This window comes from Leucobacter sp. G161 (genome assembly GCF_001482305.1).
In the GTDB taxonomy this organism is placed as follows: domain Bacteria; phylum Actinomycetota; class Actinomycetes; order Actinomycetales; family Microbacteriaceae; genus Leucobacter.
The window spans coordinates 169,149-223,628 of record NZ_LOHP01000017.1 but is presented as its reverse complement, the minus strand read 5'-3'; the positions used below and the strand labels follow the sequence as shown (position 1 = coordinate 223,628).

At 66.7% G+C, this 54,480-nt stretch carries 39 protein-coding genes and 2 tRNA genes (1 of these 41 cut by a window edge); 19 read left to right on the top strand and 22 right to left on the bottom strand.

Going from position 1 to position 54,480, the window contains the following annotated elements; genetic code table 11:
• Positions 1-126: 126 nt before the first annotated feature.
• Positions 127-651, bottom strand: coding sequence for a M23 family metallopeptidase (locus AUL38_RS02555; RefSeq protein ID WP_059058985.1), 525 nt, complete (start codon positions 649-651; stop codon positions 127-129).
• Positions 652-805: 154 nt separating this feature from the next.
• The gene (locus AUL38_RS02550; RefSeq protein ID WP_059059047.1) at positions 806-1,129 is read right to left on the bottom strand and encodes a DUF2469 domain-containing protein; all 324 of its coding nucleotides are present in this window, start codon (positions 1,127-1,129) and stop codon (positions 806-808) included.
• 86 nt (positions 1,130-1,215) lie between these two features.
• On the opposite strand from AUL38_RS02550, the gene AUL38_RS02545 reads away from it, so the two are divergent.
• Genes AUL38_RS02545 through AUL38_RS02530 form a run of 4 tightly spaced genes read left to right on the top strand, consistent with a single transcriptional unit; the run spans position 1,216 to position 8,062 of the window.
• On the top strand, positions 1,216-1,872 hold the full coding sequence (locus AUL38_RS02545) for a hypothetical protein (RefSeq protein ID WP_059059045.1): 657 nt from the start codon (positions 1,216-1,218) through the stop codon (positions 1,870-1,872).
• A 2-nt stretch (positions 1,873-1,874) separates the two neighbouring features.
• A complete protein-coding gene (locus AUL38_RS02540) occupies positions 1,875-3,305 on the top strand; it encodes a DNA polymerase Y family protein (RefSeq protein WP_153006436.1) in 1,431 nt (476 codons plus the stop codon).
• On the top strand, positions 3,298-6,726 hold the full coding sequence (locus AUL38_RS02535) for an error-prone DNA polymerase (protein WP_059058981.1): 3,429 nt from the start codon (positions 3,298-3,300) through the stop codon (positions 6,724-6,726). Before AUL38_RS02540 ends, AUL38_RS02535 begins: the two co-directional genes overlap by 8 nt.
• 13 nt (positions 6,727-6,739) lie before the next feature.
• A complete protein-coding gene (locus tag AUL38_RS02530; RefSeq protein ID WP_083506527.1) occupies positions 6,740-8,062 on the top strand; it encodes a nicotinate phosphoribosyltransferase in 1,323 nt (440 codons plus the stop codon).
• 126 nt (positions 8,063-8,188) lie between these two features.
• Here the strand turns inward: AUL38_RS02530 and AUL38_RS02525 are convergent, their stop codons facing one another.
• The 4 genes from AUL38_RS02525 to AUL38_RS02510 all read right to left on the bottom strand — a co-directional run bounded on the left by AUL38_RS02525 (position 8,189) and on the right by AUL38_RS02510 (position 12,452).
• Positions 8,189-8,461: a DUF3039 domain-containing protein gene (locus AUL38_RS02525; protein WP_059058979.1), complete on the bottom strand. Its 273-nt coding sequence runs from the start codon at positions 8,459-8,461 to the stop codon at positions 8,189-8,191.
• A 45-nt stretch (positions 8,462-8,506) separates the two neighbouring features.
• Positions 8,507-10,078 carry a hypothetical protein gene (locus AUL38_RS02520; RefSeq protein WP_059058977.1) on the bottom strand — a complete coding sequence of 524 codons (1,572 nt, stop codon included), beginning with the start codon at positions 10,076-10,078 and terminating at the stop codon, positions 8,507-8,509.
• Complete coding sequence (locus AUL38_RS02515) at positions 10,048-10,989, bottom strand: ABC transporter ATP-binding protein (protein ID WP_235590572.1); 942 nt, start codon at positions 10,987-10,989, stop codon at positions 10,048-10,050. The genes AUL38_RS02520 and AUL38_RS02515 overlap by 31 nt, the downstream gene beginning before the upstream one ends.
• A 230-nt stretch (positions 10,990-11,219) precedes the next feature.
• Positions 11,220-12,452, bottom strand: coding sequence for a CDP-glycerol glycerophosphotransferase family protein (locus AUL38_RS02510; RefSeq protein WP_059059042.1), 1,233 nt, complete (start codon positions 12,450-12,452; stop codon positions 11,220-11,222).
• 64 nt (positions 12,453-12,516) lie between these two features.
• On the opposite strand from AUL38_RS02510, the gene AUL38_RS02505 reads away from it, so the two are divergent.
• The gene (locus tag AUL38_RS02505) at positions 12,517-13,572 is read left to right on the top strand and encodes a glycosyltransferase family 2 protein (RefSeq protein WP_235590571.1); all 1,056 of its coding nucleotides are present in this window, start codon (positions 12,517-12,519) and stop codon (positions 13,570-13,572) included.
• A 37-nt stretch (positions 13,573-13,609) separates the two neighbouring features.
• Here AUL38_RS02505 and AUL38_RS02500 read toward each other — a convergent pair whose 3' ends face one another.
• The 3 genes from AUL38_RS02500 to AUL38_RS02490 all read right to left on the bottom strand — a co-directional run bounded on the left by AUL38_RS02500 (position 13,610) and on the right by AUL38_RS02490 (position 19,635).
• Entirely contained in the window at positions 13,610-15,982 is a 2,373-nt protein-coding gene (locus AUL38_RS02500) for a CDP-glycerol glycerophosphotransferase family protein (RefSeq protein ID WP_059058973.1), read from the bottom strand.
• A gap of 70 nt (positions 15,983-16,052) precedes the next feature.
• Positions 16,053-17,579, bottom strand: coding sequence for a S1C family serine protease (locus AUL38_RS02495; protein WP_059058971.1), 1,527 nt, complete (start codon positions 17,577-17,579; stop codon positions 16,053-16,055).
• Positions 17,580-17,712: 133 nt separating this feature from the next.
• Positions 17,713-19,635: a hypothetical protein gene (locus AUL38_RS02490; protein ID WP_059058969.1), complete on the bottom strand. Its 1,923-nt coding sequence runs from the start codon at positions 19,633-19,635 to the stop codon at positions 17,713-17,715.
• A 143-nt stretch (positions 19,636-19,778) separates the two neighbouring features.
• Between AUL38_RS02490 and AUL38_RS02485 the strand changes: the two genes are divergently transcribed.
• The 4 genes from AUL38_RS02485 (at position 19,779) to AUL38_RS02470 (ending at position 21,024) form a co-directional block, all read left to right on the top strand.
• A tRNA-Met gene (locus tag AUL38_RS02485) sits at positions 19,779-19,852 on the top strand.
• A gap of 116 nt (positions 19,853-19,968) precedes the next feature.
• The gene (locus tag AUL38_RS02480) at positions 19,969-20,394 is read left to right on the top strand and encodes a hypothetical protein (RefSeq protein WP_059058967.1); all 426 of its coding nucleotides are present in this window, start codon (positions 19,969-19,971) and stop codon (positions 20,392-20,394) included.
• Positions 20,395-20,400: 6 nt separating this feature from the next.
• Positions 20,401-20,688, top strand: a complete 288-nt coding sequence (locus AUL38_RS02475) for a transcriptional regulator (protein WP_059058965.1) — start codon at positions 20,401-20,403, stop codon at positions 20,686-20,688.
• A 262-nt stretch (positions 20,689-20,950) separates the two neighbouring features.
• A tRNA-Met gene (locus tag AUL38_RS02470) sits at positions 20,951-21,024 on the top strand.
• A gap of 62 nt (positions 21,025-21,086) precedes the next feature.
• Here AUL38_RS02470 and AUL38_RS02465 read toward each other — a convergent pair.
• From AUL38_RS02465 to AUL38_RS02450, 4 genes are all read right to left on the bottom strand, one after another.
• Positions 21,087-21,521, bottom strand: a complete 435-nt coding sequence (locus AUL38_RS02465; RefSeq protein WP_059058963.1) for a hypothetical protein — start codon at positions 21,519-21,521, stop codon at positions 21,087-21,089.
• Positions 21,522-21,829: 308 nt separating this feature from the next.
• Complete coding sequence (locus tag AUL38_RS02460) at positions 21,830-22,618, bottom strand: sulfite exporter TauE/SafE family protein (protein WP_059058961.1); 789 nt, start codon at positions 22,616-22,618, stop codon at positions 21,830-21,832.
• Positions 22,619-22,667: 49 nt separating this feature from the next.
• Entirely contained in the window at positions 22,668-24,218 is a 1,551-nt protein-coding gene (locus AUL38_RS02455; protein ID WP_059058960.1) for a gamma-glutamyltransferase family protein, read from the bottom strand.
• Positions 24,215-24,976, bottom strand: a complete 762-nt coding sequence (locus tag AUL38_RS02450) for a FadR/GntR family transcriptional regulator (protein WP_059058958.1) — start codon at positions 24,974-24,976, stop codon at positions 24,215-24,217. Before AUL38_RS02450 ends, AUL38_RS02455 begins: the two co-directional genes overlap by 4 nt.
• Before the next feature lie 274 nt (positions 24,977-25,250).
• Between AUL38_RS02450 and AUL38_RS02445 the strand changes: the two genes are divergently transcribed.
• Positions 25,251-26,744 (top strand): peptide MFS transporter, encoded by a 1,494-nt coding sequence (locus AUL38_RS02445; RefSeq protein ID WP_059058956.1) that lies wholly within the window; start codon positions 25,251-25,253, stop codon positions 26,742-26,744.
• Positions 26,745-26,996: 252 nt separating this feature from the next.
• Here the strand turns inward: AUL38_RS02445 and AUL38_RS02440 are convergent, their stop codons facing one another.
• Complete coding sequence (locus AUL38_RS02440; RefSeq protein WP_059058954.1) at positions 26,997-30,071, bottom strand: UPF0182 family protein; 3,075 nt, start codon at positions 30,069-30,071, stop codon at positions 26,997-26,999.
• Between the two features lie 156 nt (positions 30,072-30,227).
• Between AUL38_RS02440 and AUL38_RS02435 the strand changes: the two genes are divergently transcribed.
• Complete coding sequence (locus AUL38_RS02435; protein WP_235590570.1) at positions 30,228-31,640, top strand: zinc-dependent metalloprotease; 1,413 nt, start codon at positions 30,228-30,230, stop codon at positions 31,638-31,640.
• Positions 31,641-31,740: 100 nt separating this feature from the next.
• Entirely contained in the window at positions 31,741-32,805 is a 1,065-nt protein-coding gene (locus tag AUL38_RS02430; RefSeq protein WP_059058953.1) for a hypothetical protein, read from the top strand.
• Here AUL38_RS02430 and AUL38_RS02425 read toward each other — a convergent pair.
• Positions 32,702-34,381, bottom strand: a complete 1,680-nt coding sequence (locus AUL38_RS02425) for an ATP-dependent helicase (protein WP_059058951.1) — start codon at positions 34,379-34,381, stop codon at positions 32,702-32,704. The two genes, AUL38_RS02430 and AUL38_RS02425, sit on opposite strands and share 104 nt — an antisense overlap.
• Complete coding sequence (gene nudC, locus AUL38_RS02420; RefSeq protein ID WP_059058949.1) at positions 34,378-35,265, bottom strand: NAD(+) diphosphatase; 888 nt, start codon at positions 35,263-35,265, stop codon at positions 34,378-34,380. The genes AUL38_RS02425 and nudC overlap by 4 nt, the downstream gene beginning before the upstream one ends.
• Before the next feature lie 112 nt (positions 35,266-35,377).
• Here nudC and AUL38_RS02415 point away from each other — a divergent pair, with 112 nt between their 5' ends.
• On the top strand, positions 35,378-36,592 hold the full coding sequence (locus tag AUL38_RS02415; protein ID WP_059058947.1) for a phosphotransferase: 1,215 nt from the start codon (positions 35,378-35,380) through the stop codon (positions 36,590-36,592).
• A 9-nt stretch (positions 36,593-36,601) separates the two neighbouring features.
• Here the strand turns inward: AUL38_RS02415 and AUL38_RS02410 are convergent, their stop codons facing one another.
• Positions 36,602-39,949: an ATP-dependent DNA helicase gene (locus AUL38_RS02410; protein ID WP_059058945.1), complete on the bottom strand. Its 3,348-nt coding sequence runs from the start codon at positions 39,947-39,949 to the stop codon at positions 36,602-36,604.
• Positions 39,946-43,125: a UrvD/REP family ATP-dependent DNA helicase gene (locus AUL38_RS02405; protein WP_059058943.1), complete on the bottom strand. Its 3,180-nt coding sequence runs from the start codon at positions 43,123-43,125 to the stop codon at positions 39,946-39,948. The genes AUL38_RS02410 and AUL38_RS02405 overlap by 4 nt, the downstream gene beginning before the upstream one ends.
• Before the next feature lie 97 nt (positions 43,126-43,222).
• Between AUL38_RS02405 and AUL38_RS02400 the strand changes: the two genes are divergently transcribed.
• Together AUL38_RS02400 and AUL38_RS02395 are read left to right on the top strand one after the other, a co-directional pair.
• On the top strand, positions 43,223-45,862 hold the full coding sequence (locus AUL38_RS02400) for a penicillin acylase family protein (protein ID WP_083506526.1): 2,640 nt from the start codon (positions 43,223-43,225) through the stop codon (positions 45,860-45,862).
• Between the two features lie 333 nt (positions 45,863-46,195).
• Positions 46,196-46,411: a DUF3107 domain-containing protein gene (locus tag AUL38_RS02395; protein WP_059058941.1), complete on the top strand. Its 216-nt coding sequence runs from the start codon at positions 46,196-46,198 to the stop codon at positions 46,409-46,411.
• A 123-nt stretch (positions 46,412-46,534) separates the two neighbouring features.
• On the opposite strand, the gene AUL38_RS02390 is transcribed toward AUL38_RS02395, so the two are convergent.
• From AUL38_RS02390 to AUL38_RS02375, 4 genes are read right to left on the bottom strand one after another with little or no spacing between them, the layout of a single operon-like run.
• Entirely contained in the window at positions 46,535-47,884 is a 1,350-nt protein-coding gene (locus AUL38_RS02390) for a hypothetical protein (RefSeq protein ID WP_059058939.1), read from the bottom strand.
• The gene (locus AUL38_RS02385; RefSeq protein ID WP_059058937.1) at positions 47,874-48,680 is read right to left on the bottom strand and encodes a TIGR03943 family protein; all 807 of its coding nucleotides are present in this window, start codon (positions 48,678-48,680) and stop codon (positions 47,874-47,876) included. The genes AUL38_RS02390 and AUL38_RS02385 overlap by 11 nt, the downstream gene beginning before the upstream one ends.
• Positions 48,670-49,692, bottom strand: a complete 1,023-nt coding sequence (locus AUL38_RS02380) for a permease (protein WP_083506525.1) — start codon at positions 49,690-49,692, stop codon at positions 48,670-48,672. Before AUL38_RS02380 ends, AUL38_RS02385 begins: the two co-directional genes overlap by 11 nt.
• Positions 49,692-50,336 (bottom strand): metal ABC transporter ATP-binding protein, encoded by a 645-nt coding sequence (locus tag AUL38_RS02375; protein WP_235590569.1) that lies wholly within the window; start codon positions 50,334-50,336, stop codon positions 49,692-49,694. The genes AUL38_RS02380 and AUL38_RS02375 overlap by 1 nt, the downstream gene beginning before the upstream one ends.
• A 43-nt stretch (positions 50,337-50,379) precedes the next feature.
• On the opposite strand from AUL38_RS02375, the gene aztB reads away from it, so the two are divergent.
• The 4 genes in view from aztB to AUL38_RS02355 are tightly spaced (at most 50 nt apart) and all read left to right on the top strand, a layout consistent with a single transcriptional unit that may run on beyond the window.
• Positions 50,380-51,237: a zinc ABC transporter permease AztB gene (gene aztB, locus AUL38_RS02370; RefSeq protein ID WP_235590568.1), complete on the top strand. Its 858-nt coding sequence runs from the start codon at positions 50,380-50,382 to the stop codon at positions 51,235-51,237.
• An 11-nt stretch (positions 51,238-51,248) separates the two neighbouring features.
• The gene (locus AUL38_RS02365) at positions 51,249-52,508 is read left to right on the top strand and encodes a hypothetical protein (protein ID WP_059058933.1); all 1,260 of its coding nucleotides are present in this window, start codon (positions 51,249-51,251) and stop codon (positions 52,506-52,508) included.
• Positions 52,505-53,488 carry a metal ABC transporter substrate-binding protein gene (locus AUL38_RS02360; RefSeq protein WP_235590567.1) on the top strand — a complete coding sequence of 328 codons (984 nt, stop codon included), beginning with the start codon at positions 52,505-52,507 and terminating at the stop codon, positions 53,486-53,488. Before AUL38_RS02365 ends, AUL38_RS02360 begins: the two co-directional genes overlap by 4 nt.
• A 50-nt stretch (positions 53,489-53,538) precedes the next feature.
• A protein-coding gene (locus AUL38_RS02355; protein WP_083506524.1) for a hypothetical protein crosses the window boundary here: on the top strand, positions 53,539-54,480 show its 5' portion. The gene runs 291 nt beyond the window's last position; the window shows 942 of its 1,233 coding nt (coding positions 1-942); its start codon is at positions 53,539-53,541; its stop codon lies beyond the right edge, outside the window.

Sequence of the window (54,480 nt, the reverse complement as noted above, 5' to 3'; positions counted from 1 at the left end):
CTGTCCAGCACCCAGGTATACACGCACGTCTCGATGGAGCGGCTCGCTGCGACGTATCGGCAGGCACACCCGCGCGCGTAGCCCAATCGCGTTCTACATCCCCAGCAACTCAGTGCCACCGGCTAACTACCACGGCAGCAGCACCGGCCGCGAGTAGAAGTACTGCAGCGGGTTCACGTACGCATCGTCGACACGCACCCCGAGGTGCAGGCATTCCGCGAGGCAGTGCCCGCCCCCTGCGACCTGCCCGATGGCCTGCCCACGGGCGACAGCGTCCCCCTCAGCGAGCCCGTTGCCTGCCTGCTCGAGGGGCTCAAAGGACACGACCGTGCGCGAATCGACGCGGATTGACAGCACGTGCCGGTCGGCGACCCTGCCGACAAAGCTCACGGTGCCTGCGACGGGCGCACGAGCCCCATCACCAGGCGCAGCGGGAAGGTCGATGCCACGGTGACCCGAGGCATACGGGGTCGGTGGCGGACGGTACTCGCCTGAGACCTGCAGCGGCGATTCGAGCGGCGGCAACCAGTATTCGCGGCCGCCAGCTGACGCTGCCGGCAGTGCGGCCGTCAGGACGAGCGTGACAGCCGCCGCAAGGGCTCGCTGGGCGCTCCGAATGAATCGTTTCGCAGGAAGCAGCACTGAGATCATTGCCCCAGTCTGCGTCGCGGCTCCCGGCCGCCTCGCGAGACTCCACACAGCATGAGGCCTTTCGGCCCAATCTCGCTCCGTCCACGAATGTGGACAACGGTCAAACGGTCGGGGCAGCCCCGTATCCGGGGATCCCCACCATCAGCTACAGCGGCTATTCGTCGAGCGACAGCTCCTGCGGCAACTTAAATTCGCGAGCCGACAGCTCTTCCACGTTGACGTCCTTGAATGTGAGTACGCGCACCGACTTCACGAAACGGTCGGAACGGTACACATCCCACACCCACACGTCACCCATGGTGAGTTCGAAGTAGAAGTCGTTTCCGGCGTCGTTCCGCTTCAAATCAACCTCGTTGGCGAGGTAGAAGCGGCGCTCGGTTTCGACTACGTATCGGAACTGACTCGCGATATCGCGGTATTCGCGAAACAGCGCCAGCTCTGCATCGCGTTCGTATTCCTCAAGATCGTCCTCATTCATCACCCCCATCCTATGCCGCTTCGGCGACACGCGGGCACCACTCCCTCCAGCTTGACTGATTCGAACATATGTTCGAATATGGTCGCATGAGTTCCGCAGCTTCGCTTCCCGACCTGCGGCAGCGCATCACCGAGATGCAGCCGCTACGGATCGACGAGCGCGCGCTGCCGACGACCCCCGGGCTTGGCGCACTGCTGCCCGGCGGGGCGTTGCGCGCCGGTGCCGCGTATTCGGTGCAGGGCTCGTGGCAACTCGCCCTCGCGTTCCTCGCGGAGGCGTCACAGGGCGGGGCCTGGTGCGGCGTGCTTGGCTGCCCAGGGTTTGGTGCGGAGGCAGCTGTCTCGCTCGGCATCGCGCTCGACCGTTGCGTACTCATTCCCGAGCCTGGCAGGCACGCCCTCACCCTCGCCGGCACGCTCAGCGAGACGCTGTCGATCGTGGTCGCGCGCTTCGATACCCGTGTGTCCCCCGCCGACATTGAACGGCTCGCTGCCCGGCTGCGCGAGCACGGCTCTGCACTCGTCGTCGTCGGCGAGTGGGCCCGCAGCGAGTCCCGTCTCTCCGTGGTTGCCTCGCGCTGGACGGGCCTCGGCGCGGGGCACGGCACGCTCACTGACCGCGAGCTCACCGTGCGGTCGGAGGATCGCCGCGGCACGAAACAGCACTCGGTACGGTTCGAACGCGGCAGCGTGTCCGTGGCTCGCACGCAGCCGGCACCGCTGCGCGCGCTCCGGGCGGTGTGACGGTGCCTCCCGAGCGGGTCATCGTGTTGCTCCTCGCCGACTGGCCGCAGGCGGGCGAGGCCGCAGCCGAGGACGCTGGCGAACCGCGAGACTTTGCGCCCGTGTTCGCGAAGCTCACCGAGCTCGTACCCGAGATCGAGCAGCTGAGCCCCGGGCTCGTCGCGATGCGCGCACGCGGGCCGGCGCGCTACTACGGCGGTGAACGTGCCGCGGCGGCTGTGCTGCTCGAGTTCGCGCGCGAGGAGGGCCTCGGCGCGGCGCTGGTTGGGATCGCAGACGGCCGCTTCGCCGCCGAGCAGGCAGCACGCCTGAACCCGCCGCTCGCCGATGGCGTGCGTGTGGTCGAGCCGGGCGAGTCGGCGGCGTTCCTCAGCGAACTCCCGGTGGCCTGCGGCACCGACGAGCGGCTCGGGCAGCTACTCCCGGGGCTCGGCATTTACACGCTGGGGGCGTTCGCCGCGCTCCCCGAGGATGCCGTGCGGGCGCGGTTCGGGCCGGCGGGTGTGCTCGCACACCGCCATGCGCGTGGTGAGGATGCCGAGCGGGGTGAGCCGATCCGCGCGCAGCGTGCCGCACGCGATTTTGCGTTGCACCTGGACTTCGAGCCGCCCATCGCTGGCACCGAACAGCTCGCGTTCGCCTGCAGCGCGCTTGTCGAACGGTTCATTGCTGCGCTCACCGAGGAGCGGCTCGTGTGCACGTCGCTGCGGGTGACGCTCACCGATGACATCGGGATCAGGCACGAACGGGACTGGGCACACCCGCGGTTCTTCTCGCCGCAGGACACGCTCGCGCGGCTTCGCTGGCAGTCGGAGACGCTCGTCGCTGGCCTTGCAGGGGCGGCCGGCGAGGAACGCGCAGGGGCCGGGATCGCGGCGGTGCGGATCGCGCCCGTGCGCACCGACCGGGTCGCGTCGCACGAGCCTGGGCTGTGGACGAGCGGGCCCGACGAACGCGTGCACCACCACCTGAGCCGTGCGCAGGGGCTGCTCGGTCCTAGCGGGGTTGGCACGGTCTCGCTCGACGGCGGACGACTGCTGCTCGAACGGCAACGGTTCACGTACTGGGGCTCAGCGCCACGCCGGGAGCGAGCACCCGGGCCGTGGCCTGGAGCGCTTACCGCCCCGCTGCCGAGTCTCGTGTTCGATCCGCCGCTGCGCGCGCGGCTGCTCGATGCGGCCGGCGCTTCCGTCGGCATTGACGCCGAGGAGCTGCTCGCGGCGACGCCGCACACGCTCCGGGTGGAGGCGCGTGAGACTCCGGGAACGGTGCGCGGCTGGTCGAAGCCGTGGCCGGTGCGGGAACGCTGGTGGGAGGGCAGGCCCGATCGTTTCCGGATGCAGCTTGAGCTCGATACCGGCGATAGTTGGTTGCTGCTCGCGACCGTGCGCGAGACCGCCGTGAGCTGGTTCGCGGAGGGCCACTATGACTGACAGTCACGGCACCGCGCCAGTCGAGTATGCGGAGCTGCACGCGCACTCCCACTACAGCTTCCTCGACGGCGCGTCCTCCCCCGAGGAGCTCGTCACCGAGGCGCGCAGACTCGGGATCGCGGGCCTCGCCGTCACCGACCACGACGGCTTCTACGGCGCGCCCCGGTTCGCGGAGGCCGCGCTCGCCGCGCCGGGGTTCCTCACCGTCTACGGCGCCGAGCTCACCCTCGGGCTCGATGCCCCGCAGCTCGGCGCAGCCGACCCCGCGGGCACCCACCTGCTCGCCCTCGCCCGTGGCACGGCCGGCTACCACCGGCTCGCCTCAGCGATCACCGAAGGGCAGCTCGCCGGCGGCGAGAAGGGCCGCCCCGTCTACGATCTTGAGGAGCTTGCGGGGGCCGCGGACGGCAACTGGGCGATCCTCACCGGCTGCAGAAAGGGTGCGGTGCGGCGGGCGCTCGCGCAGGGCGGTACATTCGGCCAGACTGCCGCGCGCGCCGAGCTCGACCGGCTCACCGCGCTCTTCGGGTACGACAACGTGTTCGTCGAGCTCACGAACCACGGGCACCCGGGTGACGATGAGCGCAACGCACGGCTCGCGGCGCTCGCTTCCGAGGCAGGGCTGCCGACACTTGCGACGGGTGCGGTGCACGCGGCGACCAGGCCCGAGACCCGCACCGCCGAGGCGATGGCAGCGGTCCGGGCGAGGCGCAGCCTCACCGAGCTCGATCCGCATCTGCCTGCCTCGGGGGCCGCGCACCTGCGCAGCCCGGCTGCGATGCTCCGTCACTTCGCTCTGCATCCCGATGCCGTCGCCCGCACGGTGCCACTCGCGCGCGAACTCGCGTTCTCGCTCAGGGAGGCGACGCCCCGGCTCCCCAAGCTCGATCTCCCCGAGGGGCACACCCAAATGAGCTGGCTGCGGGAGCTCGTCTGGCAGGGCGCCGCGGAGCGCTACGGTGCCGGTCAAGACGCCCTCGATGCGCCACGCAGAGAGCGGATCGAACGCGAGCTCGACGTCATCGAGCAGCTCGATTTTCCCGGCTACTTCCTCATCGTGCACGACATTGTGCGAGAGGCGCGATCGCGCGGGATCCTCTGCCAGGGGCGCGGCTCCGCCGCAAACTCAGCAATCTGCTACCTGTTGAAGGTCACCTCGGTCGATTCAATCTTCTACGGTCTGCCGTTCGAACGCTTCCTGTCGAGCCTGCGCGAGGAGGAGCCGGACATCGACGTCGACTTTGATTCCGAGCGGCGCGAGGAGATGATCCAGTATGTGTACGCAACGTACGGCAGGCGCAACGCCGCGCAGGTCGCGAACGTCATCACGTACCGCCCGAAGGCGGCGATCCGCGACGCGGCGAAGGCGCTCGGCTACAGCCCCACTGAGCAGCGGGCATGGACGGCGAGCATCAGCCACCACGACGACTTCCCCGAGGTCAGTGATTCGCAGGCCGACGGGGGCGCGGCCGAGCACACGCCGACCCCGGTCCACAAGACCGGGAACGCGCGCGACGCTGGCAGCGAGCGGACACAGCGAAGAGAACGCCAGGGCAAACCGGGCAATACCCCGGCCGACGACCCGCGTTCCCCCTACGCGGCGATCCCGGAGCCCGTGCTCCGACTTGCAAGCGAGTTCAAGGGGGCACCCAGGCACCTCGGCATCCACTCGGGAGGCATGGTGCTCACTGAGCGACCAGTCGGTGAGGTCTGCCCGATCGAGCACGCACGCATGGACAACCGCACGGTGTTGCAGTGGGACAAGGACGACTGCGCAGCAATGCGGCTCGTGAAGTTCGACCTGCTCGGCCTCGGCATGCTCAGCGCGATCGATAAAACGCTCCGCATGGTGACGGCGGCAACCGGCGAGGAGTGGACCTTCGACACGATCCCCAAAGAAGAGGCCGGCGTCTACGACATGCTCTGCCGGGGCGACGCGATCGGTGTCTTCCAGGTCGAGAGCCGTGCCCAGCTCAACACCCTGCCCAGGCTCAGGCCTCGCAGCTTCTACGATCTCGTCATCGAGATCGCGCTCATCCGGCCAGGCCCGATCCAGGGTGGCGCGGTGCACCCGTACCTGCGGCGCCGAGCTGGGAAGGAGGAGATCACGTACTCGCACCCGAGTCTCGAACCGGTGCTCGCGCGCACGCTCGGGATCCCCCTCTTCCAGGAGCAGCTCATGCAGATCGCGACGACCGTCGGCGGGTGCACGGGCGAGGACGCGGATCTGCTGCGGCGTTCCATGGGCTCGAAGCGCGGCAAGGAGCGCATGGATTCGCTGCGCGAGAAGATCTTCGCCGGCATGCGCGCCAACGGCATCGACGGCGAACAGGCGCAGCTCGTGTACACCCAACTCGAGTCCTTCGCCGACTTCGGATTTGCCGAGAGCCACTCGATCAGTTTCGCGCTCATCGTGTACGTGAGCTCATGGCTGAAGCTGCACTACCCGGCGGTGTTTCTCGCGGGGTTGTTACAGTCGCAGCCGATGGGGTTCTACTCGGCGCGCAGCCTCGCCGAGGACGCGAAGCGGCACGGTGTTGCCGTGCTGCCGCCCGACGTGCAGCACTCGGCGGTGCACGCGGGTGTTGAATCCGACGGCTCGGCAACCCCATTGGCACCGACCGGGTTTCCCGAGTGCGCCGCGCACGACCAGCCGCAGGTCGGCCCGTTCGACGACACCGCCCCGGATACGAGCGGGAAGCATCGCCGCGACGGCCGCTTCGCGGTGCGGCTCGGGCTCGCCGAGGTGCGCGGGATCGGGGCTCGGGTGGCCGAGCGGATCGTTGCGGCCCGCTCGAACGGGCCATTCGCCGATCTCGCTGATCTCGCCAGGCGGGCGGATCTCGACAAGGAGCAGCTCGAGGCGCTCGCTTCCTCGGGTGCATGCGCGGGTCTCGGGCTCAGTCGCCGCGACGCGCTCTGGGGCGCGGGCCCGGCTTCCGAGAACCGGGATCGGTTTCTGCCGGGTATCGCCGTGTACGTGCAGCCGCCGCTGCTCCCTGTGCTCACCGATGCGGAACAGACGTCGCTCGATCTCTGGACGACGGGGGTCGCAACCGGCACCCATCCGCTCGCACTGCTGCGAGAGACGTTGGACGCACGCAAGATCATGCGTTCGGACCTCGCGCGCACTGCCGCAAACGGCTCCACCGTCGCCGTCGCCGGACTCGTCACCCACCGGCAGCGGCCCGGCACAGCTGCCGGTGTGACGTTCATCACGCTCGAGGACGAACGCGGCACGGTAAACATTGTCGTGTGGGCAAAGGTGTGGCAGGCACACCGGTTCGTGGCGCAGTCCTCACCGGCACTCATCGTGCGCGGCGTAGCGGACAGCTCTCCCGAGGGGGTGTTCAACGTCATCGCTCACAGCTTCGAGCCGCTTCCGGCGCCGCAGGCTATCGCGTCACGCGACTTCCGTTAGCTATGCTGGCGAGGTGAACACTTCTACTGCTTTGCTCACGGATCACTACGAGCTGACCATGGTCGACGCCGCGCTGAAGGCCGGCACTGCGCACCGAAACAGCGTGTTCGAGCTGTTCGCGCGCAGGCTCTCGGGGGCGCGACGCTACGGCGTCGTCGCCGGCACCGGGCGCCTCCTCGAAGCCATCACCGACTTCCGTTTCGGCGATGCCGAGCTCGAGTTCCTTCGCGCAAACAACGTCGTCAGCGCGGACACCATTGACTGGCTCGCAAACTACAGGTTCACCGGTGACATCTGGGGCTATCCCGAGGGCGAAGTGTTCTTCCCTGGCTCCCCAATCATCACGGTTGAAGCGAGCTTCGCGGAGGGCGTCATCCTCGAGACGCTCGCCCTGAGCATCATGAACTACGATTCGGCGGTCGCGACCGCCGCATCACGCATGGTCTACGCGGCGAACGGCAAGCCCCTCGCCGAGATGGGTTCGCGCCGCACCAGCGAGCGCAGCGCTGTCGCTGCGGCACGCGCAGCCTATGTAGCCGGTTTCAGCGCGACCTCGAACCTCGAGGCCGGCCGCAGCTACGGGATCCCAACGATGGGCACCGCCGCGCACTCCTTCACGCTGCTCCACGACAGCGAGCGTGAGGCCTTCGAAGCGCAGATCGCGGCGTTCGGCCCGGACACCACGCTGCTCGTCGACACCTACGACACCGAACAGGGCGTCCGCACCGCGGTCGAGGTTGCCGGCACCGGGCTCGGCGCCGTACGCATCGACTCCGGTGACCTTCCCGTAGTTGTCGTCGAAGTGCGCGAGCTGCTCGACTCGCTCGGTGCGACACACACCCGCATCACCGTCACGAACGACCTCGACGAGCACACGGTTGCGGCGCTCGCTGCCTCCCCCGTCGATTCCTTCGGGGTCGGCACCTCCGTCGTCGTCGGGTCCGGCAGCCCAACGATGGGCATGGTCTACAAGCTCGTCGCCCGCGAGGACGACAACGGCGAATGGGTGTCCGTCGCCAAGAAGAGCACCGACAAAGCCTCCGTCGGCGGGCGCAAGAGCGTGCGCCGACTGCACAACGCCCGCGGCGCTGCACGGGCAGAGCTCGTCTTCCTCGGTGACGGCCCGGGAGGCGAAGCCGAGGGCGCGGATGTTGCAGAGAGCAGCCGCGAGGTGCTCGAGCATCTCGTCATCGGCGGCGAGGTGCAGCCGCAGTACGTTGGTGCGGACGGTATCGCGCTCGCCCGTGATCGCCACCGCGAGTCAGTCGCGGAGCTCCCGCGTGTCGCGATGAGCCTCACCCGAGGCGATCCGGCGATCCCAACCGAGTACCGCTAGGACCGGGGCACCACCGCTCCGCGGAGGCATCACCTACGCGAAAACCCATCACTGTTGACGTCACAGTGATGGGTTTTCGCGTCAGCGGCATCGGCTAAGCGCGCGGTGGCGGTGGAATGGGAGAAACTACTTCTTCATCCGCTCGTAGACCTTCTTGCAGTCCGGGCAGACCGGGAAGCGCTCGGGATCGCGTGACGGCGTCCACTTCTTCCCGCACAGTGCGCGGACTGACTTGCCCGTGACTGCAGACTCGACAATCTTGTCTTTTGGCACATAGTGAGAAAAGCGCTCGTGGTCGCCATCCTCAATCTGCGAGTCCTCGAGAAGCTCTTCTAGTTCGCGATCGAGAACGTCGAGGCCGCCACCTGTTTCCGGTGCGTTACGCGAGAAAATACCCATACCGACATTCTACCCGCTCGAGCGCGGGAACGCCCGGCGAATGTGTTAGTCGAAGATCTGCGTGACCGCGAGAATCTCAGGCCCCTGCTTATCGAAGATGCGACCACCGATCGCCACTCCGCCGAGGAGCACCGCGAGGCCGAACCCGATTCCGAATAGGAGCGCCCACATGTTGCCAAGGAATGAGACTTCGGCGATCGCGACGGCCGATATCCAGACCGGGGCGATCGAGAGCACCAGTGCCACGAGCATGGAGATCGTCTGCGAGGTTCCCGAGCCCGAACCCGACCACTGCGGCTGCACGAACGGGCTGTCCCCCGGCCGGGTTGCCGGGTACGGCATGAGCGCCGAAAATACGCTCGCGACACCCGTCGCGATACACAGGACGCCGATATTCATACCGATCACAGCTGGCAACACCCGCCAGTCCCCCATGAACGTCACCGTGATACTCGACCCAATGATCGCCGCTGGGACGCCAAAGAAGAGCGCGGGAGCGAGCCTGCCGGCGCGGTCTGCCCATCCCTTGATACCGCTCGCGACGTGCTCCCAGATCGCAGTCGAATCCATCGCGATGTCGTTATGTTGCGCCCAGCCGAGCAACAGCATGAAGATCGGCAGCGGGAGTGCAGCGGCAAGCCGAACGTCGGCGCCGGCGATGAGGAACGCGGCAACGATCGCCGCCGGCGCGATAGGCAGCGCAATCAGGGCGATGCGGTACCGCGGGTCGCGTTGCCAGTAAGTAAGCTGACGAGCCGCGATGACCGGAGCAGGCCGCGCAGGGAAACGTTCGAACCAGCCGAGTCCGCGGCGTGCACTGAGCACGTCACGAGGACGCTCGATCGAGCGCAGCGACCTGCTCGTGATCCCGAACCACGCGATGGCGAGCAACACGATCGTCGAGCCCACAACCGCGAGGCGTGTCGCGGCTGTCGTGAGGTCTCCCGCGCTTGCATCGGCAATCGCCGCGAAGGGGGCACCGAACGGTGTCCAGGCAAGCACTCCGGCGGCGTCAATAAGCACCTGGTTCGTCGCGGATCGCAGGCTCTCCGCGATCACAAACACCAGGAGCGGCAAGAGCGCAATCGTCAGCACGCCACCGGTCAGGCGCAGTCCCCCTGCGTACCGCTCACCGACGATGAGCTGCGCCAGCCCGGAGGCAAACCGCACGGCGACGATCGCGAACAGCGCGGCGAGCACGAGCGCCAGCGGCGCGATACCTCCGCTCGCCTGCCACTCGGGGCGAGCACACCAGAAGGCAACGAGCCAGACCAGCATCACGAGGAACGGCCAGCTCATCACGGTGGTGACCAGCAGCCCCCAGGCGACGCGTCCGGCGCCCGATGGGAACTGTGCGAACTGCCTGGGCACCAGGTTCCGTCGGTTGTCGAAGAATGGCACGAGCAGCGCGGCCGCGAGCACGACGCCACCGATCATCACGTCGAGCACGGTGCGCAGCGATCCCGGCGCCGTCAGCCAGGACGTCACGAACGGAGCGAGTGCTGCCGCAGCGAAGCACAGCAGAATGAGGATGGCGACGCGAATCCCTCGCGTGACCGAGCCTCGGAAGAGGCCCCCTGCTGCCGCTACTCGGAGTCGGAAGAGCCGTGCAACCACTGCAGCCCCTTCTGCGACTCGTCGACACCGGTGAGGGCGCGGAAACGGTCTTCGAGGCTGATGCCATCGCGGACCGCATCGACGGTGCCCTGCGCGATAACGGAACCGTCAACGATGATGACGACGTGGTCGCACACCCGCTGGATGAGTTCGAGGCTGTGGCTCGACATGACGACGCTTCCGCCACCGCCAACGTACTTTTCGAGGGTGTCCGTCACATTTGCGGCAGAGACGGGGTCAATCGCTTCGAACGGCTCGTCGAGTACCAGCACATCGGGGGCGTGAATCATCGAGCATGCAAGGGCAATCTTCTTCTGCATACCCGCGGAATAGTCGGAGACCAGTCGGTCGAGCGCAGATTCGAGCCCGAACGCCTGAGCCAGTTCGGCACTGCGCTTGGCGACCTCAGCCTCGGCGACGCCGTGCAGCACGCCAGAGTAATAGAGCAGCTGTGCACCTGTCAGGCGGTCAAAGAGTCGGAGCCTATCAGGGAGCGTTCCGATGAGGCGCTTCGCAGCTGCCCCGTCAGCCCACACATCGACGTCTCCCACGGAGACTCGGCCAGAGCTCGGGCGCAGCAGCCCACTAATCATCGACAGCGTCGTCGTCTTACCCGCACCGTTCGGACCGACGACACCGGTGAGTGATCCCGCGTGCACTTCAAACGACACTTCGTTCGCCGCGACCGTGCTCCCGTAGACCTTGGTCAGCATCTCGGTGCGGAGCACCACGGGGTTCTGCTCGGCGATGCGTCCGCGCTCTCGCGCCCGCACGACCGACGGGGTCGGCACCTCAATGCGGTTTCGCGCCGGAGCTGGCGCCGCAGGCGCGTCACTTGATTCCGGAGCCGCTACCTCGCCGGGCGCAGCCGTGCGGCTTCGCCGCACACGCGGTGCCGCGGGGGCGCTCACAGGAGGCGGCACCTCGCTTGAGGGTGCGGGGGAAGCGGTTTCAGCAGCGCCGAACCCCACGTCCGGCAATGCATCAGACGACGATGACGGGGTTTCTGGCAGCACCCCACTAACCTACCAAATGAACGAGGGTCTGTGAGCATGGTGTGCCGAGCCCGTGAACTCTGGCAGCTTTCTCACGGCTCCTGTTTGGGCATGCCGCTGCAGATCTCGCGTGACCCGCTCCGCCACTACTCGCGCGTCGCGGCGGCTCGTTCGGCGTCGGCTCGATCCAGCAGCGTCTCGATCGCGGCATGGAATCGGCGAGTCGGCGCCCCCGACGAGGTGTCACCGAAGTAGCGTGTCGACCATTCTCCAAGACGCTCACGGGCGACCGTATCCCCGATGACTCGGTCGAGCACAGCGACGATGTCGGGAGTTTCGGCCGCGTCGAGCCACTCGCACACGCTGAGGTAGCCGCCCTCATCGACCTCGGCCTCCGGTGACAGTGGGCGCGTCACCATGAGTGGCCGACCCGTTGCAAGCCGGTCGTAGACCATCGCGGAGATATCGCAGATTGCAACGTCGGGCAGACGCAACTGCCACCCGAGCACCGGGGACTCGTCATAGACGTGCTGCGCTGAGCTATCGGCCTGGTTTGCCTCGGCCAGCATGGCGATGATCCGCTCGTTCGCGGCCCCGAACTCGGGGCTTACGACGCCCGAGCGCGGGTGCGGTCGGTAGATGACGCGATGTCGCCCGGTTGCGATGAGCTGCCTGACCAGGGTCTCGCCGTGCGTCAACACTGATCCGTAGCTCGCAGCAGGCCGATCCCCCTCCCACGTCGGCGCGTAGAACACGACGGTGCGATCGTCGGGCGTGTACGCAGGCTCCCCGCCCAGGTGATCCGTCTGCGGACGACCAATCGCCATGGTGCGCGACTCAACGTCGTACTGCCACAGTGCCTTGGCGAGCCGAGCCCGCGCAGCATCGCCCGCAACAAACGCGTAATCGTACGTCTTGTACTGATTACTCGTCATGTACATTTTGTCGCTCTCACCGTGGTTGATGAAGACGTGCCAGCGCTCGCCATACCGCATCATCTGGAAGTTGCGAGTGTTCTGGTTGACGTAGAGGATCACATCAAGTTGCTGCGTGTCGATGAACTTCTCGATGCCGGTGACCTTGGGGACGAAAGCAACGTCGAGATCGCTCTCGCGCATGAGTTGGAGCGCACCAGCTGCGTTGCGAGCAATGAGCACAACGGGATGAGTTTTGGCGAGCTCTTGCAGGGGCGCGTACCACTGGCGCATCTGATAGATGTTCACGTCGCTGTCGGCAAAGTACACCCCGACGCGGAATCGCTGCTCGGGGAGCTCGCCACGTTCAGCGAGCAGCCCCTTGAGTTCGAAGTAGGCGCGACGCCCCTTGAGGACCCGCTTGGCGAGCTTCACGGCACGTTTGCTGTCCTTCACAATTTGCATCACACCAGAATAGCCCTCGAGACCGAACGGGCAGCACAGAGGCGAGCTATGGGAGGATCATCGGGTGGAGACTGCCCCAAACCCCTCGTTGCCGCCGTTGCCTGCTACCCCAGCGGTCAGCTACGTCATGCCCGTCCTGAACGAGGAGGACTACCTCGCGCGGGCCGTCACCACGATCCTCGCGCAGGAGTACCGCGGCGAGAAGGAGATCGTCCTCGCGCTCGGGCCCTCACGCGACCGGAGTAATGAGATCGCGCGTGAGATCGCTGCGGCTGACCCCCGGGTCCGACTCATCGATAACCCGGAGCGAGATATCCCGGCAGGTTTGAACCACGCGATCGGGGCGAGCACGCACGCGGTCATCATCCGCGTGGACGCGCACTCCGAGCTCACGCCCGATTACACGGAGCGCGGTGTCGCCGCACTGCGAGACACTGGCGCCGCGAATGTCGGCGGTGTCATGCGCGCGGCGGGCAATTCTCCGGTACAGCGGGCGATCGCGCGAGGCTACAACAGCCCGTATGGTCTCGGCGGCGGCGCCTATCACGGAGACGGCACCCCGGGTCCGGCAGAGTCTGCGTACCTCGGCATCTTCCGGCGTGAGGCCGTCGAGGCCGTTGGGGGCTACGATCCCGCAATTCTGCGCGGTGAGGATTGGGAGCTCAACCTGCGGATCCGCCGTGCCGGTTTCGCGGTCTGGTTTGAGCCGGCGCTCGGCGTCACCTACTGGCCGCGGGCAAGCTTCGGTGACCTCGCGAAACAGTTCTTCGCGACTGGCACGTGGCGCGCAGTGCTCGTGCGCAAGTACGGGCGTGCGAACCCGTGGCGCTTCTTCGCGCCTGGCACCCTCGTCATTGCGCTCGCGGTGTCACTCGTGGTGCTTGCCCTGCAGCTCACGACCGTGCTGCCGTGGGGCTGGTGGTCGCTCGGTTGGCTCCCGCTCGCGCTCTACGCGCTCGGCATCGGGTTCGCCGTGTGGCGAATCCCTGAGCAGCGCGGGCTGCGCGACCGCGCGCTCACTGCGGTCGCGCTCGTCACCATGCACACGAGTTGGGGCACCGGGTTCCTCCGCGGCATCACCTTCGGCGGTGGCCGCGTCGTGGACCGCTCGCGGGCGTAGCCGCCAAGGTCTGACCGACGCCGCACGCGCGACCAGGTTACAGCGCGCCCAGCTCCTCGAGGCAGTCAACCACTCGCGCCGTGGCGTTCCCGTCGTCGTGCGGAGTGAACTGTGCACGCCAGGCCGCGTAGGGCTCCGCGTATGCTGCCACCCACGGCGCTGCAGCGCCATGCGCCTGGAGTTCGCGCGCGTGCGCCACGACGTCGGTGCGAGCGGTGAGCAGCGGCCCGGGAGCGGTCTGTTCGAAATCGAAGGTGAAGCCGCGTTCACGGTCGCGATACGCTGCGAGGTCGGGCACGAAGAAAGCCATCGGCACGCCAGCGACTGCCGTATCGAACATCACCGATGAGTAGTCCGTCACGAGCAGGTCAGCGGCAAGGATCACGTCGTTGATGTCTGGATGCGCCGAAGCATCGATGACTCGCGGGTCGCCCCGCAGGTAGCCGCCGAAGGCGTGCGTGCGGGTGTGCCCGCGGGCGACGACCACCCAGTCATCGCCGAGCTCGGCGGCGAGCGCGTTCACGTTGAGCTCGTCGACGACAGCGGCGCCCTGGTCGCGCCAGGTCGGCACGTACGCGAGCACGGAGACGCCTTCGGGGATACCGAGTGCGAGCCGTGCCGTCGACCGTTCGATGGGGTTGCGTGCGTCTCCGAGGTCGGCACGCGCGAGCCTATCGTCGCGCGGATACCCTGATTCGATGATCTCGCCGCTGAACGCGTAGCTCTCGCGGAACTGCTCAGTCGAGTGGGGGTTTTGCGAGAGCATGAGGCTCCACCGTCGGCTCTCGCGGCGGATTGCGAGCCGGGTGCGCAGCGAGACGTTCGGTCTGCCGAGCGCGAGATGTTTCAGCATCGTGCCGTGCCAGGTCTGCAGCACCGTTTGCCCTGCGGATCGTGTGAAGCCGTAGCGGAGCCAGTCGTTGACGACCACGAGGGTTGCGAGGCGTCTCGCCGCGAACCACTCGCGCCCGCCGACGAGCACGGGCGTAGCGCCGGCTGGCACGCTTTGCCGTTCGCTGGTGACGCTCCAGTAGCGCGGCAGCGCGGGGTAGCGTGCTGCAATCTCTCGGTCGATTGCGAGCGGGTTGCAGCTCACCTGCCTCCCGTAGTAGCTCTCGAAGAACACTCCGTCGGCCGAGACCAGCTCGGTTGGGGGGAGGTGGAGCCGTCCAATCGCTGCGAGCACACGCGTCGCGCTCTGCCCGTCGCGGTGTTCGTGGAAGCGGGCCGCGATGCGCCGCACCGCGCGCGTCGACTCACGGTGCGCTGCGCTGCCTGCGGTGAGGGCTGGTTCGAGGGCGCGTGCAACACCCGCCCAGTCGCGTTCCACGATGGTGCCAGCGGTCACTTCGAGTGCCTCGTAGAGCCCGCGCGTGCGCGTGTAGTCTGCGAGGTCGGGCGCGAACCAGAGCACGGGGCGCTCGAGCAGCGAATAGTCGATCGCGATCGAGGAGAAATCAGTGATGAGGGCGTCGAATCCGCCCAGCAGTGGGGTGATGTCGCGGGCGACGTCACTGCCGAGGAGGTGAATATGCTCCCCCACGGCGCTGTCGTATTCACCTTCGCCGAGCGGATGGGAGCGAATGACGAGTCGTGCGTGCGCGCTGGCGAGCGCGTCTCGGAGCATGCCGATCTCATCGCTGCTGGGAATCGCCGGATCGGTGTCGCCGTCACGCCAGGTCGGCGCGTAGAGCACGAGCTTTTCGCCCTCGGCGAGCGGCGCGGCACCGTGTGCGGTGAGCAGCTCTGCCACCGATGTTCTCGCGGCGTGGGCGAGGGTCGGGTCTACGGCCTGGCGTGCGAGCGCATCGTCGCGCGGGTCACCGAGGACCTGCACCTTCCCGGGAGCAACACGAAACGCCGATCGGAGCCGCTCCGCTGCCGTAACTGAGCCTGCGACGTAGAGCGCCACCTGTTTCGTTCCTCGCTCGTACATACGCCGCAGCACGCCGCGAAGGATCGCGGGGCCACCAATCGCGGTCGTCACGGGCGAGTCGAGGTGGATCCGCTTAAGCGGGGCACCATGCCAGAGCTGCACGATGGTGCCGCCAAACACCCCGAACCGGTTCACATCGCCGAGGCCGTGGGTGACGACCAGCGTTGCCGCGCGCAGCGTGGTCCAGTAGCCACGCCAGCCCTGACGCATCACGGGGATGAACCCGGCGTCCGCAGCGAGTCTCGCTTCGGTGTCAGTGGCGACGAGCCAGCTGATCTTGGCATCGGGCTGCGTGCTGGCGACCTCGCGCGCGAGCGCGAGCGCTCCTTCGCCCACCCCGATTCCGCTGCCAAAGGCCCACGTGCCGCGCGCTCGCGGAATGCACAGCGCGAGCAGCCACGACAGCATGTATTTCGGGATCGCGAGGACCTTCGACAGGTTTCCGCTCGAGAAGTGGAATCGGCTCGTACTCATTTGTTTCAACTGTAGAACACGAAAGCGGGCACCGCGCGTGGTGCCCGCTTTCGTGAGAGAGGAGATTCGGTTACCAGTCGAGGGTACCGAGGGTCGCGTTGACCTGTCCGGCAACACCCTGGCGGGTGTAATCGATGGTCACTTCGCTGTCGCCAGCGTGCATGCGGATGAGCGCCGACACCGAGGTGCCGTCTGCCGCGGGAATACCGTCAACCCCGGTGATCACATCGCCAAGCTTCAGCCCAGCCTTGGCTGCAGCGCCGCCTCGTACGAGCTCCTTGATGAGCCCGCCTGCGTGGTTCGCGTCTTGGTCCGTGTCCAGGCTGGAGTCGACGACGCTCGCGCCAAGCAGACCGTGCGAGGGCTTCTCGCCTGCGATGATCTCGTCAGCGACACGGGTCGCAAGGTCCGCGGGGATCGCGAAGCCGAGGCCGGCGCTCGACGCGTTGCCTTCGGTTGCGCCTGGCGACGCAATGGCAACGTTGATCCCGATGAGCTCTGCCTTCGCGTTGAGGAGGGCGCCGCCCGAGTTGCCCGGGTTGATCGACGCGTCGGTCTGCACCACTGGGAGGGTGACCTGGCCCCCGGCCTGCTGCGTGTTCTGGCTCTCACCCGGGGTGTCAAAGCGGAAGTCCCAGGGGAACCCGCGGCCGCCGTCGTTCGGGCTTCCCTCACCGCGGGGGTCTTCCTGCCCCTCCTGGTTCGGGTCCTGCGGGATAAGCGCACTCCCGACGGAGATGCCACGGTTCAAGGCGCTCACGACACCGCTGGTGACGGTGTTGGAGAGGCTCATTGGCGCACCGATCGCGACCGCGAGGTCGCCGACGTTGACCTTGCTCGAATCGGCGACTTCGATGGGCGTGAGCCCCTCGGCTTCGATCTTCACAACGGCAATGTCGGAATAGGGCGCGACGCCCACGAGCTTGCCGTCGAACACGCGGCCGTCACTGTGCTTCACCCGAATGCGGGGATCCGTGGCTGCTCCGTCAAGCGTGACGACGTGCGCGTTCGTGATGATGTAGCCGTCTTCGCTGTAGATCACGCCAGAGCCAGACCCGGCCTCGGTCTGCGATTCAACCGACAGCGTCACAACGCTCGGCGTGGCGACCATCGCTACACCGGAGATATCCGTTGCGGTCTCAGGATTATTGAGCTTCACCGTGCCGCCCTGCTGCGAAACAGCGTTTCCCTTCGGGAAGGAGTTCGCGACGACGAGGGAGGAGACCCCGCCGCCCACAATCCCTCCGATGAGTGCGGCGACCGCGAGTCCCGCCAGGAACGTCCCGGTCGAGTGCCCCCGCTTGCCGGGGTTCGGCTGAGGTGGCTGCCCGGGCGCTGTGGGCGCACTCAGCGTGTCGGCAAGTGCCTGCGTCGGGAACTCCTGTGTGAGTCCTTCAGGCTGCGCGCCTGGCTGCGACGTGGGATGCGCTGTCGGGTATCCCCCTGCTTGAGCCCCAAATGCGGGAGTTACCGCAGGTGGAACCTGCGTCCCGTACGGTGCCTGCGAAGGCTGATCCCCCGCCCCGTTGCCGGGTACTGGGTGCTGTGGTTCGCCCGAAGTGGCACCCGGTTCCGGGGTGAAGTTGTTGTCTGCCATCGTGGCTCCTCTCTCGATGACTCAAGCATTTCGTGTAAGTCTATGAATTACGTTTGGGAAAGCTGCACAACTTCTGCGGATAGCGAAACAGCCCGGCCCGAACCCCTGTGTTCCGGCGCTCGAGTGACCCTCTCTAACGCCGGTCAAGGCGCTTCCTGATGACCACGATTCCGCTGAGCACCCCGCCTGCCGTTGCCATCCCAGCTGCAATGAGCAGAGCAGACATTGACGTCGTCGACATCCCACCCGCGGCCGCTCCGGTCTGTGCCAATTTCGAGGACGTGACCGGCTCAACCGTCAGCTCTGCGGTCTCGTCGGGGACTCCGAAGTCATCGCACCATTCCGAGATCAGGCCAAGTGCTGTCTCAGATTGGTCTTCGTTGAACACGCAAGCCTGCACCGTCACCCACCCCTGGGTGTCGGCGGGGATCTCGAACGGTGGCGCGGCTACCCAGGTCTCGGGCTCAGTGAGCTCGACAAACACTGCACCCAACTCCCGCGCGTCATCGGGCGCTGCCGCCTGTCGGATCGGCACGGTATCGCTCTGATAAAACGTCAGCCGAACGTTGGCCGGTATGCGCTGGCCCGCGTCGTCACGCAACCAGCTGCCACCCACCGCACTCGCCCGAACCGTATCCTCGAGTACCCGTGAGCCGGGTGCGAGGGTGGTCTCCAGCAAGCGGGTCTCCAATCTGAGCTCCGTCGCTACAAGTTGCCGTTCGGTCAGGACGCCAAAGCGGTCTGAGTATCTGGCCCCCGGCTCAAGTATCTCCGAACGCCGCACCTCTTCCGACTGGCGCTCCTCGCTAATGCCCCACACCCAGTAGTAATACCCGGAGGATGCCCCGGGGACCGGGAGGTCCGCACTGTAGTCACCAGGTCCCTGATCAATCGCCAGCGACGCGCTGCCCGCTACAGGCGCTCCCTCCGGAGGGTCGACGCTCTCGGCGTGCGGCGCATCGAATGGGCCGTAGAGCGTGCCATCCGCGACCAGCGGAAGGTACTCCCCATTCCCTCTGGTGGGCCAGGGAGAATCCGCCGCAGTAACCGTCACTGTGTCGCTGAAGACTCCGTCTTCCCGGAGCACGATGTCTCTGGGGACTTGCGTCGCGAGGGCGGGCGCGAAGCGGCTGTCGAACGTCGCGACTACCCCGTCTAAGACCCCAGTGTTGTCCCCGATGACGGGCTTCACTCCCGATCCGATCCGTTGCTCGGTATCGCGGGTGGCCGGGTGCAAGATGAGTTCGGCCGGCCAATACTTCTGTTTGAGCGACCACTTCCCGGAGATCCGCACATCGTTCAAGCGACTCCAGGCTGGCTCGTGAGGGATCGCTTCCCAGCCCACACTGCCGCGCTCGCTGCCCGATATCTTGAGCTCAGTCGAACCGTCCTCGAATGTTCCGCCCTCGATGGCCAGTGAGACCGTGCCTGCCGGATAGCTCACAGTCCCAGTTCCATCGCTGTCACCAGCCACGAGCTCCAGGGCGCCGTTCGGCTCTGTGACGCCGGGCCCGACCGCAGCGGTCTTCGATTCAACGGCGAGCCGCTTCCCCGCTTGGATATGACTCGAGCCCCCGTTCTTGCGAAACAGGTCGTACTTCCCATCGATCCACGCGGCATTGCCTGGCTCGCGCCGAATCTCCCACAGCGCGATCTGCACTGCGGCAGCTTTCGCTGCGTCAGCGGTGTCCCCGTGTTCGGCCAGCACCCAGTTCATCTGGCGGAGCTGCTGCCCGGAGGCCGCCGAGGTTCGCACCTGTCCTTTCCACCCCCACGCGTCGTTGACCGAGATCGAATATGCGGGGAGCTCCGAAACCTTGATGGGTGTGTCTTGCGCACTCAGGGGCGCGTCGGCGCCTGGTTCGAGGCAGTAGGCGCGAGAACCGTCTGCGGCAATAAACGCGCCGACGTGATATCCACCGAAGGACAGCATGCCTTCGAAACTCGCCCCTTGTGCTGCGGAGGCTGCCGCAGGTAGCAGCAGGGGAACTGCGAGCAACGTTGAGAGCAGCCGAAGCCGCCTGCGCGGACGGCGCTCAGGTGCGGGGTGATTCATGCGGACAACCTTTCGTCGAAGAAGAAACATCTTGGATCGTCAGGTTGCCCGCTGCTTGGGATCTCCGCGAATATCTATCCACAGGCCAACGATGGGGCCGATTGGCGCGCTCGTGCGTTCGGTGGTAGAGTAATGTCTTGTGCCGCGGGGTGGAGCAGTTCGGTAGCTCGCCGGGCTCATAACCCGGAGGTCGTAGGTTCAAATCCTGCCCCCGCAACTGGAGAAAAGCTCCTGATCAGATATTTCTGATCAGGAGCTTTTTGTTTTGCCCGTGGGAGTTCGAAGCCGAAAACACTACTTTCAAGAAATGAAAGTAGTTGCTACGCTCAACACATGAGCAACTCAAACCACCACCGGCCACCATCGCAGCCCGAAGCCGAGCAGCTCCTCGCCACCATGCCGCCACGCCCACGGCGGCACCTGGGAACCACAGACCACCTCATCACTGCGGGGATTCTGGTCCTGTCATTCACCGCTGGATTCCTCGCCATGAGTGGACAAGCGTGGTGGGCCGTCGCTCCTGCCCTGGGTGCCATACTCACGGCACACCACTGGGTGAACCGCCGGTTGAGCCGCCCCAACGAGCCACGCCTCAAAGCTTCAACCGCGACAACGGTTTTCACCGTGTGGCTCCTTCTTCCGATCTGGCGCGGCATCACTCAGGGGGAAACGCTCCCCCTCTCGGAGGCCTTCTTCTTTGCCGGCCTTGCCCCGATAGCCTGGCTCGTGTTCTACGCCGTGCTCCTCGTCCGCCGCTGATCCCCCGTGTCCTACACAGAGATCGATGCGCACCTCGTGGCGCCGAAGCGATTCGTCACCATGTCGCACCTCAGCCAGGTCGAACAGGCTGATTACCCAGCACTCCAAGAGACAACGGGGCTCTCAATGCCCGATCTCTCGAAGATCCTCCGGGATCTCGAGGAGCGCGGCCTCGTCGAAATCACCAAGGAGCGCCGCACCCGATATGGCAACACGCTAGTGCGGCTGTCGCCCGCTGGTAAACAGACGTTCAAGAACCTGGTAGCCACCCTCAACCGAATTGCCGGCGGGTAACCTACCCGACTCGCACGACACGCGGTCCCGACGGCGCCAACCCGGGAGGAGACTGCCGCCACCGCAAGCACCCGTGCACCCCACCGAAATGCGGCCTGTGAACGAAGCTCGAGAACACTGCCATTCCGCGTTGCGCGATTTCCTCGCATGCCCACGCCGCCCCCAGAGCCACGCTCAGCACCGACCCAACCAGCGAGCAACACGCCCAAGATTCGCCCGCTTTAGTCGCTACTCCCGCACCGCATTAAGCTAGAGAACGTGACGCGGGGTGGAGCAGTTCGGTAGCTCGCCGGGCTCATAACCCGGAGGTCGTAGGTTCAAATCCTGCCCCCGCAACTGTGAGAAAGGTCCTGGTTTGGAATTCCAAACCAGGACCTTTCGCTTTCTCCGAGGTGCGCTCAGCCAGCAACGAACCGCTGGAGCGCCACCAGCCAGGAACTATTCTTTGTCACACCGGACACGACGTCGTAACCAATGAGCAGCACGATCCGCTCGCGGTTTCGCAGATCCAGGACAAGAGGCGCGCCCGCACGTCGCACCGCACCAAGCGACGGGAACCCGCCACGAACGCCGCCCGCCGTAAACCTGTTATATTCCGGGATATAGGCGCGAGACACGATTGCGGTCTCCCGCGCGCGCAGGGTGCGCCACCCGCGCAGCTCAAGCACGTCGTGCGTGACCTCGATGCTGCCGCTGTGTGGGAACAATAAGCGCGCATCCGCGACCGCGGCGAACCGTCGCGGGACTGTGGCGATCTTGAGCTCCGTGGCTGTCGCAGCGAGGTAGTGCTCCTGGAGTGGGCGTTCCGCCCCAGCAGATCCTTGCCGACTCATTGGGCCGATTCCACAGCAGCTCTACCAGATGCGCATGCGCGCACAGGAACGCGCTCACGCGTCAACAAGCACCCCACGCTTCCTCCTTGAACTCGCCAGCTGACGAGCACCGCCCGCTCCCCTCGCCGCCGGTGCCCTGAAGGTCACACCACAACAGAATAACACCTGTGGATTAAAACGTGAATGGTGAACAAACAAACAAACAGGGCGTCGCCGACTGGAGTCGGCGACGCCCTGCAGCATCTCTCGGCACGCTCGTGTGCCGCGCGCGAGGCAGCAGCCCCGGTGGGACCGCTGCCCTGCTGTCGCTACTTCTTGGCGCGCAGCGTCTTGAAGAGCATCTGCCCGAGCACGAAGGCGAGCAGCAGCGAGAATGCGACGTTCGAGGCAAACGGCGTGATCATGGTCGCGAGTACTGAGCCGAGTGGCGACAGGATGCTCGCAGCGATGCCGAGCACGAGTGCAGCACGCATGTCGACGTTGCCTCGCCTGAAGTTGCCAAGGGTGCCCGAGATCGACCCAGGGATCAGCATAATGAGCGAGGTGCCCTTGGCCACAAGGTCGTTCGCTCCGAAGAAGAACATGAGCGCGGGCACGACGATGACGCCGCCGCCAACTCCGAGAAGGCCGGAGAGCACACCGGTGATGAGTCCGAGCCCCACGAGCCCGGTCCCGACCGCCACCGTCATATCAATCGATGCCTCGCGCTGCGGCACGACGAACCAAAGACTCACGACCACACCGAGGAGAAACACCATGAACAGCCAACGCAGCGCAGCGGTCGGAACCTTGGCGAGCAGGTAACTGCCGATCTGCGCCCCGACGACAATGCCAATGGCGAGCAGCAACGCCGCAATCCAGTCCACGTTGCCCTGGATGCCGTATCCGATGCCGCCGACGATCGCGGCGGGGAGGATCGCGGCGACCGAGGTCCCCGCCGCCAAGCGTTGCTGGTAGCCGAGGAAGATGGTGAGCAGGGGCACAAGGACGACGCCGCCGCCGATGCCGAAGAGGCCGGAGAGCATCCCGGTGAGCGCGCCAAGCAGCGCGAGCACCAGCATCGAGGGTCGGGGCTGATTAAAGTCGGTCGAGGTCATAACGATCTTTCATTGGAGAGTGCAGGTGGAGCGGTGTGGGGAGACTCCCCTAGCCGGCCCCGTCGACGACGGCCGCCGAGCCGTCGGAGCGCGGATCGCTCGCCGCCGAGTACCCGACGCTGCCGTCGGCATGGCGGTCGATACGGATGACGTTCGAGTGCCCGAGCGACTCATCGCGAGACGGCACGGTGACGATCGCGAAGCCTTCGGCCTCGAGCGACGCTTTCGCGGTGTCGGACACGTCCGATTCCACAACGACGCTCACCTGGGTGTCGCCCGTGATCTCTTCAACCATCCAACGCGGTGCGTGGGTGGCTTCCGCGGGGTCGGCACCCGCCAGCATTCGCTCGAGCAGGTGAGTGTGCACCTGGGGCTGCGCCGCGCCGCCCATCGTGGCTGGGACGTAGCGGAGTTCGTCCCCTTCGAGCACCATGACTGGCATGAGGGTATGCCGCGGCCGCTTACCGGGCGCGAACGCGTTCGGGGATTCGGGATCCAGCGAGAACGACGTCCCGCGGTTCTGAAAGATGATGCCGGTCTCAGGCTCGAGGATATGCGCGCCGAAGTCCCAGTACACCGAGTTGATAAACGATACGGCCCAGCCGTCGGCGCTGACCGCCGAGAATCCGACGGTATCGCCGCTCGCCTTCGCATCGCCTCGGATCGGCCGGTCCGGGGCGACCGCAGCGATGAGCTCGTCGCCCGTCGCGCCGTCGAAGGTCGGGTCAGACAGCAGCATGGTGCGCACGAGGTTACTTTCGTAGAACGCACGCGCGAGCTTGCCGGCTCCCTCGCCGAGCGGCTCCGCTATGCCGGCAGTGATGGCGTTGAGCGCGCGAAGGAACATGAAACCGGAGGTGTTCGGCGGCCCGGTGAGCACGCGCAGACCACGGAATTCGGTTTCGATGGGCTCATCCCAGAACGGCCGGTAGGCGGCGGTGTCCTCGAGCGTGATCTTCGACCCAAGCCGCTGCAGCCCTGCGACCCAGCTGCGCGCGAGATCGCCCTCGTAGAACGCGTCGGGTCCAGCGGCAGCCAGCTGTTCAAGTGAGCGTGCCAGGGCCGGCTGCACGAGTGTGTCGCCCTCCGCCAGCGGTTCGCCCCCGGGATAGAACACGTCACGTGCCCCCGGATCCTGCGCGAGCGTCGGCTGCGCCGCGCGAAGCTCTCGGGCAACCGAGCGGGAGTTCGGGAACCCGCCGCTCGCGTACCCAATGGCCGGCGCAAGGTGCTCGTTCCATTGCCGGGTGGCTCCGAGCTGGTGCAGGGCCTCCCATCCCCGGATCCCGCCCGGCACCGTGATGGTGTCGATGCCGCGGAGCGGGAGCGCATCGCCGTGCACGTCGCGGAGCGCTTCGATGCTCTGCCCTGCGGGGGCGGTACCCGTTGCGTTGAGGAACCGAATCTCCCCGTCCGGGCTGCGCACGATCGCGACGAGGTCGCCGCCAAGAGCCACGTTGTTCGGGTAAACGACGCAGAGCGTCGCAGCCGCCGTAATCGCGGCGTCAATCGCGTTCCCGCCGGCCCGCAGCACTGCGGCTCCGGCCTCGGTCGCGAGGTGATGAGAGGTTGAAATCGCGCCAAGCGGTGCGGGGGTCATGACACTGTCTCCTGGTCGTTCTCTACTGTCGGTGTGGGGTCGCTGGCCGGCCCCTGTTTGCCGGCGATCGCGATCTGCTCGGCGATGTCGAGCACGTGCGCGCGGGCCTCAGCCTCAGCGCGATCGCCGTCGCCGTCCGCGATCGCTTCGAAGATGCGGCGGTGAGCGGCGCTCGACACCTGTCGGCGCTCACGGGTTTGATAGCGACTCCCGCGGCTCGGCGCGATCTGCTGCGCGATCTGCTCGTTGATGAGTTCGAGCAACGGGTTGTGCGTGTACTGCGCGATCGACTGGTGGAACGCCCGGTCGAGCTCGGCGTAGCGATCCTTCGTGACGTCCTTTTCCATCGCTTCGACGAGATCACGCAATTGCGCGAGGTCACGCGGCCGCGCGCGGCCAGCGGTGATGCGTGCAATCGGCGGCTCGACGATCGCGCGAAGCTCCATGATGTCGCGGATCTCGGCGTCTGCGGAGCTCACGGCCTCACCGATACGCTCGGCGATACCTGATCGCTCACCCGGGCTGAGCACGACGGTGCCCCGGCCTGGCTTGCGGTCAATGAGGCCCCGGTTCTCAAGTTCGCGCAGCGCTTCCCGGATCGAGACCCGGGACACCCCGAGGTGCTCCGCAAGTTCGCGCTCCGGCGGCAGCCTGTCCCCCGGCGCGAGCTCTCCGTCGAGGATCAATCGCTCGAGGTCTACCGAGAGGCGATCCGGGAGCGACAGCGTCGTCGCTGGCTTCATGGAGGTCCAGTCCATTGCCACTCCTTTCGTTCACTAGTGGAGAAACCGTGTCGGTGCATCGCAACCGCCAACCTTACGAAACTACCCCGTTCTGGGATCCGCCTCGCCGCAATTGACGGGGCGCACTCCACCAGGGTATATTTACCAATCGTTCGAGCAGATGGTCAGACCAACAGTTCATTAACCATACACCGAAGCCCATCGAATTCGATACCCACAGGCCCGCTACACTCCGCCACAAGCCGCGGTGTATGCGGTGCTTCAGCCCGCACGCCCCCATGGAGAATCAATGACGAAATCCCGCCCTTCCGCCCCAACCCCCGCCACGGGGACTGGTGTCACACGCGCCCTCGGTGTCGTGGTTGACGATGCGAAACCCAGCGGCCTGCTCACCCTGTCAGGCGTGGAGATGTGGGAGCGCTTCAGCTTCTACGGCCTGCAGGTCCTACTTGCGTACTATCTGTACTACTCGCTGGCTGAGGGTGGTCTCGGACTCCCCCAGCCTGTTGCTCTCGGCATCGCCGGCGCGTACGGCGGACTCGTCTACATCGCGCAAATCGTCGGCGCCTGGATCGCCGACCGGGTGCTCGCCCCGAAATACGTCGTGCTGATCGGCGGCTCCGCGATCCTCGCAGGCCACATCATGCTCGCCATCGTGCCCGGCCTGACTGGGCTCGTCATCGGTCTCGCCCTCATCGTGGTCGGCACCGGCGGCCTGAAGGTCAACACAACCATGATGGTTGGCGAGCTCTACCCGAACGGCGGACCGCGACGCGACGCTGGCTACTCGATCTACTACATGGGCATCACCCTAGGCGCGTTTGCTGGCCCGCTCGTCACCGGATGGCTCAACCAGTCCTGGGGCTTCCATGTCGCGTTCGGTGCAGCAGCAGCCGGCATGGCGCTCGGCCTGGGTCAGTATGTCTTCGGGATGCGGCGTCTGCCCGCGAGCACCGGCATCGTACCCAACCCGCTCCCCGCCTCGCAGCGCACCCGCTGGATCATCATCACCGCGATTGGACTCGCAGTCATCGCGGCGGCCGTCACTTTCGGCCTCGTCCGCGCCGACAATATCAGCAACGTCGTCGCCCTGGTCGTACTCATCGCAACCATCGGCCTCTTCACGATGCTGCTCACCAATCCACAGGTCACGACCGACGAACGCCGCTCGGTGATCCGCTACATTCCGGTGTTCCTCATGAGCCTCGTGTTCTGGACCCTACTCTTCCAGCTCTTCACCGCGTTCGCCGTCTTCGCTGATACGAAGATCAACCTCACCGTGGGCTCACTCACCATGCCGCCCTCGCTCATTGTCACGCTTGAGAGCCTTGCGGTCGCTGCCATCACCGCGCTTCTCGCCGTCCTCTGGACGCGCAGCCGTGCATCACGTATGCAGCCGGTCACCAAGCTCGTCGTCGGCGTCATCGCCATGTCCGTCGGCGCCGCAGTCATCATCCCGTTCAGCCTCGGCACCGGTCAGTCGATGCCGCTGCTCATCGCGTTGCTCGTCATGGTGTTCTTTGCGCTGGGAGAGTCACTCTTCGCCCCTGCAGCCCTGTCTTTCACCGCAGAGCTCGCACCGAAGGCCGCGAACTCGCAGATGACGGCACTGTACTTCTTGACGATGGCTGGCGGATCGACCTTCGCTGGCTGGATCTCGCAGGCGTACCGCGAGGGCGCAGAGGCGCAGTACTTCGGGATCGTCGCGGCGGTCTCACTCGGACTCATCGCTGCGCTCGCCGTCGCGTACCGGCTCGTCAACCGCGCGCTGGCAACCCACTAGCACCACTCGGCCAACGCACGCAGCGGGACCAGCTGCGTGCGTTGGCCTGCGCCCGAACCCGTCAGTCGTCCGTTCTGTCCGGATACGCGCAAGACTCCGTGCGATCCGCGGCACGACCATGCTGCATCTCCGCGGGAAGCACGATCGCTGCTGGCGCAGGTCATCCACCGAGTTTGCGCAGCAGAAACGGCTGTGGGCCCGGGAACCTTACGGTTCCCGGGCCCACAGCCGTTTCTGCTCTCCTACGGGATACTAGGCCCCGGCCTGCAGCGCGCGCTCAAGCGCTTCAGAGAGTTTCTTGTCGGCTTCCGCGAACTTCGAGAGGTCGCCAGCCTTCATCGCGGCGTCACGCTCGTCGATCGCAGCCTTCATGTCCTTCAGCGCCTTCGTGAGTGCCGCAGGCGTGTCGCCCTCGGCCTCTCCGTCGGGTGCCGGAGTCTCTGCTTCCTCGCCCGGTTCAGCGGGCGTTACGCCCCCACCGTCACCGGCGTTCGCCCCCGAGTCGCCGCCGAACAGCGCGTCCAGCGCACCGTCAAGCGTGTCCTCGAACGCGATGTCGTCACCGAAGGAAACGAGCACCTTCTGGAGCAGCGGGAACTTCGTTCCCGACGACGCCTCAAGGTACACAGGCTGCACGTACAGCAGACCGCCGCCGACGGGGAGCGTCAGCAGGTTACCGCTGATCACTCGCGTGCCACCCTGCCGCAGCAGGTTGAGCTCCGTAGACACCTTCGGGTCGGTATTGAAACTGTTCTGCACCTGGCCAGGCGCCGGGATCGTGTTGCCCTTGGGCAATGCGAGCAGCTTCAACGTGCCGTAGTCCTCAGAGACCTTGCCGGCCTCCGATCCTGCGTTCGAGTTCGCCGCAAGGTATCCGGTCAGGATGTCTCGCGCGCCCTCACCACGTGCATCAGGAATGTACGTCGAGTAGATCGAGTACGTGGGCTCTGCACCCGCCCCAGCAGACAGCGTGAGGTAGTACGGCGGCTGCGACGGGTTCTGCTGAGTCTCGCTCGAGCTCTTTACGGGATCATCCGGCGTACGCCATGCGTCTTCCGCCGAGTAGAACGCGCCGGCGTCAGTCACGTGGTACTTGCTCAGCACCTCGCGCTGCACCTTGAACATGTCGGTCGGATAACGCACGTGACTGAGCAGCTCGCCGCTCATGTCATCGACGCTCTTGAGGGTGCCGGGGAAGATCTTGCTCCACGACTTCAGGATCGGGTCTTCGGCATCCCACGCGTACAGGTCAACACTGCCGTCGTAGGCGTCGACCGTAGCCTTCACCGAGTTGCGGATGTAGTTCACTGGCTTCGACATCATGCTCACGCGGTCGTTGTCCGCGTCAACGGTGAGTGCATTCATGTCACTCACCTCTGAGTACGGGTACTGTTCCGAGGTGGTGTAGCCATCGATGATCCACTTGAGCTTGCCGTCGACCACCGACGCATACGGAGCTGCGTCAATCGTCAGATACGGCGCAACCTTCTGCACACGCGTGACCGGGTTACGGTCGAAGAGCACCTGGGAATCGTCAACGACTGCGCCAGAGAGCAGCACCTCGACGTCCTGGAATTTCAGCGCGAACATGATCTTGGTGAGCATGTTGCTGAGCTTCGGGCCGCCCTCACCCTTGAATGTGGTGAGGTTCGCGCGGCCACCCACAGCTGCTTCGACCTCGGGGTCGAGGTCCTCTGCGGGCACGTCCTCTTCGGCTGCGGCATCGCCTTCCGCGGGCACGTCGCCCTCGGCGGGCGCCTCATCGGTTGCGACCGCGGCCTCAGCCTCGGTGCCGTCTTCCGCCGGAGTCGCGTCCTCAGCGTCCGCGGCCGGAGCCTCGGGGGTGCTTTCGATGTCCGACGGGAAGTCAAGCTCGATCGACTTGTCGCGTTCGCCACCGACGATGGAGTACTCAGGCGAATCCATGCCGAAGTACACGCGGGGCTCAAACTCGCCGAGGCGCCCGCTCGTGGGGATGCCGCTCTCGAGGAACACGGGCTCGCCGCCGGGCGAGCGCTGGTTGCCGTACGCAGCGACCAAGCCGTAACCGTGTGTGAACACGAGGGTCCGGTTGTACCAGCTCGACTGGCCGGAGATATCGATATCGCGGATCGCGGAAACCGTGTCCTCGACCTGTCCATCGAACTCGTAGCGGTCGACATTCAGCGACTTCGGGAACTTGTAGTACTGCTTTGACTGCTCGAGCTGCGCGAAGGTCCGCGAGATCACCTCGGGGTCCATGATGCGAATGTTCGAGGTCGCAACGGCGTCGTTACGCAGCGCGCCGGGCTCCGCGTCGGTCACGGCGTCGTAACGCTCGATCTTGACCTCGTCGAGCCCATACGCCTTACGCGTCGCGTCGATGTTTCGGGAGATGTACTCCGACTCCATGCTCTGCTCGTCGGGGACGACGCGGAACTGCTGGATGGCCCACGGGTATCCGACGCCGAGCACGAGGCTCGACACGATGAGCAGCGCGGTGCCAATGACCGGGATTCGCCACTTGCCGGTAATCGCCGTGATGATGAACAGCACCGCGACAATGGCGGCGATGCCCGCAAGGATCTGCTTGCCGGGGATTGTTGCGTGCACGCTCGAGTACATGGCACCGGTGGCGTAGCCCTCGGTGCTCGTCACTGTCGCGTACTGGTCGAGCCAGAGGCTCACTGCCTGGATAACGAGGTACAGCGTCGCGAGGATCGCGGTCTGGATTCGCGTCGACTTCGAGACACGGAACTCACGCTCAGTGAAAGAGATGCCTCCGTAAAGGTAGCTCGTTGCAGCGCCCACGAGGAGCGAGATCAGCACCACTGCCGAAGCGAAGCCGGCGATCGACTGCCAGAGCGGCAGATCGAAGAGGTAGAAGGAGATATCAAAGCCGAACTGGGCGTCCTTCTCCCCCGCGGGTTCAGAGTTCCACCAGAGCAGCACTGTGCGCCAGTTGGAGGCCGCGGCGATGCCGGCGAAGATGCCGAGCACGGCGGGAAGTAGCCACTTCACCAGCCTCCGCAGGGGCTCCACCACCTCCTGGTAGCGGTCAAGCTGCGCGGTGAGTCGCGCGTATACCGGACGCTTCCGGTACGCAATGTCGATCGCGAGGAACACCGGAATCGACATCGCAAGGAAGCCGACGATGAACATAGCGCCTGCCGCGATCCACTGCGTCGCAAACACGGGGAGATACCCGAGCTGGTTGAACCACAGGACCTCAGTCATCACTGACGAGACCGCGAGGAACGCGATAATCAGCACGACCACAAGAATGATCGTGATTGCGAGCGGGGAAAGGCGGCGCGATCGGGGGGCAGAAGTAGTCTGTTCGGTCACCCTACGATCGTAGCGTTTCGCTGCTGGGGATCTTGTGGGAGATCGCGGCCCGACAGAGCTGTTCGCAGTGGGCGCAATGCAATCGCCACACTCTCGGCGCCATCCCACCTCGGTTGCCGTAGCGTTGTACACGTACATAGGCATGAGGAGAACGCCGTGAGCAGCGACGAAACACAGCCAGGGGGTCCGAACGATTCGTCGGGCCCCAACTTCGAGGAGTTGCAGCGCATGCTGCAGAATATGCTCAGCGGTCAACAGGACGCGGAGCTCGATCCCAGCGTGCTCGCTAAGGCCGCGGGCATCTCAGGCGACCCTGCCGTGCTCAACGCGCTGTTTTCAACACTGCGCGGAGCGATGTCGAACCCGAGCGACAAGATCGACTGGTCGGTCGCGCGGCGCACTGCGCTCGACGCAGCAGGCGGCGAGAACGCCGTCAACGCGGCACCTGCCGACCGCGCATTCCCCGTGGCATCGCTGTGGCTCGACGAGGCGACCGAGCTCGGCCCTACCCCCGACGCACCGCGCACCGTCAACCGGATCGAGTGGGTCCAACGTTCCATCGATACGTGGATCGCGCTCGCCGAGCCCGTCGCCGAGTCAGTCTCGCAGGCACTCATGAACACCATGAATAGCCAGATGCCCGAAGAGATGGCCGCAGCGCTCCAGCAGGCAACCCCGATGCTTCGCAGCGTGGGTGGCGCGCTCTTCGCCGTTCAGCTCGGTTCCATCGTCGGCCAACTCTCGGGCGAGGTGGTCTCCGCCGGCGACGTCGGAATCCCGCTCTTCGCAGGCCCCGGGTACGAGGGCGGTGCGCTTTTGCCGAGCGGCATCGCGAAGTTCGCTGAGGGGCTCGACCAGGATCTCGAGGCGGTCACGCTGTACCTTGCCGTCCGCGAGCTCGCACACGCACGGCTCTTCAGGCACACGAAGTGGCTGCGTTCTCACCTACTGACGGCGATCACTGACTACGCTCGCGGGATCCACATCGACACCGACCGCATCGAGGAGCTATCGCGCGACCTCGACCCCTCGCAGCCGGATCAGATTCAGGAGATCCTCGCCAGCGGAGCGCTCTTCCCGCCGAAGACGCCTGCGCAGGAAGCTGCACACGAGCGCCTCGAGACCATGCTCGCCCTGATTGAGGGCTGGGTTGACATCGTGACGGAGGATGCGACGCGTCGCCTCCCCGGCGCCGGCGGCATCGCCGAGATGGTCAGGAGACGCCGCGCGACTGGCGGCCCCGCGGAACGCGCGTTTGCCGCGCTTGCTGGGCTCGAGCTGCGCCCCCGCCGGTTGCGCGAGGCCGCAGCAATGTGGCGTGCCGTGGCGGATCGTGGCGGCCAGACCGCCCGCGACAACCTGTGGTCGCACCCCGACATCATGCCGACCGCCGAAGAGCTGGACGCACCGGACATGCTCCTCAGCCGGATCGGCCTGCTGGGCAACGGTGACATTCCGTCTGACCCCTTCGATGACGAGCTCAAGAAGCTCTTGAGCAATGAGTTGCCATCGCGGGACGCCGATGGCTCCCCTGAGCCGGGCGAACCCGACACCCCACCGCAGGCGTAACCGTCCGGGCGTTCCCCACAGCGGGAGCGCCCGACGCAACGATCCTCGCGGACTGTGGAAAACAGGGTGACGCGACTCGAGGACCCGCAGACTGCTTGGCATGAGCAGCTCTCCCGTAACACTCCAGATCGACCCCGATTACCCGATCGTGTGGGAAAACACGACAACGATCCGAGTGGGCTTCGAACGAACCATCGCCCGCGTTGACGCGGCGTCGGCCGCGGTGCAATCCGTGATCGCCAAACTCATACGCGGCGCCTCCGCCGTCGAGCTCGAGACTGGAGCGAATCCTCTCACGGAAGCGGCGGTTGCTGCACTGCAACCGGCCCTCGTCAGCGAACGCACCGGGAGTGCGCAGGACGACCCGCCCCACGCTGCGACGCCATCTGCTCCGGCGGCGACTCCCCCGTCGCAGCTCAGACGCGCCCCGCTTGGACCCGCGTCCCCGCAGCTCGAACGTGCTGCGCGCACAACCGCACGCTCGCTCGCACAGAGCAGCGCCGATGCACTGACTGCCACTGATGGCATTGTCGTACCGCAACCGAGCGTACGCACCCGCGTGTCCGATGACGGCAGAGAGGTGCCCGGGCTGCGCAACGCTCTCGCCGCCAGCCGCGTGTGCACGTTCGAACGAGCTGCCGGCCCACCGGATCTCGCCATCGAAGTACTTCGGTACCTCGAGCCACTCGGACGCACCAGCCGATGGCTCGGTGTCGGCGTACCGCACCTGCTCATTCGCTTCACCGACGCCACCGCGAAGGTCGGGCCGCTCGTCGCCGCAGACGGGGCTCCCTGTCACGGCTGCGAAACGCTGCACCTCACCGATACCGACCCGGCGCTCCCGGGAATTGCGGCCCAGCTCTACGGCGCCATCCCGAGCACGGAAACTCCGGAGGTAGGCCTGCTCGTCGGCGCCGCTGCCGCGTACTTTGTGCAAGCCTGGCGGCGAGACGAGGCGTGGGTGCACGACCACCAGCTCTCAATTTCAGTGACGCACGGCCGACTCGACGCGATCCCGAGCGTTGCGCACATTCGCACCCACCCCGCCTGCGGCTGCGCGCTCAGCGATGGATCCCGGCCTCCGCCACGAACCGCGACGGTTGCCGAGCCGTCCGCGCTGCACTCGCAAACCCAGACAGCAACAGCACGTCGCGGGCACGGGTGAAGGCCACGTAGGCGAGCCGGCGCTCTTCTTCGAGATCACTTTCGGACTGGGCATGCGAAATCGGGAAGATCCCCTCGCTCAACCCGACCACGTGCACAAGCGGCCACTCCAGGCCCTTTGCGGCGTGGACGGCGCTCAGGGTGACCGCCTCCATCTTGGGCTCGTGCTGCGCTCGCTGTCGGGCAAGCAGCTCCTCGGAGAAATGCACGATTGTCGTTCCCGCCGGCATCTCGTCAGCGAGCGAAAGAATGGAGTTCAACGCCTCCCAGCGCTCGCGCTCGGCCGGCCCCTCGGGTGGCTTCGCCGACCATCCAACTTCCCGGAGCATGTCGCTCACGATCTGGAACAGCGGCCGATCGTCTCCGGCCTTTGCCTGCCCACGAATGAGCAGAATAGCCCGGCGGACGTCTGCGCGGTCGTAGAAACGTTGCGCTGCGTGCACCCGCGCCGGAATGCCCTCGGCGGCGAGCGCCTCCTCGATTCGCGCCGACTGCGCGTTGGTGCGATACAGGATGGCGATGTCTGACGCCGGCACACCGCGTTTGCGGGCCTGCGTGATGGCCTGAGCAACGGCACGGGCTTCGTCCTGCTCGGTTTGGAACCATTCGAACTGCGGGACTGCGGCACTTGCTTCACGCATTGGGCTCAGTTGCAGTGCGCCCGGCTTATCTCGCATGAGTCGGTTGGCCCCGACGACGATTTGCGGCGTCGAGCGGTAGTTCCGTTCGAGCCTGAACTCTCGGGCGTTGGGATACTCGGCTCCGAAGCGCAGCAAGAAGGAGCTTGATGCGCCAGCGAACGAGTAAATAGTCTGGCTCGCGTCACCAACAACGCACAGGTCATCGCGCGCACCGAGCCAGAGTTTCAGGAGGTGCCGCTGCAGCGGCGAGACGTCTTGGAACTCGTCGACGGTGAAAAAGCGGTATTGCTCGCGCACCTGCAGCGAGGCGCGTGGTTCGACCTCGAGCATGCCGGAGAGCAGCACGAGGACGTCCTCGAAGTCGATCTGCCTGCGGTCCTCGAGGAGCTTGGTGTAGCCCTGATGAATGGCAATGAGCTTCTCGGGCTCCACGCCCGCGAGCGCCGGTCGCTGGTCGAGCTGCTGCGCGTAGCTGTCGATGCTCAGCATGGAGACCTTGCGCCACTCGATCTCCGCCGCAATGTCTCGGAGCGTCTCTCCGCCGAGCCGCATCCCCATCGCCTCGACGGTCTGCGAGATCGCCGCGACCTTTCCCGGAAGCAACTGTGGGGCATCTCCGCCGACAAACTGCGGCCAAAAGTGACTGAGCTGTGCGAGGGCGGCGCCATGGAAGGTACGCGCGCGCACCCCATCGGCTCCGAGCTCGCGGAGCCGCCCCTGGAGCTCGCCCGCGGCTTTCCTCGTGAAGGTCACCGCGAGCACGCGCTGCGGATCGTAGACGCCGGTGCGCACGCCGTAGGCGATGCGGTGCGTAATCGCGCGCGTTTTGCCGGTGCCCGCGCCGGCGAGCACGGACACGGGCCCGCGAAGCGCGAGGGCGATGTCGCGCTGGTCTGGGTCGAGCGCCGCGAGAATCTCCCCTGCGTCGCCGGTCACCGCGGGGTGTCCTGCGCCCAGGTGTCAAGCAGCCAGCCCGCGATAGAGAGTGCTCCGGGGAGCAGGAGGCCGGACTGCGGGTTGCGGATCTCGTCTCGCGTGAACCAGCGCAGCTCGGAGATCTCGGTGGGGTCCGCGGCGAGCCCCTCAGGGTCCTGCCCTGCGGCAAGGTTCGCATGGAACCCGAGCATGAGCGAACGCGGGAACGGCCAGGGCTGCGATGCAACGTAGCGAATATTGTCGACGCGCACGCCAGCTTCCTCGAAGACCTCGCGTTCGACAGCGCCCTCGAGTGTCTCCCCCGCTTCGACGAATCCGGCGAGCAGCGAAAAGCGCCCCGTCTCCCACAGCACGTTTGACCCGAGCAGCACGCGGTCCTCGTGCGTGATGAGCACGATCACTGCGGGGTCGGTCCGCGGAAACAACTCGCCGCCCGAGGCAGTTCGCCGTGACCAGCCACCGTCTGCGACCTCGGTGGCCTCACCGTCGCGCGGCGAGAACTGGGCCGACTCATGCCAGCGGATCACCGCGAGCGCCATCGTGACGAGCTCCCGCTCAGCGTGGTCGAGCCTCATAGCGGCGACGAACATGTGCTTCCAGGTCACGCCCGACTCGTCGGTGGTTTCTTCCGTAGCGACCGCAAAGACGGGGGCTCCGTCGCGCAGCCCGAGGTAGATGCGCTCGTTCGGCGGGGCCGACACGCGGCGGGTGGATACCAGCGCAAGCGTGCGATCGACGTCGTGCACCGGGATGCTCGGGCCGTGCACACGGAGCACGAGGGCGTCCGCCGCCGACCAGGCTCGTTCGAGGGCCTCCGCTGAGCCGCGGGTGGCTGCGTCCCGATCGATCAGACCTCCGGCTAGCGGCACTTGTTCCACACTCATACATCGATCTTCTCAGACTTCCGGCTCGGCTCAGCGCAGGAATCCTCAGAGACTGCCGTGCGGTGCGCGTGGCGCGCTGCGAGTTGCCTGTCGGGTGCATACGCTGATTGTCATGGCCACCCTCACCCTCACTCTTGCTGCGCTCGCGACGTCCGCGGTGCCCGGTCTCGTAGCGGTCGCGGTGCGGCCGCACCACACCTCGGGTGATGCGTTTGCGGCGGCGATTCTTACGACGCCCGACGATGAGATCATCGTGAGCGTGCCGCGCACGCAGCAGGCGGAAACGACGCAGTCAGCCTCGACGCTCGGGCTCGCTGCCCTCACTGACGGCGCACGCGCCGAGCTGCCGTTCGCCGTACCGCGGTCGCTTGGCATGACCCGTGCCGGCGCCACTCGCGCCGTCGCGACGACCTATCTGCAGGGCTCACGCTTCGACGTCAGCGATCTCAGCGCCGATGCCATCCTCATTGATTCGATCGCTGAGAGCCTCGCCGCGATTCATTCGCTCCCGCGGAGCGTCGCGCAGCAGGGCGGCCTCGTCGAGCGGAGTGCCCGCGATCAGCGTCTCCTCGTGACACGCATCGTCGACCGCGCGCAGGCCACCCGCTATCTCCCGGAAACCGTGCACGCACGGTGGACCGAGGCATTGGAGGCTGCCGAGCTGTGGGATTTCGAGCCGCGGATGGTGCACGGCTCCTTCAACGCGGATGCGTTACTCATCGACGACGACCGCATCGTCGGAGTGCTCGATTGGTCTGGGCTGTCCGTCGGGGACCCGGCGAGCGATGTCTCGTGGCTGTTCGAGGCAGGCGACGACGTGTTTGACGCGGTCATGGGCCGGTACGCGAAGCGTTCCGGCGTGGGCGAGTCGGCCACGATGCGGAGCCGCGCGTCGTTCTACCACGAGCTTGAGATCGCGAAGTGGCTGCTCCACGGTGTCGATACCCACGACGCTGAGGTGATCGATGACGCGGTCGCCATGCTCGACCGGTTGGTGGACCGGCTGAGTTTGCTCGACGGTCCGGTGCCGAGTCGCGACGCGTTGGGTGAGGCCGCCGCGATGGACCTGCTCACGCAAACCCCAACGGTGACGGACCGATTGTCAGATACCGCGGCGTTCGAGGCGCTTGATGAGGATCGCATGTTCGGGTTCGACACCGACTTCATCGAGCCGCTCACTGCCGAGGATGCCGACGCTGCGGAAGCGGCTCAGAGCCAGTCGGCAGCGGAGCAGGCAGCACACGACGAGCAGCCGACAGAGCCGCATGACGAGATGCTCACCGCGCCACTCAGCGATGATGAGTTGCCGCGCTCGCAGCGCAGCTAGCCTGGGTCGTTACTCCGCCACCAGGTTCGCTGCTGCCGCAAGCCACACCGTTTCAAGGTCTGCGAGGCTCCGCGTCGCTTCCCCACGGATCTCGACATCTTCCGACACGTAGAACAGGGAGACGTCGATGCGTGCGGGATCGATCCTTGCCCACTGGGCGTATGCATGCCGGTACAGGTCGAGCTGGAAGAATCGGCTCTCGCGTTCCGCCGCGTTGACGGGCGCCCGACCAGATTTCCAGTCGACCACCTCGTAGCGCGGCTCATCCGCTGCATCCCCATCAGGATCGAGACGGTATACCGCGTCGAGCTTGCACACCAGGGTTCGTCCGGCGAACGGCAGCGTCACCTCGAGTTCCACCGCGATCGGCTGCCTGGTCGCCCAGCGTGACCGTTCGAACACCTCGATGAGCGGCTGCAGTTCGACCTCAGCATCGAATTCGCCGCGACCGGGATCCCACTCTTCCGGGTCGAGCCCGAGCAGCGGGAGCGCGGTGCCACCCGGAGTCGTCGCGCGACGCTCAACCCACTCGTGGAACCGGTTTCCCACACGGGTTCGCCGGTATGGTCGTTGCGGCACCGGCCGAATCCGGCTGCGTTCCGCGGTCAGCGGGTCCTCGACGAACTCGTGGAATGTCGACGCGGTGATGCGTTCGGGAAGCGACTCAGCCGGCGCGTCTCCGGTCCCTTGCGCACTGGCCTCGGCCGCATCACGTTCGGCGAGGAGTAGGCGCACTGTTTCGTCGATGGGCTGCGCATCGGCCGAGAGCGCCGCGCTCGTCACCGCGTGCGCGGCGCGGAAGACGCCCGCCGCGCGGTGCCCGAGCGGATCGAGCGGCCAGTTCGCGGTGAGCTCGGCGACCTGACTCGGGTCGGCCTCGTGGGCTGAGGCTTCTGGCAGATCGGGACAGAACCCTTCCTGTAGCTCTCGGAGGTAGACCGACGGCGGGCGGGGCCGAGTCTGTCCACCCCAGAAGGATCCGGAGAGCAGCAGCAGCCCCGCCGATCGCGTGATCGCAACGTAGGCAAGCCTGCGCTCCTCCTCTGCGTGCCGGTCCTTGAGCTCGGCACGGTAGTCGTCGAGCCGCTCGCATACTTCCTTCTGCGTGGTCGCGATCCGCCAGTTGAGCTGCGGGCGCGCCGCGCGGTCACCACGAAGCTCGTCGGGGAGCTCGCCGGTGCGCAGCCAGCCGGAGCCGCTGCGTGGGCTCCCCGGGAACTCGTCGGTGACAACCCTGGGCACGGCGACGATGTCCCACTGCAGCCCCTTCGAACCGTGCGCGGTGATGAGTTGCACGGTTCCGGGCAGCGGTGCGGCAACGTGCTCGGCAACATCGTCGTCTTCGATGGCGCGTTCCACCCACTCAAGCAGTGAGGCCAGCGTGCCGCGCGTATCGATCGCGAGGAATCCCTCGGCGAGGTCAGTGAACGCCTCGATGTTTGCGAGAGCGCCGGCCCCCGCTCCCCTCGCTTCGTTCGCTTCAAGCTCGATGTCTAGGCGCAATGCCTGGGTGACTGAGCCGATGAGGTCTGCGGTGTTGCCACCGACGCCCTGCCGGAGGTCGCGGAGCAGCTGTCCTGCTTCGCGGAGCCGCTCTCTCCCTGCCTCGGTGACGCCCGTGAGCGCGCTGTGGTCGAGGTCGCGCATGGAGGAGATCGCGTCGAGCGCGTCGATGAGCGTGTACTCGCGGTCGGGGTCAGGCAGCACGCTGTCTGCCGCACGATCCTCGTCGGCGAGCGGCTGCTGCCTGACGTCACGCCTCGCGAACCAGCGGGCGGCGTCGCGCAGCCCAGCGAGATCTGCGACCCCGATCCGAAATCGGGGGCCCGCGAGCAGCCGGATGAGGTCCCCGCCGGCGTCCGCGTACCAGAGGCAGCGCAGGCAGCTCACGACATCGGTCACCTCGGGGGTGCTGAGCAGACCGCCGAGGCCGACGATGCGGTTGGGGACGCCGGCCTCAGTGAGTGCCGCAGCAAACGCCGGCATGGCAGCCCGCTTGCGGAAGATCACGGCAGCCGTCGGCGGCTCCCCATTCTTGCCGGCAACCTCGGCGCGTGCTCGCGCCATCCAGCCGGCGAGGAGTTCGCGCTCCTCGTGCACGGTCTCCGGATACACCACGTCGACCTGCCCCTCGCCAGCCCCCGGACGGGGCCTGAGCTCGGGCACTTCGACCGCCGCGTTCGCGCGCAGTTCGGCCGACACCGCATTCGCCGCTTCGAGCACCCGGATCGGGTTACGCCAGCTCACGGAGAGGGTGAGTGTCGCCGCATCGTCGCCCCCGCGGAAGTCGGAATGGAAGGATCGCAGGCCCTCTGCTGAGGCGCCGCGCCAGCCGTAGATCGACTGGTGCGGATCGCCGACCGCCATAACCGGCATCCCGCCGAAGAGTTTGGCGAGCAGTCTGGTCTGGCCGACCGAGGTATCCTGCACCTCGTCGAGGAGTATCGCCTGGTACCGGCCGCGCAGCACGCCGAGCGCTTCGGGGGCCCCATCGAGCGCTTGCGTCGCGAGCGATAGCTGATCGGAGAAGTCGATGAGGCCGCGCCGTTGCTTTTCCTCGCCGTAGGCCCGCGCCAGCCGCGTGATGAGCGGCGTCTCTGCAATCGCTTTCACAGCGTCGCGCAGCTTCGCATACACCTTGCCGCTCGGCTTCTCCGGGTCTTCCTTATCGTTGTAGGGCAGCCTGGTGGCGCCGCTGAACTCGGCAACGATCTGGTCGACCCTGTCGAAACTCGTGAGATGATCGGCGACGGCCCGATCCATCGCGATGACGTGCCTGATGAGGCTCGGGGTGCGCAGCTCGCTCGTGACGAGCTCAGGGTCGTCGCTTGCCAGTAGCGTCTCTCGTGCAACGCGCCAGGCGGTCGCCTCGTCGATCACGACGGCGCCGGGGGCCAGGCCGGCGGACGCACCGAATTCCTGCAGTACGCCCGCGGCAAAGGAGTTGTAGGTGCTCACGTCGGGCAGTTCGAGCCCGTCCGCGAGTCTGTCTTGCAGCTCATAGGCGCGCGCCAGCTCGATCTGCGTGAGCTGGCCGCGTTCGCCGAGATCGGTGAGCCTGGCGACGAACGTGCCGAGGCTGCCGACGATCCGCTCCCGCAGCTCCCCCGCGGCCTTCCGGGTAAAGGTGAGGCCGAGCACGGAGTCGGGCTCGGCGAGGCCGTTCGCGACGAGCCACACGACGCGATTCGCCATCGTTTCGGTTTTGCCGCTGCCCGCGCCTGCGATGACCAGGGTGCTCCCGGCCAGTGGGTGCTCGATCACGGCGCGTTGCTCGTCGGTTGGCAGCAGCGGCGCCTCCCCGGGGGCGGCAAGAATCTCGGCGACGCGGGCCGCAGAGAATACGGGCTCGCTCATGCGTGGCTCACCGCCTGAATGATATGCAGGCGGCAGTTGCCTGGCCGGTGCGGATCGGAGCAGTGGTGTTCGATGCGCGCCGTGAAGTCTCCCGCCGCCATCGTCTCGGCGACTCCCGCAATGCGTGCGACGAGAGCTTCGCGAGCCTCCTCGCTGAGCCCAGCCTGTTCACGTTCCACGAAGCCCTTCCCCTTTGCCGCGTCGGGGTGCACGTACAGCAACTTTGCTGCGGTGTGAATCTCAGCGGAACCACCGAGGTCGATGTCTCCGGTGTCGAAGGCACCGAGCGCGAGGCCCAGCTGGTATGCCTGCATCTGCACGTGTTCCTCCGCCTCGGGTTTCGTTGCCGGGGTCCTCCCGGTCTTGAGATCAACGACGGTGATCTCCGCACCGTCCGGCGTTCGCTTCGCCTCGAGCCTGTCGGCGATGCCACGCAGCTCGGCCCGCCCAACCTCCAGGCTAAAGCCAGCTTCCTGTCCGAGCAGTTCACGCCCGGACGCCTCGAACTCGCGCAGGTAGTCGGAGAGTCCGCCCGCCATCTGGGCGGCGGTGCGCCTGGCGCGTTCCGATTCCCATTCGGCGTCGAAGGGCAGCTTCTTCCACTCGGACATGATTGCCGCGAGCATATCTTCAGGATCGTGGCCGTCGACGGTTTCGAGCGCGTGGTGCACGAGTGTGCCCAGGCTCGCCTGCACGCTCCCGGCACCGCCCCCGAGCGCACCAATCACCCAGTCGAGGGCGCAGGTCTCCGCCTTATCGAGTTGTGACGGGCTCACGGGTACCGGTCTCGGTTCATCATCATCGGACTGTGCAAAGAGCGGCGCGGTGCTCGACGGTTCGAGCACGCCGTACCACTCGCGGGGATCGGCTCCAGTCGCTCCGGCGTTCGCGAGGGCAGCGAGCGAACCGATGGCTGTGGTATCCCCCTGGTCTTCGACGGCTCTGCGCCGCATCGCTGCGGTAATGCCGCGCAGTGTGAGCCGCGCACTCGGCAGGTCGGTGACGAGGAAATCGCTGCCGAGTCCGAAGAACGGGCTCGGGTGGCTGTCTTCATCAGCGACAGCGACGACTAGAAGCTCGTTTCGGGCGCGCGCACACGAGTGCAAAAACAGCCTGAGCTCGTCGTGCGTGGTGTCGCGGCGTGACGGCATGAGCGCCTCGCCGCCACGCAGCCAGCGCTCCAGCGCCGCGGTGCCGAGCAGGGAGCCGCGTGCGCGCAGGTTCGGCCACGAGCCGTCCTGTACTCCGATGACGGCGACAAGCGCGAACTCGCGCCCAATCATCCCCTGCGGCGTGGTGACCGTGACAGCCTGCCGTTCGCTTCGCTGCGCGAGCGAATCCTCCGGCACCGTGTTGCGCAGCACCTCGTCGAGGAGCTCGGCAATGGGCTGTTCGCTGTCCTGCTCCTCGTGCCGCTGCAGTGCAAAGAAGAGCCCGAGCACGGCGTCCAACGAGCGGTTCGCCTCGTCGGCGCGCAGGCCGCGGCCAGCAATCGCGTCCTGCTGCCAGCGGTCGGCCAGCTTCGCACCGTCCCACAGCGCCCAGAGCACCTCGCGCGGCGTCCCGCCAGACTCGAACACCTTCGTGCCCTCGGCGGCCATGAGCCCCAGTTTGCGAATCGCGCGCCCTCCGGCGCTGTCGATCGCTGGGCTCGGCCCGGGGAAGGCAAATGCGTCGAACACCACTTCGTCAACCGTTTCGGCCTCGCGGCCGTCTTCCCGCGCAAGCCTGCGTTCTTCGAGCAGCAGCGCCCCGCGGAGCCTACGCACCGCTACCGGGTCGAGCCCACCGATCACACCCCCGGCGAGCCGCAGGACGCCCGAGGCATCGAGCGTCGCGATCCCGAGCGCGTGCTGCAGCAGCGCGACCAGCTCGCGCACGATCTGGTGCTCACGCAGCACGATGCCGCCAGCGGCGACCCCGGTGGGCACCTGGTGCCCGGCGAGCAACCGCGCGACCCGCACAACCTCTGCGCGGGTGCGACACACCACAGCCATGTCGCCCCAGTCGAGGCGGGTGTCGCCGTCGAGCCCCAGCTTCCTTGCCCGCATGCGGTGGGCGATCGACCCGAGCTGTTCGGCCGGCGAGGAGACGCGCGCAAACTCGACGGTGCCGCGCTGCTCGACACCCTCCGCGGGCTCGGCGCCACGGTGTGCGACGATGCCCGCCGCCCCAATCCGCTCGCTCAGCCCGCGCACAAAGCTGCGCAGTTCGGGTCCGTGCCGGTAGACGGTCTCGAGCACCACCAGCTGATCCTCAGCCCCCGGCGCGGGCGTCCAGCCGCGCCGCGCAAGCTCGGCGCCTAACCCCGCGAGTACCCGCGTACGCTCGCCCTGAAACGCGCCTGTGGCCGTATCTGGGTCTCCGAACGCCCAGATCGCTGCACCAGCGGAAGCGCAGGCGGCGAGCAGCGAGAGCTGTCCCTCCCCCAGCTCCTGGGCGTCATCGATGATGAGGAGCTTCGGGGCCGCGGCAAATCCATCACGAATCGCCCTAGCGGCGAGCCGGATCAACCCACTCGAACTCACCTCACCGGGGCGCGTCTCGGCGAGTGCACCCTGGATGTCGTGCAGCAGGTGCAGCGATTCGCGCCAGCGCCCGACAAGCGCAGGATCAGGCCCAGCGGTGAACGCCTGCTGCCCCGACTCCGCGAGCACGCGATTGAGTTCGGTTGCGAGCACCGCTGGATCGAGGTCGAAGTCATCAAGCACGCGCCACAGTTCACGAAGCTCGGCACGGAACGGCGCGCTGAGCAGCACCTCGGGGGCGAGCCCGCCATCGGGGCGAGGCGCCGCGCCCTCGAGGCGGGTTGAGACGGCCTCGGCGATGACCTCGTCTTGGACGGTTCCAGTGAGGAGCCTGGGCGGGGCCTCACCGGACTCAGCAGCCGCACGCCCGAGCACCGAAAACGCGAATGACGACGCGGTGCGAACGGGCGCTCCGCCCATCGCCCGCGCGACACGCGTGTGTACGAGCTCTCGCAGGGCAGTGGCGACGAGCCGATTCGGTGCGAGCACGAGCACATCGCCCTCTTCCCACCCCTCGAGCCCAGACGCGCGCGCGAAGCTCTCAACGACAAGCGCCGTCTTGCCGCTGCCCGGGGCCCCGAGCACCCGAGCGTGTGCGCGCGGATCAAGAGTGAGCACGCGAGCCTGCGTCTGGTCAAAAGCGGTCATAGCAGTAGCCTACTGAGCGCCTCGGACATCGGCCTTGCCGTGTGGCATACTCAAAGACGGCTCCGTGTATTGGCACGGCCCTCAGAGTGGAGGAACGATGACTCAGGCTACTGACGCGCTACCCGTCACCCCAGCGGAAGGTACTCCGCGACAGAAACGACGCGGGCTACGGGTCGTGGGCTGGATCCTCGCGGCACTGCTCGTTGTGGCGCTCATTGCGGCGGGGCTTGGCGTGTGGACCGTGCAGCGTTCCTTCCCCACGACCACCGGCACGATCACCGCGACCGGGCTCACCAGTGAGGTCACCGTGCAGCGCGACGAGCGCGGGATCGCGACGATTACCGCCGACACCAGCGATGATCTCTTCTTCTCACAGGGCTACGTGCACGCGCAGGATCGCTTCTGGGAAATGGATTTCCGTCGTCACCTCACGAGCGCAAGGCTCTCGGAGCTGTTCGGCGAATCCCAGGTGGGCACCGATTCATTCCTGCGCACCCTCGGCTGGCACCGTATCGCCGAACAGGAATATGCCGACATGAGTGTTGAGGCCCGCGCATACTACGAGGCGTACGCGGCCGGCGTGAACGCATACATGGCAGAGAATTCGGGCGCCGAGCTCTCGCTCGAGTACGCCATACTCGGACTGCAGAACCCGGACTACGAGCCGGAGCCCTGGGATCCCGTCGACTCGATCGCGTGGCTGAAGGCGATGGCGTGGGATCTCCGCACGAACATTGAGGATGAGACGGCGCGTGCGCTGCAGGCCCAGTTCCTCGACGCTGACCAACTCGCGGAACTCTACCCCGGTTACCCGTTCGAGGAGCACCCAGTGATCCTCGCCGACGATCCGGCTGGACGCCGCGTCGTCGCCGTCGGCAAGCTCGAGCAGGGCGCAACGTTCATCGAGGAGAGCTTCTCGACGCTCATCGAGTCGCTCAACCTCACGCCACTGCAGGAGCTTCTCGACCAAGCGGATGCACTGATTTCCGGGCAGGGTGAGGGCATCGGCTCAAACTCGTGGGTGGTTTCCGGCGAGTACACCGACACCGGTAAGCCGCTGCTCGCGAACGATCCGCACCTCGGTGCCGCACTCCCCTCGGTCTGGACGCAGATGCAGCTGCGCTGCTCAACGGTCTCCGATGAGTGCCCCTTCGACGTCGCCGGCTTCAGCTTCTCGGGGCTGCCCGGCATCGTCATCGGCCACAACCAGGACATTGCCTGGGGGTTTACGAACCTCACGACCGATGTCGCAGATCTCTTCGTTGAGAGCGTCAAGGATGACCGCTACTGGTACGACAACGAGTGGCACGACATGCAGACCCGCGCCGAGACCATCAAGGTTGCTGGCGGTGACGATGTTGAAATCACTGTGCGCGAAACCGGACACGGCCCTATCGTCTCGGGGCTCACTGGCGAATTCACGGCGATCGCGGAGCACCCGCTGGCGGAGACCCCCGACGGGAAGATCCTGCCCGTAGGGCCCGGAGACATCGGCGGCACGATGCCCTACACCGAGGCGGCGCTCGCCCTGCGCTGGACCGCGCTCGACGCGGGTTCCACCCCCGAGGCAATCTTCATGCTCAACCGCGCCGAGAACTTCACTGACTTCCGCGAGGCCGCGAGCAAGTTCGACGTGCCAGGCCAAAACCTCATCTACGCCGACCCCGAGGGCAACATCGGCTACCAGGCGCCAGGGAAGCTCCCGATCCGCGCGGCCGGCCAGGAGGGCTTCCTGCCGACCCCGGGTTGGAGCAGTCAATACGACTGGAAGGGTTACATTCCGTTCGAGGAACAGCCCTGGTCCTACAACCCGAAGGCCGGGTACATCGTCACCGCGAACAACGCGATCGTGAACGACGATTACGCGCACTTCCTCAGCCGCGACTGGGACTACGGTTACCGCGCTGCGCGCATTGTCGAACTCCTCGAGGAGAAAATCGCCGCGGGGCCCGTGAGCGCGGCAGACATGGCAGCGATCCACATGGACAATCAGATGCCGGCGGCGAGCGCACTCAAGCAGGCCTATGCCTCAGTCACTTCTGACGACAAGGATCTGCAGGCTGCTCTCGACCTGCTGGCGTCCTGGGACGGCCAAAACTCGATGGAGTCGGCGCCCGCAGCGTTTGCGAACGTGTTGTGGGAACACGTCACCGAACGGCTCGTGACGGGCCGGGACGGCGATATTCCGCGCGACGACCAGTCCCGTTTCGCTCGGATGTTCACGCTCCAGCTTGACGCCCCCGACTCGGAGTGGTGGACGCAGGGAGGAACTGTCACACAGCAAGAGCTCCTCACGGGCGCGGCGGAGGACGCGCTCGCGGAACTCACGAAGCTGCAGGGGAAGAACCCGGAAAAGTGGAACTGGGGCAAGCTGCACGCGATCACGCTCACGCACGGTTCGTTCGGCGAGAGCGGCATTGCACCGATCGAAGCGCTTTTCAACCGCGGCCCCTATGACACCCCCGGCGGCTCGGGCGTCGTAAACGCGACCGGCTGGAGCCTGGGCGAGGGTTACGCGACATCGACGGTGCCGTCGATGCGCATGGTCATCGACGTCTCCGACTGGGACGCCTCGACGTGGCAGAACCTGACCGGCCAGAGCGGACACGCCTTCCACAAGAACTACACCGATCAGGTGGCAGGGTGGGCCGTCGGCGAGCAGTACGACTGGGCGTTCACGCCCAAGGCAGTTGATGCTGTGACGAAGGACACACTGACGCTGTCCCCCGCGAAGTAAACATGCCTCGGGGCGGATCTCGCGATCCGCCCCGCCTCAGCGGTCCCGCCTCCGCTGCCCGCATCCGCTGCCCCCGCCACCAACCGTTATGTCTGCGATTACCCAAAAATATCGAAGTTTCGTGGGCTTTCGGCATACGGTCGGTCGATTGCATACGAATCGTAGTGAGTCAGCTGGTGCCTGCCATCGCGGCTACCGCTACGCGCGAAAGGCTGCGCTGACGGCGAACGCCTCCCGTTTTCGAGGCTTGCCACCGCCCCACAGCCATACACTCGAGTAAGGAAGGGTTGCGGTGTACACCGTAACCGAACACGATGTGTCCAGGAGGCAGCTGTGGAAGTACGGATCGGCATTAACCAGTCGGCGCGCGAACTCTCGTTTGAGACCGATGCGACGGCAGACGAGCTCAGCGCCCTCATCCAGGCAGAGCCGACCGGCCTCGTCGAGATTGCAGACAGCAAGGGACGGAAGTTCCTCGTGAACCGCGAAGCCATCACCTACGTTGAGCTCGGCAGCGACACCTCACGCAAGGTGGGCTTCGTCAACTAAGGTCCGCACAGGCACGACTTCAGGTCCGTGTCGTCCGCCGGGAAACGCGTTGTGTTTCAGTGTTCCGGCAGGCGACACGGACCTCGTTGTTTCGAGGCAGCTCCCACGCCGCCGACGGCGCAGTCAGCACCAGTCAGGATCGAAGCCGATCGTACTCCTGAGCTGCGTCCCGGTGCGCGCGTCGAGATACGCCGTTGTCGTCCCCTGGAACGCGGGTCTCACCGGCCGGCGATCACTCACCGCGTCTACTGAGATCACCTCGACAGCGATGACCGCACCGTTCGGCGATGCGCACACTGCGCCAATGCGGCTCGCGGCCCCCGCCGGCGCGAACAACTCAGCAGCACCGCTGACGTGTTCCGCGAGCAACCGATGCCCGTCGGCGGATCGCACCACGGACGCGTCACCCCCAAGATGGGTGCGATCAGGGTCCCGGGTGCCAAGCAGCCGCTCAGCACTGGTCCCGGTAGCGTCCGCGCGCGCACCACCCGCGACAAGTTCCGAGACATCGAGGGCCACCGTCTCGCCGCGTCGCACCACGACGGCTTCGCCAGTGTCTGGCAGCACCCCCACAATTTGTTGCGCCTGCCCGAGTGGCACCGCGTCCCGTCCCAGCGAGGGCGCCGCGAGCCACAGCTCATCGGCTGTCGTCCGCAGCACGACCGCGAGTCCGCCCGAGACGAAACGCCAGTCGGCAACCGCGAATGGTCGCGAGTTGGCGCCGCTCACGGTCATGGGCGGTGCGACACCACTTCGCGCGTCCATGAGCAAAAGCTCGCTCGCCGTCGTCCGTCCGGCTAGTTCCACACCGTCGGCAACCAGTCCAACGAATTGGCCGGTTTCATCGGTGCGTAGTTGACCGAGTTGCCCATTGCTCGCGGGGATCAGCGGCGTGTAGACGCGGTCCGTTCCCCCGAACTCGCCAAACTCAACGGTTCCGCCCCTGGAGTCAACGACGGTGAAGATTCGATCGCCGAGGGCTGCGTATTCCTGCACTCGGCGCTGCGTGTTGATCTCTGCGGGCGCGGATCCTGACACGAGGTCGTTGCTGATAATCCGATCGCCGCGGTCATCCCGTACGAGCGTGCGCACGCGAATGTCTGGCGCACGCAGCGTCTCCTCGATCTCAGTGGCGATCCCGGTCGCCCGACTCACCACTCGCAGCTTCAGACGGAGCTCCGAGCGGTAGTCGAGGCGCGCTCCGAGCCGTACAGTAACCGTCGCACCATCGGTCGTGGTTGTCACCGGAAGCTCCGGCTTCACCGAGACGTCTGCCGGGTTCAGTTCTTCGACGCTCTGGTTCAGCCGGAACACGAGGCGTGCGTCCCCGGACTCGATGAGCGCGGCACCACTGTACTCGATCCCATTCAGGCGCGGCGGTTGGAGCGTGCTCGCAGCCGCGAGTCCTGCCGCGACGAGCGCGACGGCGGTGCACAGCCCAATGGTGCGCAGGAGGAACGTGTTAGCTGACATAGGGATCCTTTGGCTGTGCGACCTGCTCAACCGAGCTCGGCAGCACTGCGGCGGGCCACGCGCTGACAACACTCGGGTTCTCGGTGAAAACCCCCTCGACTTCGACCCAATCGTCGACACGCAGCTCACTCTGCCAATCTGGCAGGTAGACCGGGACCCCGATGGGTTGCGCATCGACGGCGCAACAGGTGACGACAAATCGGGTCACGATAAAGGTGGATTGAGGATCGTCAGCGTCGGCGGTCACGAACCCGAGCACGCGCGCGCTCCGCGCGGTGAGCAAGCTCGCATCGTGCTGGCGCAACAAGAGCGACCAGTCGCGCATCGAGCGCTCAGTGTCTGGCACGCCGTCGGCGCTTGGAACGGCCGCGCTGGCGTCGAGTTGGCCCGCGGCGCCGAGGCCGGCTCCCGAATCGCTCGACAGCGGCCGCTGCGCCGTACTCGCAGCCGAGAGCGTCGCAGGGGGCAGCAGAGCCAGGCAGCCGAACGCCGCCGCAACGAGCGCGCCGCTTGCCACCGTGCGCAAACGCCGGGCCGCGGAGGACGACACAGGGCGCACATCTTCCGCACCGGCCGGATTCGCGCCGTGATCCACACCGCCGCGCAGCGCAAGCACGGCGAGGGAGCCGACGAGGCCAACCGCACCGAGGCCGGCCATCGCGAGCGTGAACGCCTCGTAGCGCGGGTGCACATACCAGCTGAGGCGGCCGGCGAGCCCGAGCGAGATGATTGCCGCGACACCAAGCGAACCCAGGGCGATACCCGGCCAGTGCCGCCGCCAGAACTCAGGTGACAAGGTTCACTCCCCACCCGATCGCGGCGCTCAGCCCGGCCGTCAGCAGCACGAGCAGCACGATTGTGCGGCTCGTGAAGGTCGTGCGCAGCAGCGCGACCATTTTCAGGTCGGTCATCGCCCCGAACAACAAAAACGCGACGATACTGCCCGGCAAAAAGCTTGAGCTGAGCGACAGCACGAAGAAGGCGTCGACGTTCGAGCAGATTGACACAACAAACGCAAGCGCGAGCAGCGCGAGCACCGACCACACCGGGTGGCCGCCGAGCGCAATGAGTACGCCGCGAGGCACCCCCACCTGCACCGCGCCCGCGAGCGCGGAGCCCACCGCGAGCGCGGGCAGCAGGAGTGCCATCTCTGACACGATCGCGGTTGCGCTTCGCGGTCCCCTCCCACCCGTGTCCTCGTGGGCGTGGGCGCAGCTCGCGCGGAAGCGCGGGGTGAGCAGGGTCTCGGGCCGTGGATGGCCGGAGAGCCACCAGCCGAGCAGGTTCGCGATGACGAAGCCGCCGAGCACGCGCGCAACGAGAATGCCGGAGTCCCACCCGAAGGCATGGTAGGTGGTGAGGATCGTGACGGGGTTAAGGACGGGTGCAGCAAGCAGGAAGGTCACGGCCTCGCCCGGGGTGAAGCCACGGGCGAGGAGGCCGCGCGCGAGCGGCACGTTGCCGCACTCGCACACCGGGAGGACGACGCCGAGCAGCGACAGCGTCGCTCGGCGCAGGACTGGGCGGCGCGGCAGGGCACGGTCGAGCCAGTGCGCTGGGATCCAGATTTGCAGGAGCACCGAGAGCAGCGTGCCGAGGATCACAAACGGCAGGGACTCGACGAAGACCGCGAGCGCGAGCGTTACGAAGTCGCGAAGCGGGGCAGCGAGTTCGACGCTCGCGTCGTGCTGCAGCGCGCGGATCGCGAGCGCGCAGAGCATGAGCGCGACAGCCGCGACGGGAACGAGGAGCGCGCGCCGGCGTGTGGAACTGGCTGCGGCGTCTGCCATCACCGCGTTCTCTCGCATCACCCGGCAGTCTCGAGCCGCGCGGTGCCTCGCTCGAGCCACACGGTACGGTCTGCTGCGGCAAGATCCTCTGCGTCGTGTGTGACGCTCGCGACGGCGACGCCGCGTGCCGCTTCGGCGGCGAGGATCTGCCTCGTGCGCTCCCGGCTCTCGGCGTCGAGACCGGCGGCCGGCTCGTCGAGGAGCAGCACCGGCGCACCGACCGCGATTCCCTGCGCGATGCACACCCGCTGCCGTTGTCCGCCCGACAGACTCGCGAACGGGAGGCCGGCGAGCTCGAGCGCTCCAACGCGGTCGAGGGCGGCAGCGGTGCGGGCTGCGCGCAACCCGCGAGCGCCCCAGCGGGAACCATGTGCGCGAGCTACCCCCAACCCAACGACATCGCCCGCCGTGAGCGGCAGCTGTGCGGGGGCGTCCGGGCGCTGCACAACGAGCGCGACGGAGGCGGGGCGCTCAATGCTGCCTGCCCCGGGCTTTTGGACGCCGGCAAGGAGTTCGAGCAGCGTCGACTTTCCTGCGCCGTTCGGCCCAGCGATGGCGGTGACACGCCCGGCGGGGATCTCGATGTCGACGCCTAAAAGCACGGGAACGGGGCCGTACGCATAGTAGAGAGCGCTGGCGCGCAGCGGAGCAGGAGGGTGCATGTTCATCAATCTAGCATGTTGAGAATGGTTTTCATTATCTGTAATGTTCCTTTCCATGCACTGGATACTCGACGCCCTCGACTCGGCCTTCTTCGCCAGGGCTCTGCTCGGCGGCAGCCTCGTCGCCGCCGTCTGCGGCGTCGTCGGCAGCTGGGTCGTCATCCGCGGCATGGCGTTTCTCGGCGAGGCAATCGGCCACGGCATGCTCCCGGGAGTGGCCATCGCGACGCTCGCCGGGATCCCCCCGATCGTCGGTGGAGCCGTCTCCGCCGTCACCATGAGCGCGCTCATCGCCGCCCTCCAACGCCGCGGGAAACTCTCCTACGACACGAGCATCGGCCTGCTGTTCGTCGCGATGCTCGCGACAGGCGTGATCATCATTTCGTACTCCGGAAACTTCGCGACCGACGCCTCCGCGCTGCTCTTCGGTGACATTCTGGCAATCTCAACGGCCGACGTTTGGATCCTCACCGTAGTCGCCGTCGTTGCTGCGAGCTGCGCTGCGGTGTGCCACCGCGCGTTCGTCGCGCTCGCCTTCGACAGGCGCACCGCGCACACGCTCGGCTACCGCCCCCGGCTCGCGCAAGCGATGCTGGTCGGGCTCGTCACGCTCGCAGTCGTCGCTTCCGCGCAGGCCGTCGGCACGCTCCTTGTCGTAGCGCTCCTACTCGGCCCCGCCGTGGCAGCGCAGCCGTGGAGCGCCCGCATCCCTGGCCGCATGCTCATCGCGGCGCTGCTCGGGATCGCCGCCGTCGCTGCCGGGCTCGCGGTGTCCTGGCTCGCTGGCACGGCTGCCGGTTCGTCGATCGCGGCGAGCGCAGTCGCTGTCGCCGCCCTCTCACACCTGTGCCTAGCCGGCCTCACCGTGCTCCGCCGCATCCCAGCCCCATCACCAGCCTGAGAAAGCACCCCATGAACCGACACCTCATCCTCGCACTCACCTGCGGCATCGCGCTCCCGCTCGCACTCGTCGCCTGCTCCTCGCCATCGACTACCGATCAAGCACCGCACGCGCACGCTGCGCCCGCGGACGATTCCCCCGGCCACGGCGAGATCACCGGCGCGACCGAAGAAGCCGAGCCGCAGCTCAAACTCCTCACTGTCGACGACACGGGCGCCGTCGGGTTGCTCGATCTGCTCGATGGCGGCGAGCGCACGCTCGATCCGATCCCGGTGCCCGCGCGGCTCTCCACCGACGGTCGCTACGTCTTCGGCGACTCGGGCGCTGGGTTGTCCGTGACCGACAGCGGCGCGTGGACGTGGGACCACGGCGACCACTTCCACTTCTACAGCGCAGAGCCGACGCAGCTCGGCATCGTGCCGGGCGACGGGGCAGCACGCGTGACCGGTGGCCCACTCTCGACCGCCGGAGCCACCGGCGTCTTCTTCGCGGGCTCTGGCGAAGCGGTGCTGCTCGACAACACGGCGCTCGCGGCAGGCACGCTCACTGAACGGTTCAGGGTCGCTGTCACTCCACACTTCGGTATCCTCGCCCCGATTGGCGACGGGGCCGTGGTTTCAGAGGCCATCGCAGGCTCCGACGGGACGCAGCTCCGCGTGCTCGACGACGCAGGCGGAGCGAGTGACACGACAGCCCCGTGTGATGCGCCACGTGGCGCCACCTCAACACGGGCTGGCCTCGTGGTGTTGTGCGCGGGTGGCGCCGTCGTCGGCACCGACGACGGCGGCTCGGTGGCGCTCTCCCCCGCGCCACTGCCCAACGGGGCTAGCGCAGCGCCAGCAGCACTCGACGGCCGCAAGGGCCGGCCGACGCTCGCCGGCCCCGGCGTCACCGCCGACGGCGAGCACGGGGTGTGGCTGTTCGAGGTGCGTGCCCGCGCTTGGACGTGGATTCCCAGTTCGGCTCCGCTCGCGGCAGCTGCAGCAGTCGGGGACGACGCAGGGCACATCGTTGCCGTCGATACTGCCGGCCGGGTGGTCGTGTTCCGTGGCAGCGACGAAGTTGCGGCCACTGCCCCGCTCCTCACAGGTGAGGATCTCACGGATGCGGGACTCGAGCGTGTGAGCCTGACTGTCGACGCGAACCGTACATATCTCAACGCCCCGGCGAGCGGAGTCGTCTACGAGATCGACGTTGCAGACGGCGCGCGGATCGCGCGGGAGCTGCAGCCTGCGGTCGCACCGGTCTTTGTTGCAGAGGTCGGCCGGTGAGCCCGCGCCGCAGCCCGCACGCGAGCGCCGTGGTTCGCGCCGCGGTGGCAGCGGGAATGCTGCTTGCGCTCGGCCTTGGCGGCTGCTCCGCCGCCCCGGCGAGTTCCGGTAGCGGCACCAGTTCGACGCCGCAGATCGTCGTGACCACCAACATTCTGGGTGACGTTGTTTCCGAGATCGTTGGAGACAGCGCGGAGGTAACGACACTCATGCAGCCCAACGCCGACCCGCACTCGTTCGAGATCTCGGCGCAGCAGGCGGCGGCGATGGATCGCGCTGATCTGCTCGTGTCGAACGGTCTCGGCCTAGAGGAGGGCCTGCAGCGTCATCTGGATCGCGTCGCACACGCAGGCGGCGCGCATTTCATAGCTGGCGACTACGTTGCCGTGCTCGAGTATGCAGCAGACGATGCTGCAGGGATCGCGGCTACCCCCACCCCCGATCCCCACTTCTGGACCGACCCGCAGCAGATGATCGCTGTCGCTGCGGCCCTCACAAGCACGCTCACGCAGCTCCCTGGTTTCGACGCAACCGAGCGCGACGCGGTAGCGGGCCGCGGTCGCGCGTTCGAAACCACGCTCACCACGCTTGACGGATTCGTCGAGGGCGAACTCGCAAGCATCCCGCCAGCGCGCCGCGCGCTCGTCACCAACCACCACGTGTTCGGCTACTTCGCGGAACGCTATGACTTCCGGGTACTCGGAACCGCTGTCCCGGGAGGCACGACGCTCGCGGCACCTAGCGCGGCAGACCTCAGCGCCCTCGTCACGACGATCACTGAGGCGGGCGTCCCGACGATCTTCGCCGAGTCGTCATCGCCTGACCGGCTCATGCGAGTACTCGCGGATGAGGCCGGCCTCGACGTGCGCGTCACCGCACTGTTCACCGAATCCCTCTCTGAACTTGGCGGCGGCGCGGCCAGTTACGTCGAGATGATCCGCACGAACACCGAGCGGATCGTCACGGGCCTCACCAGCTGAGGCTCACCACACACCACAATCCATATCCGCACCAACAGCAAAGGAACACCATGAAACACCCCACTCGGTCCACGAAGGTACGCGGCCCCCGGATCGCCGCGGCCGCGGCGGCATCCCTCGGAGTCGCGCTCCTGAGCGCCTGCAGCACCACCGCCGCCCCCGGCGACGCCGCGCAGCCCGACGGTCACGCTGGCCACGCGCACGGCACCCAGCTCGCAGTATCAACGCCCGGCGGCATCACCGTGCTCGCCAGCGACCCCGAGCACGGTGAGCTCGAGGTCACCGGTTCACTGCCGACAGAGGAGTTTGCCCGACTCAATGCCTTCGGCGACGGGACACACCTGCTGGTGACCACATCGAAGGGCTTCGAGGTGCTCGATTCGACGACGGCCGAGTTCACCGGCCTCATCTTCCCCGCCACTGCAGCTGGCCACGTCGTGCGCCACGACGGCGCAACCGTGCTCTTCGACGACGGCACCGGCCTCACCACCATCATGGGAAGCGACGCGCTCCTCACGGACGGCGCCACCGCGCCCGAAACGCGCGGCTACGAGGCCGCGGCACCGCACCACGGCGTCTCGATCCTGCTCGCGGATGGCACACTGCTCACGACCGTCGGCACCGCAGACGCGCGCACCGGCGCTGCCGCACTTGCCCCGCACGACGATCACTGGCACGAGCACGCCGTATCGGCGGAGTGCCCGGGCATCCACGGCGAGGGCACCGCACAGGCCGAGGTCGCCGTGTTCGGCTGCGAGGACGGGGCGCTGCTGTACAAGGACGGAGCGTTTACGAAGCTCGCCTCGCCCGATGCATTCGGGCGTATCGGTAACGCGTTCGCGACAGCCGACAGCCCAATCGTCGTCGGCGACTACAAGTCTGATCCCGATGCCGAAGGCTATTTGCTTGACGCGGTGAGCCTCATCGACACCGCAGCAGAAACGCTCACCGTCGCGGAGCTGCCCGAGCATGTCCGCTACACCTACCGCGAC

Bases quoted from the DNA above. Each gene is read 5' to 3' on its own strand.
- AUL38_RS02545 (WP_059059045.1), top strand. From the start codon at position 1,216: ATGAGTTCCGCAGCTTCGCTTCCCGACCTGCGGCAGCGCATCACCGAG.
- AUL38_RS02455 (WP_059058960.1), bottom strand. From the start codon at position 24,218: ATGACCCCCGCACCGCTTGGCGCGATTTCAACCTCTCATCACCTCGCG.
- AUL38_RS02495 (WP_059058971.1), bottom strand. From the start codon at position 17,579: ATGGCAGACAACAACTTCACCCCGGAACCGGGTGCCACTTCGGGCGAA.
- AUL38_RS02460 (WP_059058961.1), bottom strand. From the start codon at position 22,618: ATGACCTCGACCGACTTTAATCAGCCCCGACCCTCGATGCTGGTGCTC.
- AUL38_RS02555 (WP_059058985.1), bottom strand. From the start codon at position 651: ATGATCTCAGTGCTGCTTCCTGCGAAACGATTCATTCGGAGCGCCCAG.
- AUL38_RS02390 (WP_059058939.1), bottom strand. From the start codon at position 47,884: ATGTCAGCTAACACGTTCCTCCTGCGCACCATTGGGCTGTGCACCGCC.
- AUL38_RS02465 (WP_059058963.1), bottom strand. From the start codon at position 21,521: ATGAGTCGGCAAGGATCTGCTGGGGCGGAACGCCCACTCCAGGAGCAC.
- AUL38_RS02535 (WP_059058981.1), top strand. From the start codon at position 3,298: ATGACTGACAGTCACGGCACCGCGCCAGTCGAGTATGCGGAGCTGCAC.
- aztB (WP_235590568.1), top strand. From the start codon at position 50,380: ATGTTCCTTTCCATGCACTGGATACTCGACGCCCTCGACTCGGCCTTC.
- AUL38_RS02415 (WP_059058947.1), top strand. From the start codon at position 35,378: ATGGCCACCCTCACCCTCACTCTTGCTGCGCTCGCGACGTCCGCGGTG.
- AUL38_RS02510 (WP_059059042.1), bottom strand. From the start codon at position 12,452: ATGCAAATTGTGAAGGACAGCAAACGTGCCGTGAAGCTCGCCAAGCGG.
- AUL38_RS02380 (WP_083506525.1), bottom strand. From the start codon at position 49,692: ATGCGAGAGAACGCGGTGATGGCAGACGCCGCAGCCAGTTCCACACGC.
- AUL38_RS02490 (WP_059058969.1), bottom strand. From the start codon at position 19,635: ATGAATCACCCCGCACCTGAGCGCCGTCCGCGCAGGCGGCTTCGGCTG.
- AUL38_RS02375 (WP_235590569.1), bottom strand. From the start codon at position 50,336: ATGCACCCTCCTGCTCCGCTGCGCGCCAGCGCTCTCTACTATGCGTAC.
- AUL38_RS02400 (WP_083506526.1), top strand. From the start codon at position 43,223: ATGACTCAGGCTACTGACGCGCTACCCGTCACCCCAGCGGAAGGTACT.
- nudC (WP_059058949.1), bottom strand. From the start codon at position 35,265: ATGAGTGTGGAACAAGTGCCGCTAGCCGGAGGTCTGATCGATCGGGAC.
- AUL38_RS02450 (WP_059058958.1), bottom strand. From the start codon at position 24,976: ATGGACTGGACCTCCATGAAGCCAGCGACGACGCTGTCGCTCCCGGAT.
- AUL38_RS02430 (WP_059058953.1), top strand. From the start codon at position 31,741: ATGAGCAGCTCTCCCGTAACACTCCAGATCGACCCCGATTACCCGATC.
- AUL38_RS02410 (WP_059058945.1), bottom strand. From the start codon at position 39,949: ATGAGCGAGCCCGTATTCTCTGCGGCCCGCGTCGCCGAGATTCTTGCC.
- AUL38_RS02550 (WP_059059047.1), bottom strand. From the start codon at position 1,129: ATGAATGAGGACGATCTTGAGGAATACGAACGCGATGCAGAGCTGGCG.
- AUL38_RS02525 (WP_059058979.1), bottom strand. From the start codon at position 8,461: ATGGGTATTTTCTCGCGTAACGCACCGGAAACAGGTGGCGGCCTCGAC.
- AUL38_RS02365 (WP_059058933.1), top strand. From the start codon at position 51,249: ATGAACCGACACCTCATCCTCGCACTCACCTGCGGCATCGCGCTCCCG.
- AUL38_RS02500 (WP_059058973.1), bottom strand. From the start codon at position 15,982: ATGAGTACGAGCCGATTCCACTTCTCGAGCGGAAACCTGTCGAAGGTC.
- AUL38_RS02405 (WP_059058943.1), bottom strand. From the start codon at position 43,125: ATGACCGCTTTTGACCAGACGCAGGCTCGCGTGCTCACTCTTGATCCG.
- AUL38_RS02480 (WP_059058967.1), top strand. From the start codon at position 19,969: ATGAGCAACTCAAACCACCACCGGCCACCATCGCAGCCCGAAGCCGAG.
- AUL38_RS02445 (WP_059058956.1), top strand. From the start codon at position 25,251: ATGACGAAATCCCGCCCTTCCGCCCCAACCCCCGCCACGGGGACTGGT.